We start from the raw sequence: 50,006 nt of genomic DNA on the forward strand, positions 1-50,006 counted from the left end.
TGCGATCCGGACGGGACTCGAACCCGCGACCTCCGCCGTGACAGGGCGGCATTCTAACCAGCTGAACTACCGGATCATTAATACCTAAAGAACTTCTTCCGTTTTGGTGAGTGCAAAAATACACCTTTCTTTCTATCTACAAAACATTAAGGCAAAAAAAAATGCCTTCAAAACATGAAAGCATTTAGTCTCAGTACATTAAATTTTTATAAATGAGCTGACAATTTAGCAGCAATGGTCTCTTTTGGAGCCACACCTACGATTTTGTCAACCACTTCACCATTTTTGAAGATAAGAAGTGTTGGGATATTGCGGATACCGTAATCTACAGAAACCTGCTGGTTGTTGTCAACATCTACCTTACCCACCACAGCTTTACCATCGAATTCGGTGGCAAGTTCTTCTACGATTGGGCCAAGCATTCTGCACGGTCCGCACCATACTGCCCAAAAATCTACTAATACTGGTTTGTCTGATGATAGTACCGTTTCCTGAAACGATTGATCGGTGATTTCTAATGCCATTATATATATTTTTAAAATTAATATTAAGCTACAAAATTACAACAATTAAACCCAATAGGCCCAATTACTGTCTATAAGCGGAATTTGTATTTTCTATAGTGAAATCTTTCGCGATTTCTTTTAAGGCGGTCACCAGCGCGTCAATCTCATTTTTGGTGGTCAGATGGCTGAATGAGACGCGAAGCGGAGTAGAGTTCTCCAGTTCGTCTTCATTAAGCAGCATCATAAGCACCATAGATGGTTTCGCGGCGCCCGAGGAGCATGCGCTTCCCTGCGAGATCGCGATGCCGCGCATATCGAGCTTCAGACCGATCATCGGGTCTTTAAATGGAAGCAAAACATTCAGTACGGTATAAAGACTTTCTTCTCCCGCACTCCGGCCATTGAATTTGACGCCCGAAATCTCTTCCGTAAGTCTCTCTACACAGTATTTTTTAATGCTTTTGATATGTCCGGAATATTCTGTCATGTGAAGTATAGAAAGTTCTAAAGCCTTGCCCAAACCTACTATTCCACACACATTTTCCGTGCCCGCCCGCAGACTTCTTTCCTGCGGACCACCTGTAATCAAGGCTTTCAAGCCCGAAGACTTTCTCACAAAAGCAAAACCACTACCCTTCGGCCCGTGGAATTTGTGAGCAGAGCAGGAGGCAAAATCAACCGGAATATCGGCAAAATCGAGTTCCATATGCGCCATTGTCTGCACGGTATCTGAATGGAAAAGCGCGCCGTGCTCTTTGCAGATTAAGGCTGTTTTCTTGATGTCAAGGATATTTCCAACTTCATTATTAGCATGCATCAGCGTCACCAAAGTCTTCTTGTCGGAACTTTTCAATGCTTCTTCCAGTTTATCCAAATCGATGTCACCTTCTGGGTTTGGTCTTAAATAAACTACTTCCACACCGCGGCGTTTCTTCATGTCGAGCACGGTTTCGGCCACGCATTTGTGTTCGAGGGGAGAAGTGATGATTCGTTCTATATTCAGATGTTCTACACATGACTTGATGATCATGTTGTTCGATTCGGTTCCGCACGAGGTAAAAATAATCTCTGACGGCGAAACTTTGAGGTAATCTGCCACGCTGCGCCGAACATTTTCGATCAGAATCTTCGCTTCCTGCCCGAAGCTGTGTGTGGACGACGGATTGCCATAGTTCACCTTCATCACATCTACCATTGCGTCTATCACTTCCGCTGAAAGCGGCGTTGTAGCGGCGTTATCCAGATATATCTTGTCCATGTAAATTACCGGTTTTTAGAGGTCATAAAATTAGTGAAAAAATCTGTAGTGGCTTTCGTCAGCCCAATCCATCATTTGGCGGTCGCCCTGGGTATCACCGAATGCGAGGGTTTTATCAAACTTTTTACCTGCAAGTTCGTTTTCGATCCTGCATCTTTTCTCATCGCCGTTGCAGTTCTTGCCTTCGAAATTTCCCGTAAAGATCTCATCACGAAATTCGGCCTGCGTGGCCAGCAACTTCATCTTCAGGCTGTCCGCAAACGGCTGTACCCAAATATCCAGCGAAGCGGTCACAATATAAGACTGGGTTTGCGTATGATCTATTTTTTTGATGAATTCTAGGGCATTTTCGCGCAGAATTTCATTTCCATGCTTTTCAAAGAAGTCATGTGCTTTTTTTTGAATTGATGTTTTCCGTTCACCTTTTAAAACTGACGCTATGAAACTTTTTTTCACTTTTTCTGCGTCGGCAAGACCTGTTTTGAGCAATATAAAAAGGGGAATATGCTTCACAAACTGAAGATAGAACTTTCGCGTACTGTAAAATTTCAGGAACAGAAACATCGTGTCCTTATGCGTCAGCGTCCCGTCAAAATCGAATAAATACAGTTTCTTCATCAGTTACAGCTTCATTTTCTTGAATATAAATTCGGGTATATTTCTAATTATCAGCATAATCAGAGACCAAACCGGCAACACATAAACCACGTTATTGCGGTTTTTGAAAGCTTTAAAAATAAGCTCAGCGGCCTGTTTCGGCGTTGCGGTGAGTTTGGGATGCAGAGGCAGTCCTTCCGTCATCTTGGTTTGCATAAAACCCGGTTTCACTGTCAAAACATGTACCCTGCGTGGATAAAGGTAGTTTCTTAAACCACTTAAATACGCTGACAGACCTGCTTTTGCGCTGCCGTATATAAAATTGCTTTGCCTTCCGCGTTCACCAGCAACAGAAGACAAAACGATCATTGTCCCGGTGCGCTGCCTTTCCATTTTCTCCGCAAAGAAATTGAGTACGGGAATAAGCTTTGCAAAATTGATATCAATGATCTGCGTGGTGTTTTTCTCATTGTACAGTCCTTCTTCACTGTTTTGACCCAAAAAACCAGATGCGCAAAACAATACTTCGGAACTTATATGATCAAACGCTGAATAATTAACTGTTTCGAGCAGATCCAGTGGAAAAATCTCCGATGGCTGCAAATATTTAACATCGATATGACGCGCAAATTTGGCTGTGGTTTCCGGATTTGAACTGAAAAGATAGATTTTCGGATAGGTTTCACCGCTTTCCAGGGCTTTTTCCACGAAAGCCTGCGCTATTTCAGAGTTGCTGCCAAGGACGATCATGTGCTAAGAATTTTGCTGGTTGGATGAAATACGTTTCTGCTGCAATGACACGAATTTAGGATTCTGCACATTCTGCAAATAATTGGTCAGTGAAGGCTTGCTCATACTGTCTTTCGTGAGATAAATGCGGCCACCAAATTCTTCCACAATTTCATCAAGTTGCGAAACGAGTTTTTTCAGCTTCGAATTTACTTTAAAATCAAGCGCCAACGTGTAGCCTTCCATCGGGAAGGAATTGTACGCAAGCGGATTATTTTTCCCGAAAAGTTTCAGCACCGCCAGGAAAGAGCCGTTGCCACTAGCAGCGATAGTTTCCAGAATTTTCCGCATTCCGGCTTTCCCATTTTCCTTCGGAATCACCATTTGATATTGTATGAAACCCGCCTTGCCGTAGATCCTGTTCCAGTCTTCCACCACATCCAGCGGATAAAAAAAAGATTCGTAATCTACAATATTTTTGAGTTCTGTACGACGCTGTTGATTGTAATACAGATAGTTGAATAATTTGACAGTGAATTTATTCAGCACAAATCCCGGGAAATAAAAAGGTATCCGCGGTATGAATTTTTTTTTCAGTCTTAATGGCTTTTGCACCATTTTCGCACCCAGTTCATGGCGGAAAGCGTGTTCGCCACGCAGCAGGATGCTTCTTCCGAGATTTTCGCCTTTCTGAAGACAGTCGATCCAGGCTACATTATACGTCCAACTTTCGCTTTCGTCAAAAAGCCTGAAAATTTCATCTAAATTCCTGGCTTTCAAAGATTCCTGGCGGATGTAAGCTGTTTCAATGTTTTTAAGCTGAAATCTGGCTTGCAAAATAATGCCCGTGAGGCCCATTCCGCCGATGGTTGCCCAAAATTTATCCTCATTTTCAGTTCTCGAACAGCGCAGTACCTCACCGGTTTCATTCAACAGCGAAAAATCAATAATGTACTCTGAAAAGCAGCCTTCAGCGTGATGATTTTTTCCGTGAACATCAGAAGCTATTGCACCACCAACGGTGATGAATTTTGTGCCCGGAGTTACATACAGAAAGAACCCCTGCGGCACAATCACTTTCAGAACTTCCGAAAGCATCACGCCGGATTCACATTCTATAATACCGTTCAGGCGATCGAAACTGATGAACTTATTGAGTCTTTTTGTCGAAAAAATATGTTCTGACAATGAAGCATCGCCGTAGCAGCGGCCATTTCCGCGTGCGATGACCTCATTCCGGGACTTTATGAAATCCTGAATTTTAATTAAAGAGTCTTCAGATTTCAGTTCTTTCTCCACCACAGGAAAATTTCCCCAGTTGCTCACTTTCTGCACAAAATCTACCTTCATTTCTTAAAATAAATTTGAAGTAAAAATGCGGCGAGCCAAAGAACAAGAGTAATCTGAATATAACGGTCTTTGTAAATAATCTTAGTGGGCGATTCGGTTTTGTTGTACACCAAAGTCTGCTGCAGATACCTTAGGAAAGCAAAAACCACAAAAATAACCGTGTAAAAAACACGCGAGTGAAATTTCTGCTGAACTTCCGCGGAAAGCGTAAACATGAGATAGCAAATTATAGCTAATGTGCAGCTGATACTCAGCGCGATGTCTGCAAACTGTACATTGTAGCCATCAAGTGCACGGCGGGTTTTCCCCGAAATCTGCGCGTTGATCAGTTCGCCGCGCCGTTTTCCGAGCGCTAACACCAATGCAAGCACAAACGTAAGCAATATTGCCCACTGCGAAATGTAAATTCCCGTGGCGTATCCGCCCGCCAAAACCCTTAGAACAAATCCTATTGAAATGATGCAAACATCGATGATCGCTACATGCTTTAACTTAAACGTGTACGTAAGATTCATTGCAAAATAAAAATAAATTACTGCTGCAAACCGGGAGAGATCGCGTGCAAAATAGTCGTGACCAAAGAAAACCAAGGCTACAGAAAAAAGCATTAGGAGTATAAAAACCAGAATCGCTGTGCTTTTTGATATTGCGCCGCTGGCGAGCGGCCTGTTTTTCTTCTCGGGATGCCTGCGATCCGACTCTATATCGGTATAATCATTTAAGATATAAACGCTGCTGGCTATCATCGAAAAGACAACAAAAGCAAAAATGCTTTTGAGCAATAAATCTAAGTTGGTGATGTTTCCGGAAAAGAACAGAGGCACAAAAACGAAAAGGTTTTTCACCCACTGTTCCACGCGTAGTAGCTTTAGAAATTTCGTCATTCGTGCAAGCAATGTTTCACAAAAATAGTGTTTTTTAAAATAAAAAAAGGCCTGCCGAAGCAGACCTTAATAATATAATGTGGGTGATTTGGTTAGTTTCCGTCAGCGGCATCTTTGATCATATCCTCATTTGCGGTAATCGCAAATTCCACACGTCGGTTTTCTGCACGTCCGGCATCTGTATCGTTGGTTGCGATAGGTTCGTTTTCACCCACGCCCATCGTGATCATACGGCTTGATGCTACACCTTTTGAAATAAGATAGCTTCGCACAGAAGCGGCGCGTCTTTCGGAAAGCGACTGGTTGTAAGCTTCAGTTCCTTTGCTGTCCGTATGTCCGTAAATATTGATATTGGTATCAGGGTTATTCTTTAACACTTCCGCCAACTTATCAAGGTTAGCTTTTGCAGAAGACGTAAGGTCCGAAGAATCGAATCCAAAGTTCACCATATTCTCTTTCATGGTTACGCGAATTCCTTCTCCTACTCTTTCCACTTCAGCACCCGGCAAAGTTTCTTTGATTTCTTTAGCCTGCTTGTCCATATTACGGCCAATGACATTACCCGCAACACCACCTACTATTCCGCCTAAAACAGCGCCTGCAGGAGCATTTTTACCTTTCCCCAAGTTGTTACCCAGTACACCACCGATTACTGCACCTGCGGCAGTACCGATTACAGTTCCTTTTTGCTGATTGTTTGCGTTCTGTACAGATTCACAACTCGTCAGAAGTAGACCAGCTGATAGAAAAAGAGCGGCTACATTAGTTCTATTTAAAATTTTCATATTCTTTATTTTGATAATTATTACTTCATTCCGGTTCTCGCAAAATTATAAACGACTCTAACATTTTCTCCGGCAGCCGGCACATTCTGTTCAAGACTGAAATTGTCTTCGGTCTGGCTGATCAGATTAAGTGAATAGCCTTCTGTCACTGCTTTTGCTTTTGAACCTTCAAGAAGTTTTTTGAATTTAAATTCATTTCCGTTCACTACTTCAAACTTGATCGGCTGAATTACGCTCGGGCATGCACCGCCACCATTTAGGGTGTATGAACCGCTCCAGTTGTTCGGGATCAGTCTCCAGTGGCTTCCAACGAAGCACTGCGCGTCAGCACCTTCATCAAAGGGTTTTACTTTATAGTTATTGTCGTAATTCACGCTTGTAAGTTCCCAGTCGCCCTTCAGCTTCAAGAATTCAGCTCTGTTAGATTGGGCAGTCTTTGCAGTACTACAGGAAAGGGTGAATGCTCCCAAAATCCCGGCCAGTAATAAATTTTTCATAGTAATAAAATTATTTACCATACACTTACAAAAAACTGTGCCATTCTAAAAAACCCTTAAATATAAAAGCCCGGACAAAACCGGGCTCAGATATTAAAATGTCCTTTTACTTGCGCGCTTTCGCTTTTTGCGCTGGCTTTCTCACCGGTTGTTTCGGTGAAGCCTTAGTTGCCGTACCTGCTTTATAGAAATTAGTGAAAGCATATTCCGCAGCTTTTCTTACATCGATCACACCCCCGGCGCGCGAAACCACATCAAATCTGTTGTTGGTATTTGATGGCAGCATCGCGTTGACAGTAGATTTGTTCGAAGTCATCACAAGTGCTTCTATAATCTGTGCCGGCGTAAGGTTTGGCATATAAGCCAAAAGTACAGAGGCCGCGCCCGCTACGACCGGTGACGCCATTGAGGTACCTTGAAGATATTCGTATTTGCCGTCTGGAACCGTAGAGTAAATCTTCTCACCCGGCGCAAATACATCCACCATTTTCTGGTTGTAATTTGAGAAACCTGCTCTCAGAAACTCGTTGTTATTGGTTGATGCTCCTACCACGATCATGTTATCAACAAAAGATTTCGGATCCGAAGCATTTTTAAAATTCGTAGGGAAGTAAACATTTTCCGCGATATCCTCATTCTCGTTTCCGGCAGCTTTTACAAGCAAAACACCTTTATCCTGCGCATATTTGAATGCGTCCCAAACGACGTTCTTTCCGGGAGAAACCGGCTTGCCAAAACTCATATTCAAAATTCTAGCACCGTTGTCAACCGCATATCGGATAGCATTTGCAACGTCCTTGTCACGTTCGTCTCCGTTCGGAACGGTTCTCACCGTCATTATCTTTGCGGTTTTATATCCTACTCCATATTGAGTTTCGGTACCGTTTGGTAAACCTGCAATAATTCCGGCAACGTGAGTTCCGTGCTGAGCATCCGGTCCTTCATAGTTGTTATTCCCGTAATATTTCTCCGAATAATCATCGTAGCGGTCACCTACTATCTGAGCACGGGGATCAAACTCAAGATTATACTGTTTCGTAGCCTGCGGACCATAATAATCAAGTGCCTCTTTCATTTGCGCCTCAAGGAATGTCTTCACTTCCGAAGGTGATTTTCCGCGCACAGAAGGATCCATTGCCACCTGGCTAAGGACGGAAACCGCCATTGCCTGCTCCTGAGTTGAAGGTTTGATGGAACTGACAGCTTCCGCGGATAGGTTCTGGCCGTTCAGCATGGCTACCATTGATGGGATCATCTTCTGGATCCTCGCATACGTTTCGTAACCCTGTTTTGCCTCAATGCTTTTTTTGGTGAAAATCTCTTTGGACTTCATATACATCGAAAATTCTTCGGGCATCTTAGCCTGATTTGCTTTGTTCACCGCAGAATCCGGACCTTCGAAAACCGACTGATATTTTTTGACGATCCGCGTAACTTCCATGTTATCTACATCGATATCACCGTTTTTTCCGCCGATGAAATTCCAGCCGTGAATGTCATCTATATAGCCATTTTTATCGTCGTCTTTGCCGTTGTTTGGTATTTCGTTGGGGTTGGTCCACATATTTTTTACGAGTCCCGGGTGATCTACTTCCACACCGCTGTCTAAAACCCCAACAATTACCGGTTTAGCCTTTAGACCTTTGCTTTCAAGATATTTGTATGCGTTCTCTGTATTTACGCCATACACATTTGCGGACGAGAAATCCTTATGATACCAGGTCATCAAGTCCCGGTCTTTCATCGGATCAAGCGCCTCAGCGGTATTTTGTGCAAACGCTACCATCCCGCTCATAAAAGAGGCAGCCAACAATATTTTCTTCATTCTTAATAATTATTTGGTGATAATATTTTTGATATAAGTCAAAGTTTCAGGGCCTTTGTTACAAATAAGATCGATTACAGACAGATCCGGCTCAAATCCGAATTTATCCGAAAATGTCTGATAGTACTCTTCAAGCTCAAACGCACTCGGTTGTTTTGCCGAAAATTCAGACCTGAAATCCTGCTGTATTGGAGTAAATTCGTAGCTATTAGTTAAATGAAACTGTTTTTCTGTTTTTAAAATTTTCTGGATGATGCTGATTGCGTTCAGATTAAAATCTACTAACGAACTGCTTGTAAAACTGAAAATTTCGGCTAAACGATCTTCGTAGAACTCAAAATAAGGTGAACTCTGGTAAGCATTTTTAATAGATTTCCAATGCAGGCTTCGCCAGTCTTCACGTTCGGAAATCTCAATCGTGTTCAGCGCACGCGTTCCCTTGTGGCTTATCGGAATGATAAGCGGCAGGCGCCCGTTGGCGCCATAAATCACCGTTCTGTTTCGATAGGTTTGCTTCGGAAAGTTCTCGAACTGTTCAAAATAAACCTCTTCAGCATTGTGAAAAACTGAAAACCACGAGATTGGCGGTAGGTAAAATATGGGTAAAAGGACTTTCATGTATGTCAAAATATTGAAGGTTCTGTAATTGGGAAATTCTCCCTAGCCCCGATGGCAGCGGCATCCTTTTGCAGAGCGTAGCGGAGCAAAAGATATAGCGGACAGCGGGTAAAAGCTCCTGAGAATTAGTCTTCTTTTGGTTTTTTCTTAAATAAACGTGCAATGTAATCCCAACCGAAAAAGAGAATCAGTATCAAGGCTGCAACCCACCAATACGAGGTTTTGTGGGCCTCACCGGTGTTTGTTGCCTTAAACATTCGGTCCCAACGCACTTTCTTGCCTTCAGGCTGGTAGCTTGAACTCTTGTCCGCGAAAAGTCCTTCCACGCTTAGCCACGTGAACATCGGGCTTCCCACGATATTCTCTTCCGGCACAAAACCAAAGAAACGCGCATCCAGCGATGCATCGCGGTTGTCACCAATCATCATATAATAATCCTGCTGAATGGTGTACTGCGTGGTTTCCTTTCCATTGATGAAAATTTTACCGTTGCGGTTTTCAAGTTTATTGTGTTCATATTCTGATATAATCCACTGATACTCGGGCAAAGTTTCCTGGTTTAAAGTTACCACATCGCCTTTTTTCGGGATTTTCAATGGGCCATACCAATCCTGATTCCATTTTTTATTTACCGGAAAGATGGATTGTGTAGTATCGATATTCTTCGTGTAAGCATCACGCGTCGAGTTTACTTTGTAAGCCACCGCCGCAGAATCTTTTGGCCAAATATGTTCCCGCAGTTCTATGATTTGTGGCAAAGCCTTGATCTCACGCGCGGTCTGATCCGTCAGTCCCTGAAAATCGTACATAAAACCGGTCTGCGTCTGAATTTCCTGCACCGGCAGAAAACCGTATTGTCTGTAAAGCGACGGAATATCGAGTTGACTGCCGGTCACGGCGATGAATTTGTGTTGCTTTTGCTGGTCACCAAGAATTGTCTCTGGTTTACCATTCACAAACAGTCTGCCCGCGCGCATCTCGATTATGTCACCCGCAACCGCCACACAACGTTTTACATATGGATCCATCCTGTCGATGGCCTTATGCACCGAATCTTGTGGATAGTTGAAAACTACGATGTCGTTTTTCTGTGGTTTTTTAAACTGGAAAATGCGCTCATAAGGAAGTTTGATGCCCTCAACATAAGATTTAGGATCATCTTTTGGATTGCCTTTTTCGCCGGTATCCATTATCGTTCCCTGCAGGAAAGGAATCGCAACCGGACGCATCGGCATTCTGAAACCGTAAGTCCATTTATTCACAAACAGGAAGTCGCCCACCAGAAGTGTTCTTTCCATCGATCCTGTCGGGATGCCGAAAGGCTGCGTCACAAAAACGTGAACTATTGTCGCAAAAACCACTGCAAAAGTGATCGAACCTACAAACGATTCTTTCTTTTTGCCCTGTTTTTCTTCTTCCGTTAGATATAATTCGTCTTCCTTATGAACTTCGGCATCTTTAGAATAGTTAACGAAGGCCATATAGAGGAAAGGCAAAATAACCGTCAGCAACTGTTGGCTGAAACTGCTTTTGCCAAAGTGTTTCATTAAAAAAAGATGGAAAACCGTCATCATGATCGGGCCAACAATCGGTAGATACGCGATGGCAACCCACCATTTCGGGTGACCGGTTTCTTTTTGAATAACGAAATAATTATAGAAAGGTACAAACGCAAAAAGCGGATTGTAACCCATTTTTTTAAATAGTTTCCACGTAGAAAGTCCCATCAATACTGATAAGATGAGGACATAGACCGCGTAGGTAAGAAAATAATTCATAATTAAGAGTTTTAGCAGGCTGAAGTTGCGAATTAGTGCTGCAAAGATGGCCTTTTGTTACATGAAATCCGGGAATGTGGTGGTACAGAAGCCTATTTTACCCGAAAAGCACATCGTTCATGGTGAAATTTCCCGTTTTTCCCTGAATCCATTCTGCGGCGATTACGGCTCCAAGCGCAAAACCATCACGGCTGAAGGCAGTATGTTTTATTTCGATTTCATCAACATCACTTCGGTAAAAAACGCTGTGCGTACCCGGCACCTCATCTTCGCGAATGGCAAAGATCCCCAGCTGGTCCTCCGCGGTTTCTTCAAGTTTCCAGGCCGAAAAGTTTGGGTTATTTTTAATGATGCCTTCAGCCAAGGAAATCGCGGTGCCGCTCGGTGCATCTTTCTTGTGCGTGTGGTGAATCTCTTCAAGCTGTACATTATACTCACCGAGGTTTTTCATCAGGTCAGCCAGTTTTTCATTCAGCGCAAAAAACAGGTTTACGCCGAGACTGAAATTGGATCCATACAGGAATGAAGTATTGTTTGCGGCCGCTATCCGCTCCACTTCGGGCTTTTGAGTTAACCATCCGGTTGTTCCGCAAATTACCGGAATACTTTGCTCCAGGCAGGTTTTTATGTTTTGAAAAGCAACTTCAGGATTTGAAAACTCAATTACAACATCCGGATCATTCAGGATTTCTGAAGTAGGCGTTTCATTGAGCCGCGACACAATTTCGTGGCCGCGCGATGTGGCGATACCATCGATTATTTTGCCCATTTTGCCGTAACCTACAAGTGCTATTTTCATTTTTAATTTTAGAATTTATATGTAAAACTCAGTCCTGCTTTTGAATTGTCGGAACTGAATTCATCGAAAATAAAGGTTGGATTTAAAGCCAGATCCGGATCTTTTCGGCCTTCATAAAGATGCGCATCTACCACGGCATCTACAATATTCAGCACATAAACCAGCGCCGTGACAGCAATTGCATAATCGCGCTGGCGGCGGGCCCGGTCCTGGGTGCGCCCCAACGCTTCCGCCGTGATGCCGGGAATATCGGAAAACTCGTGCGTTTGCCCGTTCAATTGTGCTACAAATGCATCGCGATAACGGTTATATTGCTTCTGGTTCCACAGCGTAATGCCGATTCCTGTGCCTATTCCTCCCCAAACAATCGGAATCTTCCAGTACTTTCGGTTGTAATATTGTCCTAAACCCGGCAGTACCGCGGAATAAAGTCCTGCTTTTGTGGGATTAAATTTTTGAACTGCAACAGGCGCATTAGATTCCTCAATATCGGCATATACTTCAATCTCAGATTTCGGCGTCGTGGCAGAAACGGAATCGCGCGGATAATTTTCAACGCGAATGGTGTCTTTCGGACTTATCTGCGCGAAGATTTGCATGCTGCAAATTAGAAATGAAAGCACGAAAAATTTGTACATCATCTGAAATGGGAAAGGATGTTTTCTAGTTCCTGCTCATTCTTGAAATCGAGGACGATCTTGCCTTTTTTTCCGTTCGCGGCAGCTTTGATCTCCACTTTCACTTCCAGAATATCGGCTAGGTTTTTCTCGGCTTTCTTGAAATTATTTGGAAGCGCAGCCTTTTGTCTCACCGCAGCGGTGGCATTATTCTTAAGTTTGGCAGATTCCTGTTCAGCCTGTCTTACGCTGAGTTTCTGATCGACTATTTTTTGAAAAAGCTCATTTTGCTTCGCCGGCTCGTCTAAACTAATGATCGCGCGGCCATGTCCTGCGGAGATCTCACCACCCCGAATCGCATCCTGAATCTCGGGACTCAATCGCAACAACCGGATAGAATTCGTAATGGAACTCCGTTCTTTACCAACACGCTGACTCAGGTTTTCCTGTGTCATGCCAATCTCATCTAAAAGCCTCTGATAAGTAAGCGCAATCTCGATCGCATCGAGGTCTTCACGCTGAATATTTTCAACCAAAGCCATCTCGAGCAGTTCCTGATCATTGACCAAACGGATATATGCCGGAATGGTTTCCAAACCGGCAATCTTACTCGCGCGGAATCTCCGTTCACCTGAAATAATTTCGAAGCGGTTGCCATCTTTGCGCAATGTCACCGGCTGAATGATGCCCAGGCTTTTGATAGACTCGGCTAGTTCCTGCAGTGCTTTTTCATCGAAATAGGTACGTGGCTGTGTAGCGTTTGGGTAAATATCCTCCAGCGGCACTTCCACAATATTGCCTACGAATTTATCAGCGCCCGCGTCTGTTGCCGAATTCACACTTGCCTTGGATTCAGCACTCAATATCGCGCCTAGTCCGCGCCCCATCGCTCTTTTCTTGTCTCTCATATGTTTATTAAAAACAACTTTTTATCAGGCTTTTGCACCTACTAAGTTATCATTTTTCAGCAGTACTTCTTCAGCCAGCTGCAAATATTGGATGGCGCCTTTGCTTTCGGCATCATAATTAAGGATACTTTCCCCGAAACTCGGTGCTTCGCTGAGGCGTACATTCCGGCTGATCACCGTTTCGAAAACCATTTCCGGGAAGTGTGCGTTCACCTCTTCTACAACCTGGTTTGAAAGGCGAAGGCGCGAATCGTACATTGTAAGCAGCAAACCTTCGATATCGAGATCTTTGTTATGGATTTTCTGTACGTTTTTAATGGTATTTAATAATTTACCCAAACCTTCAAGTGCAAAATACTCGCATTGAATCGGAATGATGACAGCATCCGCCGCAGTAAGCGCATTAATTGTAATCAGCCCTAAACTTGGCGCACAGTCAATAATGATAAAATCATAGTCATCACGAATGTCTTTTAGCGCGTTTTTCAGCATGTATTCGCGGTTTTCGCGGTCTACAAGCTCTATTTCGGCAGCTACAAGGTCGATATGTGACGGTATTATATCCAGATTTGGCGATGCGGTTTTCTGTACGCAGCTGCGTGCATCGGCGCTGTGTTCAAGCAAATCGTAAGTGGAATTTCCCGCTTCGTCAATCCCTAAACCGGAAGTTGCATTGGCCTGCGGATCAGCATCTATAAGTAAGATTTTCTTTTCCAACACTCCGAGTGCAGCAGCCAGGTTAACGGCCGTAGTAGTTTTTCCTACCCCACCCTTCTGATTTGCAACGCCGATTATTTTAGCCATTCTTTTAAAATTTAATCCTCAAAAGTACACTTTTTTCTCACTTTTCAAAGCTACATGCATTTTCAGATTGTACACACCTCACTGAAAATGAATATTTTAGACAATAAAAAAATTATCCACAAAAAGCGGGTTTTTGTGGATAAGATGAGATTGATCAGTTATTTGCCCGATTATTCAAACTGCATACTGATCGGGAACTTGAAATAGCTTCGAACATTTTGACCTTTCAGTTTTGCCGGCGTCCAGTTTCCTTTGATTTTTTTAATAGTTTTTTCGGCTTCGGCATTGAAGGCGGCATCCTTACCATTCGCTTTTATGTTTGAGATGGTTCCGTCTTTCTCTACGATGAAAGTCACCGTAGTCCGCATCAGGTCACCGCTGCCATCAAATTTGTCTGCATTGAAGTTTTGCACCACCTTAGTTCTGAAAGAATTGATTCCGCCTGCGAAACCCGCCTCAACGTCAACGACGGTCACAGGTTCGTTTGAAACCAGTGCCACAGGCGCAACTGGAGCGACTCCAACATTCGGTGCAGTTACCGGCGGCACATAGCTCGTGACCTTATCTTCGCCCTTAATATTATCGAGACCAATATTGGTATTGTTGATTTCGCTAACTGAAGGCGGTGGCGTTTCCACCGGTGGGTTTTTCGTGGGTGTCGGAACCTCGATTTTCACAGTGGAGACCTGCGTCTCTGCGGGCGGTTTCACTATTTCTGCCGGAGGTTGAACTTCCGGAACCTCATCTATTGGCGTTAAATCAAATCCGCCTTTATCCGAAGTTACATTCACATCTTTGTGCATAAAGGAATTGATCACAAGTGGAGTCAGGCTTATAGCGGCAAATATTGCGATGCCGATGAACATCGCTTTCTGCTGCACAGCTCCATGTTCTTTCCGTAATGCGTAGGCGCCGTAATTTTTATTTCGGTTTTCGAAAAGCAGCTCTGTAAGCCGGTCTTCCTGTGCGAAGGTTGAATAATTTTTCATAACATTAAAAATTTAAAGGTTAACTAACGTTTTCGATATCAATACCAATCTAAAATAATTGGTATATCATCAATAAAATTAAAGCAATTCTACTACCACATTTACATCAATATTAAAAAACTGTTATTTACATCATAATACATACCAGAACTAAAGTAAATGCTTCAGATTGTATGATTTATATAAACCACTGAATGTCACTAATAAAATGATACATTTAGAACAAATCAACTAATTAATTTCATAATTTTGATCATAAAAATTTATATTTTTCCAATTAAAAGACAAATTCCCACTTCTTTTTCCTGTTCAAGCACTGCATTTGTAAAACTAAACACAATACCATGAACACACTTAAACTAAAATCGAAAAACGCAGCGGTTTTCACGCTGTGTGAGATGCTCAGTAAATTAGGCTACCCCATCAGGATTTCAAATTCTTTTACGACTGAGGTGGATGCAGCCGTGAAAGATTTCCAGAAAAAAAACGCGCTTGTTGTAGATGGCGTGGTAGGTATGAAAACCTGGCAAGTACTGCTGGATAAGAGTAGTAAGATCTTCAAGACGAACGATCTTTTCCTCAGCGAGCAGGATCTGAAAGATTTTGCTAAAAGTTTTAATCTTGAACTCGCCGCGGTGAAAGCCGTAAACGAGGTGGAAAGTTGCGGAAAGGGTTTTTTGATAAACGGCAAACCAAAAATCCTTTTCGAAGGGCATATTTTCTGGCAACAACTTAAGAAAAGAGCCTTGAAACCGGAAAAAATGCTGACCAGTTCAAATAGAAACGTGCTTTATGAAAAATGGACCAAAGCCTTCTACCTGGGCGGCGCGAAAGAATATGACCGACTTGATGAAGCGATCGCCATCAGCAGCGATCCCAAAGTAAAAGAGGCCGCGCTGGCTTCATGTTCGTGGGGCAGTTTCCAGATCATGGGATTTCATGCGAAAAGCTTGGGATACGCATCTGTGCAGGATTTTGTAGACCGAATGCACATTCATGAACGCGAACATCTGAAAGCGTTCGGCAAATTTTTGGAGATCAACAATATCATGACCGATCTCCGCAACAAGAACTGGGCGAATGTTGCGAAGAAATATAACGGTCCGGCCTATAAGCAGAACAAATACGACGAAAAATTGCGGAAAGCGTACGAGAAATATTCGTAAACCGATTATAATGAAAAAAAGCTGCGGAATCCGCAGCTTTATATTTTTAGAATAATTCTTTCCTGATGATGTTCTGGCTTCTTTCCGGCCCTACCGAAACCAGATAAACATTGATCCCGAGATGGTGCTCAATAAACTCGATATACTTTTTCGCGTTTAGCGGCAATTCGTCATAGCTTCGTGCATGCGTGATGTCCTCGTCCCAACCTTCAAGTTCTTCGTAAATAGGCTCGTAATTGTAAAGTTTGGTTGTAGATGATGTGAAATAATCGATGATCTTGCCGTCTTCGGTGCGGTATTTCGTCGCGATTTTAAGCGGAGAAATCCCTGAAAGCACATCCAGTTTTGTAATTACTAAATTATTGATCCCGTTGATCATCGTGGCGTGTTTCAGCGAAACCAAATCCAGCCAACCCGTTCTGCGCGGTCTTCCGGTGGTAGCTCCAAATTCAAAACCAATTTTTCTGATCTTTTCGCCCAATTCGTTATCAAGCTCCGTGGGGAAAGGACCTTCGCCGACACGCGTGGTGTAAGCTTTGGCTACGCCGATGAGATTTTGCAGACTTGTCGGTGGAACGCCGGCGCCTGAACATACGCCGCCGGTTGTAGGAGAAGATGACGTAACGAACGGATAGGTCCCGAAATCAATATCGAGCATGGCAGCCTGCGCACCTTCGAACAAAATATTTTTGTTATCACGAATCGCCTCGTTCAGCTCCACTTCCGTATCCACAATGCGGTCCCGAAGTTTCTCACCAAGTTGCAGGAATTCGTTATAAATTTCATCAAACTCCAGTGCTGGCTTCTCAAAATATTTCTCGAAGAGCGAATTTTTTATCTTTAAATTTTTCTGGATTTTTTCAGCTAAGACCTCCGGATTCAGCAAATCAATCATGCGGATGCCCACACGCGCGATCTTGTCTTCATAGCACGGTCCGATGCCTTTTTTCGTGGTTCCGATGTGGGTTCCGCCCGCCTCTTCCTCACGGTACGTGTCGAGTAAAATATGGTAGGGCATGATGACATGCGCGCGGCGGCTTATGAAAACGTGGTCTGTTTTAAGACCTTTTTCTTCGATCTGACCAATTTCTTTCAGGAAAGCTTTAGGGTTCACCACCACACCATTTGCGATGATACATTTGCCCCTGCATTGCAAAACACCCGACGGCAAAAGGTGCAAAACAAACTTCTCTTCTCCCGCGTAAACGGTATGGCCGGCGTTATCGCCGCCCTGAAAGCGTACCACATAATCAGATTTAGCTGAAAGGACATCGGTTATCTTGCCCTTACCTTCATCGCCGTACTGCAGACCCACCACCACGTATGTTGACATAAAATATTGGTTTAATATTGGTTTGTGCAAAAATAGATTATTAAAAAAAGGCAGGCAAAGAATAAGGAGGATTTTATAGTTATGAAATTGAGTAATCTCAAGATTAGACCACAAAATCTTTAGAAAAAAAATTCCTTAAAAAATGCCTAAATTTGCGCTTTGGAAAAAACCTATGGAATCAATTCAAATTCACGACAAAACCTTTATCCCTTACCTGCGGGATGCAGAAATACAGGAAATCGTAAAAGCCACAGCGCAGAAAATCTATGAAGATTACAAAGACGAAACACCCATTTTCGTTGGCGTACTGAATGGCGTGATCATGTTTTTTTCAGACCTGCTGAAGCACTATCCCGGCAAATGCGAGATTGCCTTCATACAGATGAGTTCTTACGCCGGCACGCAGTCTACGGGAATTGTGTACCAAAAAATGGAACTTACGAAAGACATCAAAGACCGTCACATTATTTTGGTTGAAGACATCGTGGACACAGGAAATACGGTGGAAAGTCTGTTTAAATATTTTACGGAGACGCAACGCCCAAAATCTGTGAAACTGGCTTCATTTCTGCTTAAGCCTGATGTGTATAAGAAAGATTTTAAGCTGGATTACATCGGAAAAGAAATCCCAAACAAATTTGTTCTCGGCTACGGCTTGGATTATGATGAACTGGGCCGCAACCTTAAAGACCTGTATCAGCTTGAAGAAGGCAGAATAAATGAATAATTAACGTCAATTCAAGGCCACACATAAAAATGTCAAATTTTCAATAAATAATAATGATAAACATCGTTCTCTTCGGTCCTCCGGGTAGCGGCAAAGGCACACAGGCGCAGCATCTGATAGAAAAATATAACCTAAAACAGATTTCAACAGGCGACCTCTTCCGTTTCAATATGAAAAATGAAACTGAACTTGGCAAAATGGCCAAATCCTATATAGACCAGGGACATTTAGTTCCGGACCAGGTGACCACGGATATGCTGATTGAAGAATTAAGAAAAACCACAGATACCGAAGGTTTTATTTTTGATGGTTATCCGCGCACCACGAATCAAACGGAAGCACTGGAAAAAATCGTAAAAGACCAGTTGGATGCAGAAATTACAGTTTGCCTTTCCCTGGTTGTAGATGATGAAGTGCTGGTGCAGAGACTTCTGAAAAGAGGTGAAACCAGCGGCCGGACTGACGATTCTAACGAAGAAATTATTCGGAACCGCATCAAAGAATATTACCTGAAAACAGCCGAAGTAGCAGAACTGTACAAGCAGCAGGGTAAATATGTAGAGGTAAATGGCGTGGGAGAGATAGATGAAATTTCGGCCAAACTTTTTGCCGAAGTAGACAAAGTAAAATAATTTGAGACTGTCTTTAGCTTCATAGCAGAACATTCTTCAAATTCAATAAATATCAGATATAAATGTCAAATTTCGTAGATTACGTAAAGATCCACTGCAAAAGTGGCCATGGCGGTGCAGGCTCAGCGCACCTTCGCCGTGAAAAATATATTCCCAAAGGCGGTCCCGATGGTGGCGACGGCGGGCGCGGCGGCCACGTGATCATGAAAGGTAACGCGCACGAATGGACGCTGCTGCCACTGCGTTTTACACGTCACATCAAAGCTGAACGTGGGCAAAACGGCTCCAAAAACCAGCTTACCGGCGCGTACGGCGAAGATGTTTATATCGAAGTTCCCATTGGCACCATCGCGAAAAATGAAGACGGTGAAGTAATCGCTGAAATCCTGGAAGACGGCCAGGAAATCATCCTGATGCACGGCGGAAAAGGCGGTTTAGGTAATGAACATTTTAAGTCAGCAACCAATCAGACGCCGCGCTATGCGCAGCCAGGGTTGCCCGGTGAGGAAGGTTATATCACTTTTGAGCTTAAATTATTGGCAGACGTTGGTCTTGTCGGCTTTCCGAATGCCGGAAAATCTACTTTGTTGGCAGCGGTTTCCGCAGCGAAGCCTAAAATTGCAGATTACGCCTTCACCACGCTTACACCGAATCTCGGGATCGTAGATTACCGGAATTACAAATCTTTCGTAATGGCCGATATTCCTGGCATCATCGAAGGTGCGGCGGAAGGTAAAGGCTTGGGACACCGATTTTTGAGACATATCGAACGTAACTCTATTTTACTTTTCCTTATTCCGGCGGATGCTGAAGATTATTTGAAAGAATTTGAGATTCTCGAGAATGAACTTAAAAAATTCAATCCCGAGCTTTTAGATAAAGATTTCATTGTTTCGGTCTCTAAAGCAGATATGCTGGATGAAGAATTAAAGAAGGAAATTTCAGGTAAATTCCCTGAAAACCGCCAGCCAATCTTCTTTTCAGCGGTTACTCAGGAAGGCTTGATGGAACTTAAAGATGCAATCTGGAAGAAACTGCACGGATAAACCAATTCAGATAAAAACACAGGCCGGACTCAGTTCCGGTTTTTTTTGGAATAGTAGTTGAGATGGCTTTTGAAAAATTTAAAAATGAAATTAATAGCAGCCCTTTTTTCCGCTTTAGTTCTAATGGCCTGCACGGCCGGTAATGCTTCTAAATATTCAAAAATTGAGTATGAAGCCGGCGCTTGCTTTGGTTTTTGTCCGATTTATAAAATGACTGTGAATCCAGATCGCACTGCGGTGATTGATGCTGAAAGGTTCACATTTACAGAAGGCCGTTCAAAAGACGAATTTTCCGGACCAAAAGAAGGGATTTTCACAGCCACCATCACACCAACTGACTATCAAAAAATGATCTCAATGCTCGACGACCTTGATGTGAAGACGCTGAAAACCTATTACGGCAACAAAAATGTAACCGACCTCCCTACTTCAAAACTTAGAATTACTTTTGCTGACGGCAGCACAAAAGAGATCGAAGATTACGGAAAACACGGCACCGAAAAACTGCAGATGTTTTATGAATTTGTAGAAGGCCTGCGCAAAACCCAAACCTGGACGAAAGTTGACTGAAAGGCGTTTCCCTGCTAAATTTATTTAGTTTATCTTTGCCAAACGAAAAATTCCTTCCTGCGCGGAAGGATTTTTTATGAACGGGGTCATTCTTGATGAAAAAACTGCCACGCAGTATCCTGGAAATTTCACGGTTTCCATTTTCATTCACTCGCTTCATTACTTAAAGAATGACACTGTCATTTTTAATTTAATCAAAAAACAATTCATTTGAACTTCAACGATTTAAACCTTATTGATCCTATCGCCAAAGCGCTTCAGGAGGAAGGTTACACGCAGCCGACGCCCATTCAGGCGAAAGCAATCCCAAGCATTTTACAGGGTCGCGATCTCCTGGGAACCGCACAAACCGGAACCGGAAAAACCGCCGCATTTGCAATCCCTATTTTGCAGAACCTTACCGAGAAAGACCTTCGGAACAACAATATCAAAGCCTTAATTCTGACGCCAACGCGCGAGCTCGCCATCCAAATTGAGGAGAGTTTCAATGCGTACGGCCGACATTTGCGCCTGAGAAACCTCGTGGTTTTCGGTGGTGTGAAGCAGGGCGCACAGGAAACTTCACTAAAACGCGGAGTAGATATCCTGGTAGCTACTCCTGGAAGATTGCTCGATTTCATTTCACAAGGCATCATCTCGCTAAAACATCTTGAAATTTTCGTTCTTGATGAAGCTGACCGTATGCTCGATATGGGTTTCGTACACGATGTGAAGCGGATTATCAAACTTTTACCGCCGAAAAGACAAACCCTGTTTTTCTCGGCTACTTTTCCGGATGAGATCAGCAAACTTGCCAATTCGATGCTTACCAATCCCGTAAAAGTGGAAGTTGCGCCGGTTTCTGCAACTGCCGACACCATACAGCAAAAGGTATATTTTGTAGAAAAGGAAAACAAGCTAGACTTGCTGACCCACATCCTGAAAAACGACATTTCAGATTCAGTACTCGTATTTTCGAGAACGAAACACGGAGCCGACAAAATAGCACGTAAACTTCAGTCGCATAAGATCTCCGCTGAAGCCATTCACGGTAACAAATCCCAGAATCAGCGGCAGAACGCACTTAATAATTTCAAATCCGGCAAAACACGGATTTTGGTCGCTACAGATATTGCAGCACGCGGGATTGATATTGACGAACTGAAATATGTGGTGAATTTTGAACTTTCTGACGTATCTGAAACTTATGTTCACCGAATTGGCAGAACTGGCAGAGCAGGTGCAGACGGCAGCTCGATCTCATTTGTTGATGGCTTGGACCTATTAAACCTGAAAAGCACGGAGAAACTGATCGGGAAGAAAATCCCGGTTGAAAAAGATCATCCTTTCCACACCGATAATCTTGTGGCAGAAAAGCGGGATTCGAACAACAAACCTTTCACACCGCGCCCAAAACCGCAGGCAAAAGAAAATATCGGCTACAAAAAGCCAAAGAACAAGAGCAATTTTTCGAGAAATAAATAGATCAGTCAAAAACCTCTCAATTTTATATACTGCCCTGGTGAACCTTAACTCATCAGGGTTTTTAATTTTTAGTCAGTTTTTCAATTTGAAATTTGCTTTCAATGTAATTTATAAACTCGAAGACCAAAAATGGCAGAGGTATAATAAGATAATTCGCTCCTTCCCAACTCCTAAAATCAAATTCAGTTTGAACAAGATCTGCATATGCAAGCGGCAGCGTGAGAAGCAGCAGCACTGCTAAAACACTAAGATTAAGTGCGTATTTTTCAACTTCTACCCTTTTGTAGATTACGAACAGACCAACAAGGACAGCAAGAAAGAGCAGCAATAAATAAATCCCACCAAACATATTGAACGCTTTTGAAATGAGGTGAATCGGTTGAAAATAATCATTTACCAGATAGTAGAAAATATTGAAAAAACAATAAACGGATGACGAAATAACCAATAAAATCAGTGAACTTTTAAAGTGAGATTTTCTCAGCAGCAAAAAATACATCAAAGGCAGAAACCCAAAAATTATTCTGGATGAAGCTACAACACCAAGCAAAATGGAGATGAAAATTAGCAAGAGAAAATTCATGTCCCTTCTCAAATAGTATGAAATCAAGAGATGTACGGCAAACAGCGCCGCCGAAAGAGGAAGCAGGTCATGCCCGTTAATCAGAAGTTCCACAAAGACCATAGAGGACGTAAAAAGGAGACAGAAAACACTGGCAAAATGATTGCCTTTCGTTTTTCTTAAAAATCCCACGGCTAAACTTATATAACTAGCGCCAAAAAGCCAGTAAGCATTAAACAGCACGAACGGTGAATTAAAAATGACCCACGCCGGCCCAGGACTTATCGGTTCTTTCGGACTTATTGAAACATCATACAAAGTACCACCGCTCAGGAAAGACTGCGCTGCTAAAATAAAAGCGTCATCACCCGTAGAACCGGGATTTTTGCGCAGACTTACTATAGGATAAGCAAAGCAAACTACTGCGATGGTCATCGTAATGAAAATGAGCCAAAAAGCCTCAGTTCTGATTTTCAGATTAGCTATCCAGCGGATACTAAGAAAGACGCCAACGGATAATAATAAGTATGTCAGGTATAAATTTGGCAAATCTAACTTAAGAAATATCCTCAGTGAAGGGAGAAGAACAACTAGGCTGTACAAAAGCACTGCAGCGGCAAGTTTCCAGTTGTAAACCGTTCGACCCCTCATCACAAAAACAAACTTTCAGCATTTTCAGTGGTGATTCGGTCAATTTCCGCAAAATCTACTTTATAGATATCAACCAATTTGCCCGCCACCAGCTCAAGGTAAGAACTTTCATTACGCTTGCCGCGGTGCGGAACCGGTGCGAGGTAAGGTGAATCGGTTTCGAGGACGATTTTATCCAATGGAATTTCATGCAGAAACTGATCAATCTTTCCGTTTTTAAATGTTACAACGCCGCCAATCCCCAGTAAAAACCCTAATTCAACGGCATGTTTGGCCTGCTCCAGATTTCCGGAAAAGCAGTGAAAGATTCCCCGAAGTTTCGGATGTTTTTTTCTTTCGAGTACTTCAAAAACCTCATCAAAACTTTCGCGCGTGTGGATTACAATCGGCAGATCCCGTTCAATGGCCCAATCGATCTGCTTTTCGAATGCTTTGATCTGGATATCTAAAGTAGATTTATCCCAATAAAGGTCAATCCCGATCTCACCAATAGCGGGAAAACTCCTTTCGTTCAGATATTTTTCCACGGTTTTCAGTTCATTTTCCCAGGATTCGGGCTGAACCGAGCACGGATGAAGGCCCATCATCGCAAACATGCGCTCCGGGTACTGGCTTTCCAGATCAAGCATTTTTTCATGTGTAGTAGAATCTATGGCCGGAAGATAAAATTTTGAAACGCCTTTGTGGAGCGCCCTCTCAATCATTTCATGACGGTCATCTGAAAATTCATCGGAATATAGATGGGTGTGGGTATCTATCATAATTTGTTTATGGTTTTAAATGCAGCCCGACTTGAACGGAGCTCTTTTTGTTCAGCGAAGCGGAACAAAAAAGCGGGAGTGGAAGGCGGATAAGCTGCCAAATCAATCTAAAATATCTTATGCTTCACTTTGGAGCGCTGCGCAGCGATTCTTTGTTCGATTTTCTCCATAAACTCCTGATGTTTCGGGCTTTTATCATCAGAAGGTTTATGCGCTAATGCCTGGGCAATCTTAAAATTTTCTTCCACAAAAGCACGGGTTTCATCACCGAAATAGGCCGCGCCAAACTTTTCCCAAATGTAGTGTATCGCCTGCGAATTAGGATGAATTAGGTCTTCTTTATAAAAGCGGTAATCGCGTAAATCATCTATCATTATCTCGTAAACCGGCAGATAACTGCAGTTCTCAAACTGCGGAATCACCTCGTGCAGAGCAGTGATGACCTTCGATTTGCTCAGCAAATTTTCGGTGAGGCCATCTTTGGTATGCCGAACCGGCGAGACTGTAAAAAGTAGCTGAACACCCGGTGTGCAGATGTCTTTCAGGACTTTTATGGTCTCCGTGATGCTTTCTGAAATCTCGTTTTGGGTGAGCAACCTTTTTTCGAAATGTTTCGCCGGAATCTTATGACAGTTGGCGACAAGTTTATTCTTCGGCAGAAATTCGTAAATAAATGAACTTCCGTACGTGATAATGACCCATTTTGAAGACTGCAGGAACTGATTTCCGGCCTCGATTTTTTTGTTGATTTTGTCTAATGTCTGATGCAGAAACCGCGAATTGAACTCGCTGTGGTGATCGAGCGAGATGATCTCATCATTGTACTTTATCAGGTCTTCTTCGGTATAAAACTCAGATTTGTGAAGCTTTTTTAAGGCCTGATTTATCGAAAACGGGTTGAAAAGCGTTCCGAAAGGATTGTTCAGCGTTTGAAGCTGACCTTTTGAAAGCAAAGCAGACAGCTCGCTCGCGAAACATGAACCCATCGAAAAGAGCCGGTCTTCAACGCCAATCTTCACCTCTGAAACCGGTAATTCAACTTCAGTCCTAAATTTCATTAGAATTAACAGTTTTGATTATAACTAATATTTAGCTGTCTCGACGCAAAAGATAATTTGCCAGTTCAATGAACGGCTTCTTTTTTTCGTCCGGAACATCGATTTGGTTCAGGTAACCCTGCGCGATTTCGTTGTATTTCTGGATCAGCAGCAATGTTTTTTCGTCTACTTTCGTGCGGCGGAAAATTTTCTCAACACTGTATACCTTATCGACGTTGTCTGTTTTTTTAGAATACCAAAAATCAAGCTCTTTGCGCTCTTCTTCGGTTCCGTGCTCCCTTGCCAAAAGGTAAAGTACGGTTTTCTTGTTTTCGTAGATATCGCCGGCGTGTTTCTTACCAAATTGCTCCTGGTCACCGAATACATCAAGATAATCATCCATGATCTGGAAGGCGATCCCCACGTTTTTACCAAAATTAAATATCGCTTTTGCCGCTTTGAAGTCAGCTCCGGCGATCAAAGCTCCGATTTCAAAAGATGACGCACTTAAGACACCGGTTTTGTACGTAATCATCCGGATATAATCATTGAAAGTCACGTCACCCAAAGTCTCGAAATTTATGTCGTACTGCTGACCTTCGCAGAGCAGCAAACCGGTATGCGTGAAAACGCGCACGCAGGCTTTGTAAAGTTCCGGCTCCAGATCTTCGAAAAACTTGTATGACTTCATCAGCAGTGCATCACCCGACAGGATGCCGGTATTGATGCCGTGCAGCGTATGGATCGTCGGCATATTTCGTCGAAGGGGTGCCTCGTCCATGATATCATCGTGAATCAGCGTAAAATTGTGAAAGAACTCGATTGCGAGCGCGGGCTTTATGGCTTTCTTCATATCGCCACCGAACATATCATTGGCCATCAGCACCATGATAGGTCTCAATCTTTTGCCACCGTGTGAAATGATATAATTCATCGGTTCATACAGTTCCGCTGGCTTATCTTTGAAGGTATAGCGCTCGATAGCTTTGGAGACGATATCCTGATATTCTTCTAAAAAATGCATAGGTAAATAGTATTTGAACAAAAATACGATTTTAAAAAAGCTTTCGACTTCCCAAGGCACAAAAAAACCACCATGACGGTGGTTTTAGTGATATTAAAATCCTTAAAAAATTTAAGTAAAATAAGTTACGAGCATATAGGTGACACCTGCAACAATCGCTGAAATCGGGATCGTAAGTATCCATGCCCAAAGCAGACTCACGGTAATTCCCCAACGTACTGCCGAAACCCTTTTTGTAAGCCCTACCCCAATGATTGCACCGGTAATGGTGTGCGTCGTGGAAACGGGAATTCCTAGATGGTCGGTAAGGAACAGCGTGATTGCCCCTGCAGACTCAGCACTTACCCCTTCAAGCGGCGTTACTTTGGTAATTTTCGTCCCCATTGTCTTCACAATCTTCCAGCCACCACTCATAGTTCCCAGACCTATCGCAAGGAAGGATACGAACGGTACCCACATATAGTCGGTGGTAAAGTGCGCGAAGCGCTCCGCAGAAGGCATCGTAGCATATACATCTGTTCCGCCAATCATGCTAACGTGATAATAGATCACGGCTGCACCGATAATTCCCATTACTTTTTGCGCGTCATTCAGGCCGTGACCCAAACTGAACAGCGCTGAAGAAACAAGCTGCCATTTCTTGAACTGACCATCGGCCTTGCGCGGGTTGCTGTTCCTTGCGAAGAAAACGATGATTAGCGTAATCACAATCGAAACGAGCATCCCAATGAACGGTGCCATGAAGATGAAAAGGAAAATAGGGATCACTTTCTCAAGCTTCACCACATTCTGGGTCATAAGTTCGGTAAGCGCCGCTTTTATTTTTTGCCAAAGTGTGAAATCTGGATGAGCAAGCACTACCTGGTGATAATCCATCGCGAAAGCGTGCATCAAAGCAGCTCCTAAGAATCCGCCAATGAGCGTGTGCGACGATGACGAGGGAATCCCGAACCACCATGTAAGCAGGTTCCAGGCGATGGCCGCGATCAAACCGGAAAATATGACTTCAAGATTGATGAAATCCTCATTGACGGTTTTTGCTATCGTGTTTCCGATTTTAAATTCGCCAATGATATACATCGCGACGAAAAAAGCGGCAAAATTCCATACAGCAGCCCAAAGTACAGCCTGAAACGGCGTAAGTACCTTAGTAGAAACTATCGTAGCGATAGAGTTTGCCGCGTCATGAAATCCGTTGATATAGTCAAAGATCAGCGCGAGGACGATTATGACTATTAATAATACTGGTAAATCCATTCTACACTATATAAAGATTGCGAAACAGATTAAGCGTATTTTATTACAATACTGTCCATCGTGTTGGCCACATCTTCGGCTTTGTCTGTCACGATTTCCAGATATTCGAGCACAGATTTCACCTTGATGATATTGATGGCGTCGTTCGTTTCAAAAAGTCTTACGATAGCCTGGCTAAGTACGTCATCCGCGATGTTTTCATACGAATTAATTTTAATGGAAGACTCTTTTACCGCTTTGCCGTTTTTGAAATCTTTCAGGTTTTCCATTGCGGTTTTGATCTCCATACAGGATTTGTAAATGAGAAGACTGAACTCTGTGTAAGCGGGATCAAGCGGTGCCTTGTAAAGATAAATGTACTTCGCAGATGCATAAATGTAATCTGCAATATCATCTAAACCACTCGCCAAATGACTGATGTCTTCACGGTCAAACGGTGTGATGAAGTTTTCGCCAAGCTGAACGAAAATTTCATGGGTGATATCATCCATTTTGTGTTCGTAGTCACTCATGTTTGTCAACATGGTGTCATCATTGATGTCAAAGTCGAGCAGACCTTCGTGAAACTCTTTAGACATGTCTACCAAGGTGTCTGCAACGCGTTCAAACAGTACAAAAAACACTTTGTCTTTAGGTTGGAAGGCTTTAAAAATGTTACCGATTCCCATAATTTTTCGTTTTAAATTCTATGGTGCAAATTTCCGAAAAAGGTCGCAAACAAAGCGCTTTTTATATTAACTTTTATTCATATTAGCAAAAACGCTATTTGCAGAATAACAAAAAAAATCAGCTTTGAATGAACAAAACTGATTTTTAAAATGTATAGTCTAAGATTAGCCCGCTATCTCTGCGCGCATCTCTTTTCCTTTGAATTTCTGAGACTGCATACCTCTCAAAACCTCATCTTTAAACGATTTTTCTACTTCAAAGAATGAAAATTTCTCCAGGATCTCGATATCGCCGATGTCCGGACGCTTCTTGGATTTTGCCGTTGACTTATTGATGATTTCAAGCATATCCATCTTTTTCAGCTGGTCTTTTTTACCCAAATTAAAGAAGAATCTCACCATGTCGCCACTGTTTCTGCGCGGCTTGCGGTCTCTGTCTCTACCACCGTCACGGCTGAATTCCCTGCGGTCACCACGGTCACGGTCTCTTCCTCGGTCACGGTCCCGACCACGGTCACGGTCTCTTCGACTGTCTCCCCCGCGATCGTCAGCGTTGAATTTCTGGTCCGCTAGGTCATTTTTGTCTTTGTAGAACATTGCCACGTCGCGAAGTTGGAGCTGAAGAAGCTTGTGTACCAACTCTTCTTTAGAAAATTCAGACAAATCCGGGATCAAAGCGTCATCAAACGTGAAGAACTCTTCATGAACCGTGAATAAAGCTTCGAAAACTCCGGCCACCTGCGATTTGATGATCGCCTCACCGGTCGGGATTTTTTTCTCCTGAATGTCAATTTTTGTGGAAGATTTGATCTGCTTAAGCTTGCGCTGCTCTTCAGGCTTAATCAACGCCATTGAAATTCCGTCCTTCCCTGCTCTACCGGTTCTTCCGCTTCGGTGAACGAAAACTTCAGGATCATCCGGCAAAGAATAATGGATAACGTGGGTAAGTGAATTTACATCAAGTCCACGTGCAGCAACATCAGTCGCTACAAGGATATCGATGTTTTTCAGTCTGAATTTTTTCATCACTGTGTCACGCTGTGCCTGTGAAAGATCACCGTGAAGGGCATCGGCAGCATAACCGTTCTGCATCAAAAAGTCAGCAACTTCCTGCGTTTCCATACGTGTACGGCAGAAAAGGATAGAATACTGATTAGGATTTGCGTCGATCAAACGTTTCAAAGCTTCCTTCTTATGTCGGTAACCTACCACATAATATTCGTGCTTGATGTTTTTCTTCACCTCATTGATAGAACCTACCGAGATACGGTGCGGCGTGGTAAGATAGTTCTTCGAAATTCTTTCTACTTCCTTGTTCATCGTTGCCGAGAACAGATAAGTCTGTTTTGTATCTGGCGTCTCGCTTAAGATGGTTTCCAAATCGTCTTTGAAACCCATTGAAAGCATCTCATCGGCCTCATCAAGCACAACCCACTGAACTTCAGAGAAGTCAAGTGCCTTGCGGTTAATCATGTCAATCACACGTCCCGGAGTTCCCACAATGATCTGTGGTTTATCACGAAGAGAGCGGATCTGATCCATAATACTGCTGCCACCATAAACCGCTGTGGTTTTGATGTTTTGCATGTATTTTGAATAATTTTTAATGTCTTTTGTAATCTGAAGACACAGTTCTCTTGTCGGACAAAGCACCAAAAATTGGATTTTGCGACTACCCTCGTCAATCATATCCAAAATCGGAAGCGAAAAAGCTGCTGTTTTGCCCGTCCCAGTCTGCGCAAGTGCGATAAGATCGCGAATATCTGTAGAGATAAATGGAATGGTCTGTTTTTGGATTTCTGTGGGACTTTCGAAGCCCAGTTCGCCAATTGCCTTCAAGATTTCAGGACTTAAATTGGTTTCCGTAAATAAATTCATTAAGTATATTAAATATTCTGCAAAGATAGTCTTTTTTGAATTGATAAAAAATAGCTCGATTCATTAAACTTTTGTTAAAGCACTATTTTGAGTGTAAAGTGAGCTTTAAACATTAAATTTGTTTTTAAATTCAATTTCGATGTCAGTTTCAGTCAGCAATTCCACCCTACAGTTTCTAAAAGATTTAAATAAAAACAATAACCGCGAATGGTTTTCCGAAAATAAAGATCGGTATCTCGCGGCGCAGGCTAACGTGGCTGAATTTGTAGAGTTACTCATCGAAGAAACCGGTAAGTTTGATGCCGAGATCCAAAAACTGGATGCCAAAAAAGCGATGTTCCGGATTTACCGTGACACCAGGTTTTCATTAGACAAAACACCATACAAAACCAATTTTGGTGCGAGTCTTGGCATGGGAAAAGGCAACCGGATTTCCGGATATTATCTGCATATCGAACCGCAGAAATCTTTTCTGGCCGGCGGTGTTTACCATCCTGAAAGTGCAGTATTAAAACAAATCCGCGCAGAAATAGCAGTCAATCAGGAAGAATTTTTGGCGATATTAAACCAGAATGAATTCCGGAATAATTTCCGTGGGCTAAGTGTGGAAGATAAACTGAAACGCGTGCCTGCCGGTTATGATAAAGACCACCCAATGGCAGAATTTTTAAAACTGAAAAGCTTCAATGTGATTCATCCCATTTCAGACGAAGCACTGATGTCTGAGACTGCCGCCCCGGATTTTACCAAGGTTTTTAAAAGCATCAAACCGCTGAACGATTATCTGAATGCTCCTTTTATTTAATTGGTTTTTGATTTGAGTTTTTCAATCGTTTCGCGCATTTCCGAATCTGCGGGGCTGACCGCATAATAATTGGCAATCTTACCGTTTTGGTCCACCACGATAAACCTCGGAACCCAGTTGAGTTCAATGAAATCATTAAAACTGTTCTTCCAGCCTTCATCAAACCAGTAATTTTCCTCCGCATCGATTCCATATTTCGTCAGACCTTTTTCCCATTGCGCATGCGAGCGGTCGAGTGAAAAATAAACAAACTCAATCTCCGGGTTGTTTTCTTTAAGTTTTTTCGTTTCCGGCAACGCGAGAATACAGTCCTGACACCAGCTCGCCCAGAAATCGATGATCAGGATCTTGCCTTCATGCTTTTTAATTACATCTGCCACAGTAATCTTCTTTCCGTTCAGGGAGGTAATTTTCTGAGCTAATGATTCTTTTGAAAACTCGGTTTTGCTTGTTTTGGGAATTTTCTGTGCGAAAACACATGTCGCCATCAGCAAAACGAATATCTGGAGGATTTTCTTCATTTAAATATTTAAATTTTTTCTAAAAGTACCGTTGAAAATTCGGTCTCGAACATTACCGTGCCGTTCTGCACTTTCACAGTCTTTCCTGAATAAGCATCGCGAAGTTTTGCACCATTTTCAAAGATTCCGGTAACATTCACTGTTTTAAGTCCGTTCGGAAGTTCCAGGCCGATCACCACCTTGTCATTCTGAAATTCCCGCGAGAACCAATAAGGTTTGTCCGAAATCATCTGATGTACTCCGGCGCCAACCGCAGGATGATTTGCACGGAATTTTCCTAATTTTTGATAGTGCGACAGCAACTTTGCCGTCGCAGGTTTGTAGCGTATGTCGCTCCAGTTCATATTGCTGCGAAGCGTGGCATCACCGGTCGCTCCCTCAATCGTAAGATCTCTCGCGGTTTCGTCGCCATAGTAAACCTGCGAAATACCTGGTGCAAGAAGCAGTTTTGTGCCTGCTTCAAATGTTCTTTTTCTGTCTTTATCGAAAGGCGAACCGTCATCATGTGACGTAAGATAATTCATCACCGTTTTGCCGTTCAGGTCTGCATTCAGCATTTTCGAGTAAGAGGAGAAAAGTTCTTCGTATGGTTTATTCGCGTCACCTTTAAAATCAAAATTGATCAGAGACTTAAAACCATTCTGGTAATAATTGACCTTTTTGTCGCCAAAATCATAATTTTGTTTTTGCGAAATTCCATAACCGTAAACCTCACCTACGGTGAAAAACAGATTTTTATCAAGAACATTCGCAGGATTTTTGGTCTTGTAAATATCGAACGCCTGCTGACAAACCTGCTGAAATTCTTTCCACACATCCTCATTCGTATGTTTCACTGTATCAACGCGGTATCCATCGATTCCATATTCTTCCACATAATCAGCAAGCCATTTCATGATGTAATATTTGGGCGCTTTCGGGAAGCCTGTTCGCGTGAAAAAGTCATTCAGCGAACTCATTTCAGCTTCATACCGTCCTTCGGCTTTCCATTTATCAACCAGCATTTGTGGCAATTCTGCCGGCGCGTCGGACTCTGTTAAAATATCCGGCAAGTTCGCAACTAATGTACACGCAGTGGTGCTTTCATAACTGTTGTATTGGCATTGCGGCGAAGTTCTTACCCAGGAGTTCGGGTAAACGGTATCGAGCGGCGTCACAGGTCCGGTATGATTGATCACCGCGTCTAAAACTATTCTGATGCCTTTTGCATGCGCTTTTTCTACTAGTTCTTTCAGGTCAGCTTCTGTACCGAAATTGGGATCAAGCGCCGTCCAGTCTTTCGTCCAATAGCCGTGGAAACCATAGGTTTTGCCCGTTCCTTCATCTGTCGCGCCATGGATCTGCTCCACAACGGGCGTCATCCAAATTGCATTTATGCCTAAATCCGTAAAGTAATTTTCATCAATTTTCTGAATGATACCGCGCAGATCGCCACCTTCGAAACCGCGAAGAACAGCAGGTTTTCCGGTTCGGCCAAAATTCACATCGTTAGATTTATCTCCGTTTGCGAAACGGTCGGTCAGCAGAAAATATACATTCGCGCCTTCCCAGGTAAACGGTTGTTTTTCGGAATTCTTAACCGATGCACATGATGTAAAGAGAGCCGCAGCTGCGACAAGCAATATTTTTTTCATAGTAAAAAATTGATTGCTAAAGGTAGCCTAAATGCAATCTTTAAAGAAAAATGAGCCGTTCACGAACACCATTTTAACATTACTTTAACATATTTTATTATCTTTGTCCGCTTAACAAGAAGAACAGTTTCGATTCGCGGAACTCAGCTATTGCCAAACCTAAAAAATTTAAGCGGATGAGTGTGGTCGCGCGACAGGGATTCAAATATTCGGTTATCGGTTATCTCGGATTCCTACTCGGAACTTTTTCGGCCATTTTCGTGTTTCCGCATGACATGGAGTTTTACGGTAAACTCCGCTACGTTTTGCCTACTGCTGAAATGCTTCTGCCCATCGTAGTTTTCGGCCTTTCATTTTCGAACGTGAAATTTTTCACGAAAACGCACGACGACGGCAAACACCAAAATTTTCTTTCGCTTTCGTTGCTGGGTATCATATTTAATTTCAGCCTCTTTGTTTTAGGTTACGTCGCGGTAAATTTCCTTTTCCCCGAACTTCGGAATACCGAGATGTGGCAGATGAAAAGACTTATTCTTCCTTTGATTCTGGTTCTTGCATTCAGCACGGTTTTCAATAAATACCTTTCAAATTTCAAGCGGATTGTAATTCCGAATATATTTGAAAATTTACTGCCCAAAATTGCCAATCTCGGCGCTTTTTGCCTGTTCTTCTTCATCGGTTTACCCGAAAAGGCCGCATATCTCTTTTTTATCGGAATGTTTGTGGTGGGACTTTTCGGCTACATCTATTATGCAAACCGTCTAGAGAAGCTGAAACCCGATTTTTCAACAGATTACATTAAAAAAGACGGCCTTTGGAAAGATGTGCTGAATTACAGTTTCTACGGATTTCTGGGCAACATCGGAAATTTCATTGCGGTGCGTATAGACAGCGTGATGATCGGTGAATTCCTCGGTTTTGAACCCAACGGGGTTTACAACACGCTCTACTCCATCATTTCACTCATCACCGTGCCGGCCATGGGCTTGTACAGTATTTCGGCCCCGATTATCAACAGACATATTGCAAATAATGAATTTGAAGAACTTGATAGGCTGCACAAGAAATCGTCCTTAGTTCTGTTCTTTTTGGGTTTCGTCCTGCTTTCCTGCGTACTTGTCGGATTTCCGTACCTGACGCATTTCATCAAAAACGGGGAACTGCTGCGCCAGTCTGAACCTGTGATCTGGGTTTTGGGATTTGCGATGCTCTTTGATTTAGCGACCGGCTTCAATGGCCATATCATCTCGCTTTCGAAATACTACCGTTTTAATATTGTCGTGATGCTGTTTTTGGCGCTGACTACCGTTTCATTAAACATTTATTTCCTCAAAAACACCAATCTAGAACTTTTCGGAATTGCCATTGCCACTGCCATTTCACTCACACTGTTCAATATTGCGAAAATTGTATTTAATTACATAAAATTCGGTGTCTTTCCTTTGACGATTGAAATGATTTACGCACTCATTATCGGAACCTTAGGCATTACTGTCTCAGTACTGTTACCTGATTTCGAAAAAAGTCTGCTGAATTTATTCTACAAACCCGGAATCGTACTCGTGATGTTTTTTGTAGGCAATTATTTCCTGAAAATATTCCCAATCGAAGAATATATTAACCGCAACTTTCTGAAAAGTTTATTCAGGTTTTAAAGAAATTTCCGGAGCGTTTCTTCCAAAGTTTTCAACACCTTTTCTTTTGCATATTTTTCCTTAAAATCGTACGCGGTGACTTTTGTTAAAGTATAAAGCTGGTCTTCCACATTTTCATGTTCGGGGATGATAAATCGATTTGAATTTGGATAGTCGGAGGGAAAAATAGCGATTTTTCCATATTTGATGGCGTCACCCAAATTTCCGCTCAACTTGGTTATCCCGTAATATTCTTTTTGGCTAAAAAATTCGGTTTCAGGCTGCAACGGACACCATAAAATCTCAGCTCTTTGCATCCATTCATCGAACAGCTGCTGCGGAACTTTTTCCGTGAAATACTTTAAGGAAATATTCTGAAGTTTGTCCTTTTCAAAATCCTTTAGCCACTGAAGTTCCTTTCCGGCGGCTTTCCCTAAAAAAACAAACTGAAAATGCCTTTCTCCGCTGAAGGTTTTAATGCGCTCCAAAAGACGACGGTAGTTCCGGCGTTCCTGAGAAACTGCTCCCGGAATCACGACCGTAATATTTGAGTTTCTTTCACTTTCGTATTCATTCAAAAAGAAAACCGGCAAAGAATTCAATTTAGATCGAGGATTTGTCTTGAGTAAAGATTCATCCAAAACCAAAAGATTTGCGGCCTTCTCAAATACTTTTGGCGCAGACAATAAATCTTCTTTGAGCAAAAGTTTTAATCGGTATGTAAAGTCTTTTTTAAAGACATTTTCCAGCAGCTGAAGACTTGAAATCTTTGTGAAATTAAGGTTATGAATGATTACGGACGTATTGAAATGTGCCGTGACCTTAAAAAACAAATCGAAATACCGATGGACAGTGCCGATAATTACAAGAGCGTATTTTTCATCCTTTAATACTGCCAAAAGGTCCTCAGGTCGAATCTCAAAAGCTCGCTGAGAATTGGTCCCAATTTGCTTAAAGATTTTCGGACTGAAATAATAATCCACCGAAAACTGTTCGGAATCTTTCATCAACTCCATAAAGTTGCCCGCAATTTCCGCGTGCGTATCGAGCTCGATGTAAGCGATTCTTTCCAATTTTTAATGCACTTTTTTACCGTTCGAGAAGGTTTCCAAAACCTTAGACTGCAGAATGTCATCTTCTTCAGCTCTCATCAAATCCTGGTTCAGCACCACGAAATCAGCCGCCTTACCCACTTCCAAACTTCCAACTTCATTTTCCTGGAAACCAGCCTTTGCGGCCCAAATTGTCATTCCGCGCAGGGCCTGTTCGCGCGTCAATGCATTCTCCTTCTGAAAACCGTTTGGTGGAAAATGTTTGGCATCTTTGCGGGCAACAGCCGCATAGAATGTTTTGATAGGATTAATTTCTTCCACCGGAAAATCAGTTCCGAGAGGCAGCCAACCGTTTTGCTGAAGCAATTTCTGGTACGCGTAAGAATGTTTCAGACGCTCCTTACCGATGCGCTGCTCCGCCCAATACATGTCAGAAGTAGCGTGGGTAGGCTGAACAGACGGAATGATTCCATATTTTCCAAACAGTTCAAAATCCGGTTCCTGTACGATCTGTGCATGCTCGATCCGCCATCTTCTATCGCTTTTTATTCCGAGCGTTTCGCCATAGATTTTCAGGATGGTTCGGTTCGCGGAGTCACCTATTGCGTGCGTACACATTTGCAGGTCGCTGTTTTTCAGTCTTTTAGCTAAATAACGGAATTGTTCCGGGTCGCGGAGCATAAAACCTTTCCAATCTTTCTTGTCAGCGTAGTCGTGCAGCAAACATGCGCCACGAGACCCCAGTGCGCCGTCAGAAAATACTTTGTAGCCGCCGAATGTTATATTGCCGTTCGTGAAACGACCTTTCCTGATCCACTCGTCATACGTGGCAGGATTATCTTCCAGCAGCGCGAAAATTTTCATATCGAGAATCTTTTGGTCCTGCGCCTTTTCTAGCAGTGAAAATGTGTGTGGTGTAATGCCGCAGTCGTGCAGCGAGGTAAGCCCGTACGAGAAACAAACCTTCTGCAAATCAGCAAAATATCCGATCGCCATGTCGTCACTGATCTCCGGAATGTATTTCTCCACAAGCAGCATCGCATTATCAATCAGGATGCCAGTGAGTTTTCCATTGATTTTTTCAATTTCGCCGCCGGCAACCGTCGTAGCCGTGGTAATTCCCGCAATATCCAAGGCTTTTTGATTGGCTACAGCCGCGTGCCCGTCCACTCTTTTCAGATAAACCGGTCGGTCCGGGAACAATTGGTCGAGTCTGCTTTTATTTGGAAACTCCTTTACCGGCCAGTCATTTTGGTCCCAACTGCGGCCATAAAGCCATTCCGTCGGGGCTGTTTTGGCATATTCGGTCATTTTAGAAATGATTTCATCCCAGGATTTTGTGCCCCAAAGTTCACACTTCCATTTGTCTGTGGCGTATCCGGTGAAATGGCAATGTGCATCAATAAAGCCCGGAAACACAGATTTCCCCTGAAGGTCCTGAATGTTTTTAGCTTTAAAATCTTTAAGTACAGATCTATTTGTCCCGACGGAAACTATTTTACCATTCGACACGGCCATCGCTTCAGCAACGTCAAATTTTTGGTTTACAGTGTAGATTTTTGCGTTGTGTATAATCAGATCCACCGATTTCTGTGCCGCTACGAACACTGAAATCATGAGGGCCAAAATTCCAAATAAATATTTCATAATTACTTTTTTCTAAACATTTGTTTCCAGCGCAGATTCCGGATAAATTTCACTTCCTCTGCTGCAAGCTGTCTGGGTTCATTTTGTTTCAGGAAAGAATTTATCGTTATAAAAAACTCGGAAACCGACTGGTTTTTCAGTGAAGATTTTGCCGATGAAACTATGGCTAAAGGTAAATTCAAACCAATATTGTAAAAATATTCGCCAAGTTTTTCAGCCTTCTGATTTTTATATTTAAAGGCGGTGGGCCGAAGATGTTTCACCCACAAATCCTTGAGCGTGACGGTCCGGAAACCCGCTTTTTTTGCGAGCATAACATCAATGTTATCCCAGCCAAGAACAGTTCTGAGGCCATCCATCTCATTAAAACATTCTTTCCGATAAGACTTTATGGGTCCGCGTACGTGCGTTTTAGAGGAGATATCTTCGAAAATCCACTGCTTTTTTTCGTCGTTAAAGTCGAAAGCCAGCGACTTTTCGAATACTTTTTTACTGATTTTTACGATTCCGGACACCATTCCCACTTTCGGATCGGCGACGTAAACTGCATTCAATTCTTCGAGGTAATTATTTGGAAAAATAATGTCGGCATCAAATTTACAGATGATGTCAACGTTATCCAAATGAGCTGTCTGTAAGCCTTTATAAAAAGTCCGGACCACCTTTGCACCAGGTTCGTGTGCTGACGTTTTCAGATTCAAAATTTTAAATCGCGAATCATTCAGTATAAAATCCTCAACTAAATTTTGTGTATTATCCGTAGAGCCATCGTTGACGACGATCACCTCAAAATCCTTAAAAGCCTGGTCTTTCAAAGATTTAAGACAAAAAATGATATTTTTTTCCTCGTTGTGCGTTGGGATGATGATCAGAAATCTCATTGGCTATAGCAGTTCATCGTGCCATTCGCGCATCGTCACTTTAGCGACAAGGCCTTCCTGCACGAACGGATCGTTCTTCACAAAATCTTCTGCCGACTCGCGGTCCACAAAAATGCCCATCGCGCCTTCACCCGGGACCGAAAACGGACCGATGCCCAGAACTTTTCCGGCTTTCACAAATTTCTCCTCATTTTCCTGATGACGCGGATAAACCTCCATGAACTGTTCCATAGTCGCATCTGCACGGTTTTCGTAGAAAATTACAGTTTTCATAATCTGAGTTTTATGGTTAAGATTTAATGAGCCTCGAGCCAGTTTTCGCCCACACCCACTTCCACCAACATTGGAACTTTAGTTTCAATCGCAGATTCCATTTCAGATTTTATAAGTGATGTGGCAACCTCGATTTCGTCATCCGGCGCTTCAAAAAGAAGTTCGTCATGCACCTGGAGCAGCATTTTTGTCTTTAAATTTAATTCCGTCAGTTTTTTATCGATATTGATCATCGCAAGTTTGATCACATCCGCGGCACTTCCCTGTATTGGGGCATTCACAGCATTCCGCTCTGCATGTGCTTTCACCACAAAATTTCCGGAATTGATGTCTTTCAGATGGCGTTTGCGTTTCAAAATGGTCTCTACATAACCTATTTCACGGGCTTTTTCCACCTGCTCGGCCATGTATTTTTTGAGTCTTGGATAGGTTTGAAAATATGCCTCAATCATCTGCTTCGCTTCTGCCCTCGAAAGGCCGGTCTGCTCTGCCAAACCAAAAGCGCCCTGGCCGTAAAGAATTCCGAAATTCACCGTCTTAGCTTGCCCGCGCTGAACTTTTGAGACTTCCTCCAATGGAATATCAAACAGCCTGGCGGCGGTGGACGCGTGGATATCTTCACCATTCTGGAAGGCTTCAATCATATTTTCTTCATTCGAAATCTCCGCAATAAGGCGAAGTTCGATCTGTGAATAATCTGCAGAAATAATTTTGTGCCCTGGCGCCGCGACAAACGCGCCGCGAATCTGCTGTCCACGCACTGTTCGGATCGGGATATTCTGTAAATTCGGATTTACCGAAGCCAGGCGGCCTGTGGCTGCCGTAGTTTGCGAGAAACTCGTATGAACGCGGTTATCATTTTTGTCGATCTGCAGCGGAAGCGCATCGACATAAGTCGATTTTAGTTTTTGGTAAGTTCTGTATTCAAGAATGTATTTGATAATATCGTGCTTTGCCGAAAGTTTCTGCAAAATATCCTCGGACGTGGCATACTGACCGGTTTTAGTCTTTTTTGCTTTCGGATCCAGCTGCAGTTTTTCAAAGAGGATCTCACCGAGCTGTCGTGGTGAATTCACATTAAATTCTACATCTGCCATCTCGAAAATCTTCCTTTCAAGATCACGCAGGTCTGTTTCAAGATCCGTGCTTTCCTGTTCGAGCCATTCTTTATCCAACGCTACACCTTCGAGCTCCATTTTGGCCAAAACCTGCATCAGCGGCATCTCAACCTTATAAAACAAATCTTCGAGGTTCTCTTTCTGAAGTTGAGGCGCAAAAACAGTGTATAACTGGAAAGTGATATCGGCATCTTCAGCGGCGTAATTTGTTTGCTCTTCTACGGGAAGATCGCGCAACGTAATCTGGTTTTTACCTTTCTTTCCTATTAAAGTTTCAATGGCAACAGGTTTGTAATTCAAATAAACCTCTGAAAGATAATCCATTACGTGCCGCCCATCAGGATTCAGCAGGTAATGTGCGATCATGGTGTCGAACATTGCGCCTTGCATGTCCACGCCGTAGCGCTTCAGGACTTTGTAATCGAATTTTAAGTTATGAGCGATCTTAATGACATTCTGCTTTTCGAAAAATGGCCTGAAGATTTCAATAGTCGCTTTAGCCTCTTCCAGATCTGCGGAAAGCGGAATGTAATATGCCAGACCTTTGCGGTACGAGAAACTGATGCCCACAAGTTCGGCCTCCATTTCATCAAGTGAAGTGGTTTCCGTATCAAAAGCGACTGCGGGTTGCGACATTAAGTTCCAGGCTAGTGTCTTCTGGGCTTTTGGAAGATCAATGTACTGATAAAGAACGTCGTTGTCCTCAAAGGTAGATTTTGTGCGCGTTGCATGATCGAGTTCTTCAAAATTGGCAAAAAGATCTAGCTGCAAGGAACTTCCGGCGGGTGCTGAAGAAGGTTTTTGAACATTCTGAACATTTTCTGTAGGCGTGGCAAAAGCCCGGTAGAGATTTTCATATAGTCTGCGGAATTCCACTTCATCAAAAACTTCCTTTACTTTTTCCCAATCGGGTGTCTCGAGGTCGTACTGTTCCTGGTGGAACTCCAGCGGAGCGTCGCAGATGATTGTGGCCAGTTTTTTTGAAAGGATTCCGCGCTCGGCGCTCGCCTCTACTTTTTCACGCAGTTTACCTTTGATCTCATGCGTGTTTGCCAAAAGGTTTTCAAGACTTCCGTATTCTTTAAGGAATTTTTTAGCGGTTTTCTCGCCGACGCCGTCTAAACCGGGAATATTATCCACGGAATCACCCATCATTGCGAGAAAATCTATTACCTGTTTAGGATCTTCGATTTCGTATTTTTCCTTTACTTCATCTACACCGAGGATGGTGAATTCGGCACCTTTGAGACCCGGTTTGTAAATTTTGATTTTATCTGTGACAAGCTGTGCAAAATCTTTATCGGGCGTTACCATGAATGTGGTGTATCCTTCTTTTTCGGCCTTGCAGGCAATGGTTCCGATTACATCGTCGGCTTCATAACCTTCGACACCCAGGATCGGGACATGCATCGCCTGAAGGATGCGGTGAATGTATGGGATTGCCAGCTGGATAGCTTCCGGCGTTTCATTCCGGTTGGCTTTATACTCGGCAAAATCTACGGTACGCACACTGGCCTGGCCTACATCAAAAACAACCGCGAGGTGCGATGGTTTCTCCCGCCGTATAAGTTCTATCAAAGAGTTGGTAAAGCCGAAGATTGCAGAGGTATCCCGCCCGTCGCTGGTCATCCTTGGCGTACGGATCAAGGCGTAATAGCCACGGAAGATCATCGCATATGCATCGATCAGGAAAAGCCTTTTGTCTTGGTTGTCTTGCATGTCAGCAAAGATAATATTTTTTTGAAGCGGTACTGCGGATACGGTAGGCGCAAAATTTAATTAAAAATGCCGCTTTCATTAAAAAAAGCGGCATGCAATGTATTGAAAAAAGTATTCTTAGTTCTTAATAACTTTTCTGCTCACTTTTGCAGAACCGTTATCTACAGTCACTACATAGTTACCTTTCGCCATAGAAGAGGTGTTGATACCCTCGCCGCTGTTTACACGGTTAGAGCTTACCAATCGTCCTTCTGCGGAGTAGATGTTCACAGTAGCTCTGCCAGGAAGGATAATTCTCAATTCGTTACCTACCACGGTGTTCATTTTCACTTCTTTATCGAATGCTTTCACGTCTGTAACGGCCATTGTAGCTTTGTCATAAACCATCACGTCATCGAAAAGAATTACACCGTCACCCTGGTTGTTCTCAGGATAAACTCTCAAACCAGCTCTTAAAAGAGTTGATGTTGGGTTTGGCTGTGCTTCTGCTGTGAAGAAAACCCAAGCTGGAGAATCTGTAGAATAATCTGCACCCTGCAAATTGTTTGAACCTGTATCTGCTGTTGCAGTTCTGAACTGTCCCCAGTATCTGAAACGCGCATTAGGCGTGTTATCCAAATACCAACCAGAGAATACATAAGTCTGACCCTGTGTTACCGGAATATCAGCGGTAGGGCTCATTGTTCTGTTTCCAGTTGCCGGTGAAGGAAGACCTGCAGAAAATTGTCCTGAATGAGCAGTAGTAGATTGCACCATAGTCACTCCTGTCGGGATAAACCAGTCTGTAGGTTTACCGTCAGCCCAGTTTTCAAAACCAGGGTTTGGCACCAAATTCACTTGTGCAGTAGCAACCGCAGTGAATGCCGCTAATCCTAAAATAGTAAAGATTTTTTTCATTGTATTAAAAATTTATTTCTAGCCCAAAATTACAAAAAAATACTTCCTCAACCGAGGAAGTATTAAAGTTTAACAGTAATTTTAAATTACTTTTTGATAATTTTCTGTGAAGCTGACTTACCGTTTACAACGCCAGTCACAACATAAGTACCTTTTGGTAATGAAGCAACATCAAGTGATGTATTTTCATTTACAGAAGCGGTTTTTACAACCTGTCCGTTCATGTTTACGATCTGTACATCAGATTTTACATTGAAAATGATGTTATTGGCTACCACAGTGTTTTTAACTAATGATGCTTTAGAAGCAGTTGCATCGCCAACAGCTAAAACTGTAGTATCTACATTACCTGTGATTACCACATCATCAACACTGAAAGTACCTCCAGATGCCTCAGCACCGTAGAAGTAGAAACGGAAAGTCACCGGACCAGCCTGATCTACTACCGCTGGCTGAACAGTAGAACCGTCCTGACCTGTACTGATGTCATTCACATAATGAAACTGGTTAGTTGGTACTACTTCCAATTCCTGGTTAGCAGGAACTACGCTGGCAGGAAGATTAGCTGTATAACCGTCAACACTTGATCTTACCGCATAGTATCTTGGACCAGTCCCCGATCTTTGTACACGGAAAGTAACTGAAGAAACGTCTAAATAATAACCCGAAGCAGGCGTTACAGTAACTTCAAGATACTTAGAAGCACTTGGAGTATTAGCTGTTGGCGCGTCACTCCAGGCAAATCTGTTTCCTGTAGTTGTAGCTGTGTAACCAGACTGCGTAAAGGCAGAAGCAGTGAAGTTAGAACCCGTTGTCGCAGCCACGGTTGCAGGCGGAGTTCCGTCAAACGAATAAGTTGCTGTAAAAGCTTGTGCAGATACGGTTGCAGAAACAGCGATTACTGCCAATAATGAATAGAATTTTTTCATTGTTTTGAAATTTTAAATAATTAATAATTTATACTGCAAAAATACGGCCTTTTTTAGTATAATCATAATTTATAGGTTAATTAACCATTAACAGCTACAATAATTTTAAATCTACTTTTTCGTTATTTTTACAGCCTGTAGCTTATCGCATTGCTTAAAAAATCGTTTTTTTCCCTTTCTTTAATTTTCGCAGTCCTGTGGACCGATGCGCAGATTTTCAGTTGGGAAAATCCAAATGTCCCATCCGATTCAGCCAAGAAAGATTCAATACTTAGCGCGAGGATCGAAACCGATTTTTTCACCCGCGACACCCTGGATTTCATCAGACTGCAAAACCAGGTCATTGTTGATGAGGGAATTCTTGCAAAACCGTCGCGTTCAGGTGTTTTAGGAGATCTTCAAAGCAAAGGTTCGATCGTCCGGGGAATCACGTTTGGTAACAACCAGGGGCAGAGTGTACAAAGTTCGATGGATATGCAAATTTCCGGGAAACTATCGCCTGATGTCTCCATTTTGGCTTCGATTTCTGACCACAACCTTCCAATTCAGGCTGACGGTTATACGCAGACGCTGGAAGAATTCGATAAAATCTACATGCAACTCAACATCCGCGACAAATCCATCCTGCGGGCCGGACATCTAGACCTCGCAGATGAGCACACCTACTTCGGACGGTTCCAGAGACGCAGCATGGGACTTCAGTTCCAAACCGCTTTCGGAAAGAATAATCTCACCACGATTGATGTTTCCGGTGGCGTGGCGCGCAGCGAGTTTCACAGGATAAGGTTTCAGGGAATCGAAGGAAATCAGGGTCCGTACCGTCTCACAGGTAAAAACGGCGAACAGTTTATCACCATCATTTCAGGTTCTGAACAGGTTTACATCGACGGAATTTTGATGAAGCGCGGCGAAAACCAGGATTATATCATTAATTATAACACCGGCGAACTTACTTTTACGAGCTTCCGCGCGATTTTACGTCAGAATTTTATTACGGTTTCGTATAATTATACCAACCGCAACTACACCCGCTTTTTAGTTACAGGAAATCTACGCCACGAGCGCGAAAGGCTAAAAACCGGTTTCAGCTGGTTCACTGAAAGTGACAATAAGAACGCGCCTTTAGCCTTAAATCTAAGCAAAGAAGACCAACAAATACTCGTGAATGCAGGCAATAATCCCGGATTGATGTACGCGCCATCCGGAACCATCTCAGAATTTGATGTAAACAAGATTCTTTACAAACGAACGGAATTTGCCGGCGGATTTTTCTATGAATTTTCGACGGACAGCGCGGACACACTTTACACCGTAGCATTTACTTACTTCGGGCAAAACCTTGGCGATTACCGCCTGAAGCAAAGCACCAACAATGGCCGTGTCTTTGAGTTTGTAGGCGAAAACATGGGCGAATACCGCGCTGTCCGGAAATTACCTGCACCACAGAAAACGCAGGTTTTTTCGGCAAATACCGAATATCTACTGCGCGGCGGAAAGATTGGCGCGGACGTGTCACTTAGCAATTTCGATCCCAACCTCTTTTCTTCAAAGGACAGCAATGAAAACACAGGTTATGCAGCGAGAATTTTCGGGCGTCAAACCTATATGTATAAGGACTGGAAAGGAACTCCACATTTCGAGTATCAGCGGATCAGTTCGCGTTTCCATGTCCTGGACCGAATAAATGATGTAGAATTTGCGCGGGATTTCAACCTGACACAGGAATTTAATCAGCGGACGCAGAACCGATTTATTTTCAGCTTCTTAAACCAGTGGAAAGAGCGCTCTTACCTTAATTACCGTCTTAATTATCTTGATGAGCAAGATTTTTATACCGGTATAAAAAATGACCTTGATTTTGGCTGGATCCGGGAGAAATTTACCACAAAAGGCAACTTTTCGTACCTCGACACGCAACAGGATTTTCAAAACACCCGTTTTGTGCGTGGTGGGATAATCTCGGAAATTTTACGTCCGAACGGTAGCTGGGCCGTTGGCGCAAGCTTGGAGCACAATGTGAAGAAATTCAACGAAACAAACCAACTCGATGTTACGAGTTTTAGCTGGAAAGAAGTTTTTGTTCAGAAAAAAATCAGCGATTCCGCACGTACGCGTCTGCTTGCACGGATGTACTTCCGCGACAACGACTCCGTTCGTGATAACAGATTGCAAAACATCAAGCAGATCTTAGGCTTTATAGCAGAAAGTCAAATCATCAAAACTGAAAAAACCACGCTTAACGCTTTGGCTCATTACCGAAAATTCTTCTTTCAGAATCGCGATATGAGTGCTACATTCAATGAAGATTTTGTGGTGGGCAACATACTTTACAACCAGCAGCTTTTTCGGAACGGAATGCGTCTGCAGGCTTTCTACGAGCTTGGAAACGGCCAGGAAGCACAACGCGAATTTCAGTACATCAAAGTGACCGACGGCCAGGGAATCTACAAATGGACAGATTATAACGGTGACGGCGTGCAGCAAATCGACGAATTTGAAACGGCAGAATATGCCGATTTAGCCCAATATATCCGCATTTATACCAATACAGTAAATTATCTCCCTTCTAACAAAAACAAATTTCAACTTGCACTTTTCGTGAATCCTTCTGTCGTTTTTAATTCAAATAATCAGTTTTTGAAACGCTGGAATGTCAATCTTTCGCTCAACTCTCAAAACTCCTTTTTTAAACGGGATAAAGTTTTGGTTCTAAATCCATTTGAACGAAACGCGGACCAGATCTTAAAAAACCAGAATGTTTTAGTTTCGCTACAGTTTAATCCGACGGACAAATCTGGCTGGAATGGAAACTACCGTTTTATAGACAACCAAAATCTGATCAACGCCAATTTCAGCAATGAAGAGCGTGGCCAGAATTCACACCTTTTAAATGTGGGATATTGGTTTAATAAAGATTTCCGTCTCGACTGGGAAAACGGGCTTCATTACATTGAAAATTCGTCGCAAATGTTCAAAACGCGCGACTACATTTTAAATAATTTTGAGACCAAGCCGAAAGCCACATACAAACTCACAACGACGCTGCAGGCAGAACTTTCGTCTGCGCTCCGCCAAAAGCAAAGAACGGACGGTGAAGAACTTCTGAAAACCTACGACATTACCGGAAGTTTGCAGTGGGACCATAAGAAGACCTCGGTTCGCGGCAACTTCTCATTTATTAATAATGATTTCACGGGCAACAGTTTTTCGATTGTCGGAAACCAAATGCTCGATGGTCTGAAACCGGGAAAAAATCAGGTTTGGTCCGTGTTCCTGCAGCAAAGCATCAATTCTTTCATTCAGCTCAACGTAAATTACGAGGGTCGGAGCAGCAATGAACGCACGATCCATATCGGATCCATGCAGGTAAAGGCGAGTTTTTAGAAGGATTCGGAAGCGAACTATAGTACCGCTCAGTCTGTATAAATGATATATTTGCTGCGGATTTTCTGGTAATCTTCAAGATCTTTTTTCCACGAATCTCTGATCTCTTCTTCCGTCTTTCCTGCGATTACCTGTTTTCGCAATTCGTCGCTGCCGGCGAGTTTGTCAAAAAACAGATTTTTAAGGAAGAAATCCTGTGCAGGATTTTTGTAATTTTTATACGCTTTCAAAAGCCAGCTTAAATTTAATTCTCTCAGGTCGCGCTTTTCATTAGACAAATCTTCGCCGAAACATAATTTGCCGTTCAGAAACGGATCTTTCGCACCAAAATTCGGCTTTGGAGTAAAGCGGTAAGGTAAGTTTTTCGTCCACGGACTGCCGTAAATCTGAAACGGCAAATCTGTGCCGCGGCCGACCGAAACCTGCGTGCCTTCGAAAAAACAAAGACTTGGATACAGATTGATTGAGAGATCATTCGGTAGGTTTGGCGATGGTTTATCCGAAATTTGGTAGCGCTGCGTCTTGTGATAGCCTAACATCGGAATTAAAGTATATTTGGCCTCAACACCGTTCTGAAGCCACTTTTCGCCGTTCACCATGAGTCCATACTCACCGATTGTAAGTCCATAAACAACAGGCACAGGGTGCATTCCGACAAAACTTTTCCATTTATCTTTTAAAATGGGACCGTCAATGTACCCATCGTGCGGGTTTGGGCGGTCTAGCACCATTACTTCTACGCCGTTTTCGGCGGCAGCTTCCATCAAATAAGTAAGTGTAGAAATATAAGTGTAGAATCTTACGCCAACATCCTGAATATCAAATAATACAAGATCAACATCTTTGAGTTGCGCCGGTGTAGGTTTTTTATTGCTGCCGTACAATGAAATTACCGGAATTCCGGTTTTGCTGTCGGTGCCGTTCTTTACGTGTTCGCCGGCGTCGGCATCACCGCGGAAACCATGTTCAGGCGCAAAAATCGACTTTATCTTAACATTGTTTTTCACCAGAAAATCAATGAGGAAAGTTCCGTCTGCCAGACGGCCGGTTTGGTTCGTTACAACGGCAATGTTTTTGTTCCGAAGTTGAGGAAGATAGAGCTCCGGCCGGTCTGCACCGGTCTTGAAGCAGTGTTTATCGGTATTTTGAGCAAATCCAGTTTGGGCAAGTCCAAAATAAATTAGCACAGTCAGAAGTAAATCTTTAATTTTGAACCTTAAAACCATCGCTTGAAGTTTCCGTTATATTTTTCAAAAAAAATAGCTTTTTCCAAAGATAACAAAAATAATCTCTCACGGGTTATTGTCTTTATTGGTCGGCTTTCCGTGGCACTTGGCGTAATCGTTTCACTGGTCACAGTCTCTACCGGAGTCGGTTCTAAACGGGCGATCAAGGAAAGGATGGCGGACTTTTCCGGTCATATTTCGATAAAGTCCAAGCAGTCGAACAATTCTTATAATTCCTCTGTTCTGGAGAAAGAAGGTTTAAAAATTAAGGAAATAAATGAAATTCCGGATGTCGCGGGCACCCAAAATTACGTTGCTGTAAGCGGTATCATGCGGAATGAGCATAATTTCGCCGGAATTATTTTTAAAGGTGTTGGCAAGGACTTCGACGCTGAAAGGTTCAAAAAATTCCTAGTTGCCGGTCAAACGCCCAAAATCTCAGAAGACGGTTTCAACAGCGGCATTACCATCTCGCAGAAAATTGCGCAGGACATGCATCTGAACGTGAAAGACAGCATCGTGGCCGTATTTTCAAAAGGTAACCAAAGCCCGCTCTACCGGAAGTTTGAAGTGGTAGGAATCTACAAAACCGATATCAAGATGATTGACGATCTCTTCATCATCGGCGATATCAATCATGCGCGCCGAATCCAGGGAATGGAAAAAAATGACGTAGGCGGCATCGACGTTTTCCTTAAAAACATCAATTACATTGACGAAGACGCACCGAAAATCGACAGGCTCGTTGGTTACAGGAATTATACCGTAAAAGCGACCGATGAATATCCGCAAATCATGGATTTCATCGCGATTTTCGACACTAATATCGCACTGATTATCAGCATTATGCTTATCGTAGTAATTATCAACATCGTAATGGTTCTGCTGATTCTAATTATCGAGCGGACGAAATCTATCGGGTTACTTAAAACTTTAGGCGCAACAAACGGGCAAATCCGCACCATATTCATTAATTATACATTGCTGATCATGGTACCCGGCTTAATTTTCGGGAATGTTATCGGGCTCGGTTTCCTGCTCATCCAGAAATATTTCGGCATCATCACACTGAATCCTGAGAACTACTATATCAGCGTAGTTCCGGTGGAACTGAATGCCGTGCATATCTTGGCAATCTCATTGGGAATCCTTGTTGTATCCGGGATTGCGTTAATACTGCCGAGTTATCTCATCAGCAAGATTTCGCCTGTGAAATCGCTTAAATACACCTAAACAGCGCCATTCGGAAAGCGCGCTACCCTCGCCTCTAGCCGCGATTGCAGCGGAAATCCTTTTTTGACGGCTGAGGCATCCGAAGTAGGCAAAAAAGATTGCAGCGTAAAGCGCGTACCAAATGTCTGAGAATGCGTACTTTTGTGGCTCCTGAAAATGAATAAAAAAATCATATGAAATATTCGCAAAATATACTTGAAACCATCGGAAACACGCCGCTTGTGAAACTTAACAAAGTGCTGGGCGATGATTTTCCGGCGCTGGTTTTGGCGAAAGTTGAGACTTTCAACCCCGGAAACTCGGTGAAAGACCGCATGGCCGTGAAAATGGTGGAAGATGCCGAAAAAGACGGGCGTCTGAAACCCGGCGGAACCATTATTGAAGGGACTTCCGGCAATACCGGTATGGGATTGGCGTTGGCCGCGATCGTGAAAGGTTACAAATGTATCTTCGTGACCAACTCAAAGCAATCTAAAGAAAAATGTGATATTTTACGCGCTGTTGGCGCAGAAGTTATTGTCTGCCCTACCGACGTAAAACCTACGGATCCGCGTTCTTATTACTCGGTTTCAAAGCGTCTGGCCGCGGAAACCGAAAACGGCTGGTACGTGAATCAGTACGATAATCTCTCGAACCGTCAGGCGCATTATGAACAGACAGCGCCCGAGCTTTGGGAGCAAACCGAGGGAAAACTGACGCATTTTGTGGCCGGCGCCGGAACGGGTGGCACGGTAACGGGCTGCGGAACGTTTTTCAAAGAGAAAAATCCGAACATAAAAATCATCGGTGTAGATACTTACGGATCAATTCTTAAAGAGTTTCACGAGACCGGCGAGCTGCATTACGATCACGCATACACTTACGTGACAGAGGGTATTGGCGAAGATATCATCCCTGAAAACTACGATATGACCGTGATTGATCACTTCGAAAAGGTGACCGACAAAGACGGTGCTATCTACGCAAGAAAACTGGCTAAAGAAGAGGGCATTTTCTGCGGATATTCGGCTGGTAGCGCCATCGCAGCGCTGGTTCAGATGAAAGACCAGTTCACGAAAGACGACGTGGTAGTTGTTTTGCTGCACGACCACGGCTCACGTTATGTAGGAAAAATCTACAATGACGAGTGGATGCAGGAAATGGGTTGGCTGTAAAAGCATTTTTTGGGCGTGTCCCTGCAACCAAGAGAGAGTAAAATTTCATTTTACTCTCTCTTTGTTTTCGGGCCGGTCTTCGGCTCCCCATCTTTTACCGGTCGGGGGGGGGGGGGGGGGGGGGGGGGGGGGGGGGGGGGGGGGGGGGGGGGGGGGGGGGGGGGGGGGGGGGGGGGGGG

The 50,006-nt window shown here is 43.1% G+C and carries 45 protein-coding genes and 1 tRNA gene; 11 read left to right on the forward strand and 35 right to left on the reverse strand.

Annotation, left to right across the window (positions count from 1 at the left end):
- Positions 1 to 2: 2 nt before the first annotated feature.
- The 17 genes from H9628_RS08325 to H9628_RS08405 all read right to left on the reverse strand — a co-directional run bounded on the left by H9628_RS08325 (position 3) and on the right by H9628_RS08405 (position 14,944).
- Positions 3 to 76 (reverse strand) — tRNA-Asp (locus H9628_RS08325).
- Between the two features lie 130 nt (positions 77 to 206).
- On the reverse strand, positions 207 to 524 hold the full coding sequence (trxA, locus tag H9628_RS08330) for a thioredoxin (RefSeq protein ID WP_251833662.1): 318 nt from the start codon (positions 522 to 524) through the stop codon (positions 207 to 209).
- 64 nt (positions 525 to 588) lie between these two features.
- Positions 589 to 1,764 (reverse strand): cysteine desulfurase family protein, encoded by a 1,176-nt coding sequence (locus H9628_RS08335; protein ID WP_251833663.1) that lies wholly within the window; start codon positions 1,762 to 1,764, stop codon positions 589 to 591.
- A 30-nt stretch (positions 1,765 to 1,794) separates the two neighbouring features.
- Entirely contained in the window at positions 1,795 to 2,382 is a 588-nt protein-coding gene (locus tag H9628_RS08340) for an HAD-IB family hydrolase (RefSeq protein ID WP_251833664.1), read from the reverse strand.
- 3 nt (positions 2,383 to 2,385) lie between these two features.
- Positions 2,386 to 3,111: an SDR family NAD(P)-dependent oxidoreductase gene (locus tag H9628_RS08345; protein WP_251833665.1), complete on the reverse strand. Its 726-nt coding sequence runs from the start codon at positions 3,109 to 3,111 to the stop codon at positions 2,386 to 2,388.
- Between the two features lie 3 nt (positions 3,112 to 3,114).
- Positions 3,115 to 4,440, reverse strand: coding sequence for an FAD-binding oxidoreductase (locus H9628_RS08350; RefSeq protein WP_251833666.1), 1,326 nt, complete (start codon positions 4,438 to 4,440; stop codon positions 3,115 to 3,117).
- On the reverse strand, positions 4,437 to 5,324 hold the full coding sequence (locus tag H9628_RS08355) for a decaprenyl-phosphate phosphoribosyltransferase (RefSeq protein WP_251833667.1): 888 nt from the start codon (positions 5,322 to 5,324) through the stop codon (positions 4,437 to 4,439). Before H9628_RS08355 ends, H9628_RS08350 begins: the two co-directional genes overlap by 4 nt.
- Before the next feature lie 92 nt (positions 5,325 to 5,416).
- The gene (locus H9628_RS08360) at positions 5,417 to 6,109 is read right to left on the reverse strand and encodes an OmpA family protein (protein ID WP_251833668.1); all 693 of its coding nucleotides are present in this window, start codon (positions 6,107 to 6,109) and stop codon (positions 5,417 to 5,419) included.
- Positions 6,110 to 6,129: 20 nt separating this feature from the next.
- Complete coding sequence (locus H9628_RS08365; RefSeq protein WP_251833669.1) at positions 6,130 to 6,606, reverse strand: lipocalin family protein; 477 nt, start codon at positions 6,604 to 6,606, stop codon at positions 6,130 to 6,132.
- Positions 6,607 to 6,712: 106 nt separating this feature from the next.
- Positions 6,713 to 8,431 carry a S8 family serine peptidase gene (locus H9628_RS08370; protein WP_251833670.1) on the reverse strand — a complete coding sequence of 573 codons (1,719 nt, stop codon included), beginning with the start codon at positions 8,429 to 8,431 and terminating at the stop codon, positions 6,713 to 6,715.
- Positions 8,432 to 8,440: 9 nt separating this feature from the next.
- The gene (locus H9628_RS08375; protein WP_251833671.1) at positions 8,441 to 9,049 is read right to left on the reverse strand and encodes a WbqC family protein; all 609 of its coding nucleotides are present in this window, start codon (positions 9,047 to 9,049) and stop codon (positions 8,441 to 8,443) included.
- A 125-nt stretch (positions 9,050 to 9,174) separates the two neighbouring features.
- Entirely contained in the window at positions 9,175 to 10,827 is a 1,653-nt protein-coding gene (gene lepB, locus H9628_RS08380) for a signal peptidase I (protein WP_251833672.1), read from the reverse strand.
- Between the two features lie 97 nt (positions 10,828 to 10,924).
- Positions 10,925 to 11,626 carry a 4-hydroxy-tetrahydrodipicolinate reductase gene (gene dapB, locus H9628_RS08385; RefSeq protein WP_251833673.1) on the reverse strand — a complete coding sequence of 234 codons (702 nt, stop codon included), beginning with the start codon at positions 11,624 to 11,626 and terminating at the stop codon, positions 10,925 to 10,927.
- Between the two features lie 8 nt (positions 11,627 to 11,634).
- Entirely contained in the window at positions 11,635 to 12,225 is a 591-nt protein-coding gene (locus H9628_RS08390; RefSeq protein ID WP_251833674.1) for a DUF5683 domain-containing protein, read from the reverse strand.
- A gap of 38 nt (positions 12,226 to 12,263) precedes the next feature.
- Entirely contained in the window at positions 12,264 to 13,151 is an 888-nt protein-coding gene (locus H9628_RS08395; protein ID WP_251833675.1) for a ParB/RepB/Spo0J family partition protein, read from the reverse strand.
- Between the two features lie 24 nt (positions 13,152 to 13,175).
- The gene (locus tag H9628_RS08400) at positions 13,176 to 13,955 is read right to left on the reverse strand and encodes a ParA family protein (protein WP_251833676.1); all 780 of its coding nucleotides are present in this window, start codon (positions 13,953 to 13,955) and stop codon (positions 13,176 to 13,178) included.
- Between the two features lie 170 nt (positions 13,956 to 14,125).
- Positions 14,126 to 14,944, reverse strand: a complete 819-nt coding sequence (locus H9628_RS08405) for an energy transducer TonB (protein ID WP_251833677.1) — start codon at positions 14,942 to 14,944, stop codon at positions 14,126 to 14,128.
- A gap of 344 nt (positions 14,945 to 15,288) precedes the next feature.
- On the opposite strand from H9628_RS08405, the gene H9628_RS08410 reads away from it, so the two are divergent.
- Entirely contained in the window at positions 15,289 to 16,110 is an 822-nt protein-coding gene (locus H9628_RS08410; RefSeq protein WP_251833678.1) for an N-acetylmuramidase domain-containing protein, read from the forward strand.
- Positions 16,111 to 16,156: 46 nt separating this feature from the next.
- Here H9628_RS08410 and H9628_RS08415 read toward each other — a convergent pair whose 3' ends face one another.
- Positions 16,157 to 17,443 carry an adenylosuccinate synthase gene (locus H9628_RS08415; protein ID WP_251833679.1) on the reverse strand — a complete coding sequence of 429 codons (1,287 nt, stop codon included), beginning with the start codon at positions 17,441 to 17,443 and terminating at the stop codon, positions 16,157 to 16,159.
- A 172-nt stretch (positions 17,444 to 17,615) separates the two neighbouring features.
- On the opposite strand from H9628_RS08415, the gene hpt reads away from it, so the two are divergent.
- From hpt to H9628_RS08440, 5 genes are all read left to right on the forward strand, one after another.
- Entirely contained in the window at positions 17,616 to 18,170 is a 555-nt protein-coding gene (hpt, locus tag H9628_RS08420) for a hypoxanthine phosphoribosyltransferase (protein ID WP_251833680.1), read from the forward strand.
- Positions 18,171 to 18,223: 53 nt separating this feature from the next.
- On the forward strand, positions 18,224 to 18,802 hold the full coding sequence (locus H9628_RS08425; RefSeq protein WP_251833681.1) for an adenylate kinase: 579 nt from the start codon (positions 18,224 to 18,226) through the stop codon (positions 18,800 to 18,802).
- A 62-nt stretch (positions 18,803 to 18,864) separates the two neighbouring features.
- A complete protein-coding gene (gene obgE / locus H9628_RS08430) occupies positions 18,865 to 19,848 on the forward strand; it encodes a GTPase ObgE (protein WP_251833682.1) in 984 nt (327 codons plus the stop codon).
- Between the two features lie 84 nt (positions 19,849 to 19,932).
- Positions 19,933 to 20,418 carry a DUF6438 domain-containing protein gene (locus tag H9628_RS08435; protein WP_251833683.1) on the forward strand — a complete coding sequence of 162 codons (486 nt, stop codon included), beginning with the start codon at positions 19,933 to 19,935 and terminating at the stop codon, positions 20,416 to 20,418.
- A 210-nt stretch (positions 20,419 to 20,628) separates the two neighbouring features.
- A complete protein-coding gene (locus H9628_RS08440) occupies positions 20,629 to 21,882 on the forward strand; it encodes a DEAD/DEAH box helicase (protein ID WP_251833684.1) in 1,254 nt (417 codons plus the stop codon).
- A 61-nt stretch (positions 21,883 to 21,943) separates the two neighbouring features.
- Here H9628_RS08440 and H9628_RS08445 read toward each other — a convergent pair whose 3' ends face one another.
- The 7 genes from H9628_RS08445 to H9628_RS08475 form a co-directional block, all read right to left on the reverse strand.
- Entirely contained in the window at positions 21,944 to 22,879 is a 936-nt protein-coding gene (locus H9628_RS08445) for a hypothetical protein (RefSeq protein WP_251833685.1), read from the reverse strand.
- A 215-nt stretch (positions 22,880 to 23,094) separates the two neighbouring features.
- On the reverse strand, positions 23,095 to 23,856 hold the full coding sequence (locus tag H9628_RS08450; protein WP_251833686.1) for a TatD family hydrolase: 762 nt from the start codon (positions 23,854 to 23,856) through the stop codon (positions 23,095 to 23,097).
- A 107-nt stretch (positions 23,857 to 23,963) separates the two neighbouring features.
- Entirely contained in the window at positions 23,964 to 24,914 is a 951-nt protein-coding gene (locus H9628_RS08455; protein ID WP_251833687.1) for a GSCFA domain-containing protein, read from the reverse strand.
- A gap of 31 nt (positions 24,915 to 24,945) precedes the next feature.
- Positions 24,946 to 25,917, reverse strand: a complete 972-nt coding sequence (locus H9628_RS08460) for a polyprenyl synthetase family protein (protein ID WP_251833688.1) — start codon at positions 25,915 to 25,917, stop codon at positions 24,946 to 24,948.
- 111 nt (positions 25,918 to 26,028) lie between these two features.
- Entirely contained in the window at positions 26,029 to 27,174 is a 1,146-nt protein-coding gene (locus H9628_RS08465; protein ID WP_251833689.1) for an inorganic phosphate transporter, read from the reverse strand.
- A gap of 29 nt (positions 27,175 to 27,203) precedes the next feature.
- Positions 27,204 to 27,842: a DUF47 domain-containing protein gene (locus H9628_RS08470; protein ID WP_251833690.1), complete on the reverse strand. Its 639-nt coding sequence runs from the start codon at positions 27,840 to 27,842 to the stop codon at positions 27,204 to 27,206.
- A gap of 165 nt (positions 27,843 to 28,007) precedes the next feature.
- Positions 28,008 to 29,720 (reverse strand): DEAD/DEAH box helicase, encoded by a 1,713-nt coding sequence (locus tag H9628_RS08475; RefSeq protein ID WP_251833691.1) that lies wholly within the window; start codon positions 29,718 to 29,720, stop codon positions 28,008 to 28,010.
- Between the two features lie 139 nt (positions 29,721 to 29,859).
- Here H9628_RS08475 and H9628_RS08480 point away from each other — a divergent pair, with 139 nt between their 5' ends.
- Positions 29,860 to 30,525, forward strand: a complete 666-nt coding sequence (locus tag H9628_RS08480) for a DUF2461 domain-containing protein (protein ID WP_251833692.1) — start codon at positions 29,860 to 29,862, stop codon at positions 30,523 to 30,525.
- Here H9628_RS08480 and H9628_RS08485 read toward each other — a convergent pair.
- Together H9628_RS08485 and H9628_RS08490 are read right to left on the reverse strand one after the other, a co-directional pair.
- A complete protein-coding gene (locus H9628_RS08485; protein ID WP_251833693.1) occupies positions 30,522 to 31,046 on the reverse strand; it encodes a TlpA family protein disulfide reductase in 525 nt (174 codons plus the stop codon). The two genes, H9628_RS08480 and H9628_RS08485, sit on opposite strands and share 4 nt — an antisense overlap.
- Positions 31,047 to 31,054: 8 nt before the next feature.
- Positions 31,055 to 32,680 carry an alpha-amylase family glycosyl hydrolase gene (locus H9628_RS08490; protein ID WP_251833694.1) on the reverse strand — a complete coding sequence of 542 codons (1,626 nt, stop codon included), beginning with the start codon at positions 32,678 to 32,680 and terminating at the stop codon, positions 31,055 to 31,057.
- Positions 32,681 to 32,856: 176 nt separating this feature from the next.
- Here H9628_RS08490 and H9628_RS08495 point away from each other — a divergent pair, with 176 nt between their 5' ends.
- On the forward strand, positions 32,857 to 34,335 hold the full coding sequence (locus tag H9628_RS08495) for a lipopolysaccharide biosynthesis protein (protein WP_251833695.1): 1,479 nt from the start codon (positions 32,857 to 32,859) through the stop codon (positions 34,333 to 34,335).
- Here H9628_RS08495 and H9628_RS08500 read toward each other — a convergent pair.
- The 7 genes from H9628_RS08500 to H9628_RS08530 form a co-directional block, all read right to left on the reverse strand.
- Positions 34,332 to 35,387: a hypothetical protein gene (locus H9628_RS08500; protein ID WP_251833696.1), complete on the reverse strand. Its 1,056-nt coding sequence runs from the start codon at positions 35,385 to 35,387 to the stop codon at positions 34,332 to 34,334. The two genes, H9628_RS08495 and H9628_RS08500, sit on opposite strands and share 4 nt — an antisense overlap.
- 3 nt (positions 35,388 to 35,390) lie before the next feature.
- On the reverse strand, positions 35,391 to 37,013 hold the full coding sequence (locus H9628_RS08505; RefSeq protein WP_251833697.1) for an amidohydrolase: 1,623 nt from the start codon (positions 37,011 to 37,013) through the stop codon (positions 35,391 to 35,393).
- A 2-nt stretch (positions 37,014 to 37,015) separates the two neighbouring features.
- Positions 37,016 to 37,894, reverse strand: coding sequence for a glycosyltransferase family 2 protein (locus H9628_RS08510; protein WP_251833698.1), 879 nt, complete (start codon positions 37,892 to 37,894; stop codon positions 37,016 to 37,018).
- Positions 37,895 to 37,897: 3 nt separating this feature from the next.
- On the reverse strand, positions 37,898 to 38,167 hold the full coding sequence (locus tag H9628_RS08515) for a YciI family protein (protein ID WP_251833699.1): 270 nt from the start codon (positions 38,165 to 38,167) through the stop codon (positions 37,898 to 37,900).
- Positions 38,168 to 38,190: 23 nt separating this feature from the next.
- On the reverse strand, positions 38,191 to 41,004 hold the full coding sequence (gene polA, locus H9628_RS08520; protein WP_251833700.1) for a DNA polymerase I: 2,814 nt from the start codon (positions 41,002 to 41,004) through the stop codon (positions 38,191 to 38,193).
- A gap of 117 nt (positions 41,005 to 41,121) precedes the next feature.
- The gene (locus tag H9628_RS08525; protein WP_251833701.1) at positions 41,122 to 41,901 is read right to left on the reverse strand and encodes a T9SS type A sorting domain-containing protein; all 780 of its coding nucleotides are present in this window, start codon (positions 41,899 to 41,901) and stop codon (positions 41,122 to 41,124) included.
- An 86-nt stretch (positions 41,902 to 41,987) separates the two neighbouring features.
- Entirely contained in the window at positions 41,988 to 42,830 is an 843-nt protein-coding gene (locus tag H9628_RS08530) for a T9SS type A sorting domain-containing protein (RefSeq protein ID WP_251833702.1), read from the reverse strand.
- 150 nt (positions 42,831 to 42,980) lie between these two features.
- Between H9628_RS08530 and H9628_RS08535 the strand changes: the two genes are divergently transcribed.
- Positions 42,981 to 46,214, forward strand: a complete 3,234-nt coding sequence (locus H9628_RS08535; protein WP_251833703.1) for a hypothetical protein — start codon at positions 42,981 to 42,983, stop codon at positions 46,212 to 46,214.
- 29 nt (positions 46,215 to 46,243) lie between these two features.
- On the opposite strand, the gene H9628_RS08540 is transcribed toward H9628_RS08535, so the two are convergent.
- A complete protein-coding gene (locus H9628_RS08540) occupies positions 46,244 to 47,440 on the reverse strand; it encodes an exo-beta-N-acetylmuramidase NamZ family protein (protein WP_251833704.1) in 1,197 nt (398 codons plus the stop codon).
- Between the two features lie 3 nt (positions 47,441 to 47,443).
- On the opposite strand from H9628_RS08540, the gene H9628_RS08545 reads away from it, so the two are divergent.
- Both H9628_RS08545 and H9628_RS08550 read left to right on the forward strand, forming a co-directional pair.
- The gene (locus H9628_RS08545) at positions 47,444 to 48,673 is read left to right on the forward strand and encodes an ABC transporter permease (protein ID WP_251833705.1); all 1,230 of its coding nucleotides are present in this window, start codon (positions 47,444 to 47,446) and stop codon (positions 48,671 to 48,673) included.
- 173 nt (positions 48,674 to 48,846) lie between these two features.
- Complete coding sequence (locus H9628_RS08550) at positions 48,847 to 49,827, forward strand: PLP-dependent cysteine synthase family protein (RefSeq protein ID WP_251833706.1); 981 nt, start codon at positions 48,847 to 48,849, stop codon at positions 49,825 to 49,827.
- Positions 49,828 to 50,006: the final 179 nt, after the last annotated feature.

The organism is Kaistella pullorum, assembly GCF_014837035.1.
In the GTDB taxonomy this organism is placed as follows: domain Bacteria; phylum Bacteroidota; class Bacteroidia; order Flavobacteriales; family Weeksellaceae; genus Kaistella; species Kaistella rhinocerotis.

Bases quoted from the DNA above. Each gene is read 5' to 3' on its own strand.
- trxA (WP_251833662.1), bottom strand. From the start codon at position 524: ATGGCATTAGAAATCACCGATCAATCGTTTCAGGAAACGGTACTATCA.
- H9628_RS08335 (WP_251833663.1), bottom strand. From the start codon at position 1,764: ATGGACAAGATATATCTGGATAACGCCGCTACAACGCCGCTTTCAGCG.
- H9628_RS08340 (WP_251833664.1), bottom strand. From the start codon at position 2,382: ATGAAGAAACTGTATTTATTCGATTTTGACGGGACGCTGACGCATAAG.
- H9628_RS08345 (WP_251833665.1), bottom strand. From the start codon at position 3,111: ATGATCGTCCTTGGCAGCAACTCTGAAATAGCGCAGGCTTTCGTGGAA.
- H9628_RS08350 (WP_251833666.1), bottom strand. From the start codon at position 4,440: ATGAAGGTAGATTTTGTGCAGAAAGTGAGCAACTGGGGAAATTTTCCT.
- H9628_RS08355 (WP_251833667.1), bottom strand. From the start codon at position 5,324: ATGACGAAATTTCTAAAGCTACTACGCGTGGAACAGTGGGTGAAAAAC.
- H9628_RS08360 (WP_251833668.1), bottom strand. From the start codon at position 6,109: ATGAAAATTTTAAATAGAACTAATGTAGCCGCTCTTTTTCTATCAGCT.
- H9628_RS08365 (WP_251833669.1), bottom strand. From the start codon at position 6,606: ATGAAAAATTTATTACTGGCCGGGATTTTGGGAGCATTCACCCTTTCC.
- H9628_RS08370 (WP_251833670.1), bottom strand. From the start codon at position 8,431: ATGAAGAAAATATTGTTGGCTGCCTCTTTTATGAGCGGGATGGTAGCG.
- H9628_RS08375 (WP_251833671.1), bottom strand. From the start codon at position 9,049: ATGAAAGTCCTTTTACCCATATTTTACCTACCGCCAATCTCGTGGTTT.
- lepB (WP_251833672.1), bottom strand. From the start codon at position 10,827: ATGAATTATTTTCTTACCTACGCGGTCTATGTCCTCATCTTATCAGTA.
- dapB (WP_251833673.1), bottom strand. From the start codon at position 11,626: ATGAAAATAGCACTTGTAGGTTACGGCAAAATGGGCAAAATAATCGAT.
- H9628_RS08390 (WP_251833674.1), bottom strand. From the start codon at position 12,225: ATGCAAATCTTCGCGCAGATAAGTCCGAAAGACACCATTCGCGTTGAA.
- H9628_RS08395 (WP_251833675.1), bottom strand. From the start codon at position 13,151: ATGAGAGACAAGAAAAGAGCGATGGGGCGCGGACTAGGCGCGATATTG.
- H9628_RS08400 (WP_251833676.1), bottom strand. From the start codon at position 13,955: ATGGCTAAAATAATCGGCGTTGCAAATCAGAAGGGTGGGGTAGGAAAA.
- H9628_RS08405 (WP_251833677.1), bottom strand. From the start codon at position 14,944: ATGAAAAATTATTCAACCTTCGCACAGGAAGACCGGCTTACAGAGCTG.
- H9628_RS08410 (WP_251833678.1), top strand. From the start codon at position 15,289: ATGAACACACTTAAACTAAAATCGAAAAACGCAGCGGTTTTCACGCTG.
- H9628_RS08415 (WP_251833679.1), bottom strand. From the start codon at position 17,443: ATGTCAACATACGTGGTGGTGGGTCTGCAGTACGGCGATGAAGGTAAG.
- hpt (WP_251833680.1), top strand. From the start codon at position 17,616: ATGGAATCAATTCAAATTCACGACAAAACCTTTATCCCTTACCTGCGG.
- H9628_RS08425 (WP_251833681.1), top strand. From the start codon at position 18,224: ATGATAAACATCGTTCTCTTCGGTCCTCCGGGTAGCGGCAAAGGCACA.
- obgE (WP_251833682.1), top strand. From the start codon at position 18,865: ATGTCAAATTTCGTAGATTACGTAAAGATCCACTGCAAAAGTGGCCAT.
- H9628_RS08435 (WP_251833683.1), top strand. From the start codon at position 19,933: ATGAAATTAATAGCAGCCCTTTTTTCCGCTTTAGTTCTAATGGCCTGC.
- H9628_RS08445 (WP_251833685.1), bottom strand. From the start codon at position 22,879: ATGACCATCGCAGTAGTTTGCTTTGCTTATCCTATAGTAAGTCTGCGC.
- H9628_RS08450 (WP_251833686.1), bottom strand. From the start codon at position 23,856: ATGATAGATACCCACACCCATCTATATTCCGATGAATTTTCAGATGAC.
- H9628_RS08455 (WP_251833687.1), bottom strand. From the start codon at position 24,914: ATGAAATTTAGGACTGAAGTTGAATTACCGGTTTCAGAGGTGAAGATT.
- H9628_RS08460 (WP_251833688.1), bottom strand. From the start codon at position 25,917: ATGCATTTTTTAGAAGAATATCAGGATATCGTCTCCAAAGCTATCGAG.
- H9628_RS08465 (WP_251833689.1), bottom strand. From the start codon at position 27,174: ATGGATTTACCAGTATTATTAATAGTCATAATCGTCCTCGCGCTGATC.
- H9628_RS08470 (WP_251833690.1), bottom strand. From the start codon at position 27,842: ATGGGAATCGGTAACATTTTTAAAGCCTTCCAACCTAAAGACAAAGTG.
- H9628_RS08475 (WP_251833691.1), bottom strand. From the start codon at position 29,720: ATGAATTTATTTACGGAAACCAATTTAAGTCCTGAAATCTTGAAGGCA.
- H9628_RS08480 (WP_251833692.1), top strand. From the start codon at position 29,860: ATGTCAGTTTCAGTCAGCAATTCCACCCTACAGTTTCTAAAAGATTTA.
- H9628_RS08485 (WP_251833693.1), bottom strand. From the start codon at position 31,046: ATGAAGAAAATCCTCCAGATATTCGTTTTGCTGATGGCGACATGTGTT.
- H9628_RS08490 (WP_251833694.1), bottom strand. From the start codon at position 32,680: ATGAAAAAAATATTGCTTGTCGCAGCTGCGGCTCTCTTTACATCATGT.
- H9628_RS08495 (WP_251833695.1), top strand. From the start codon at position 32,857: ATGAGTGTGGTCGCGCGACAGGGATTCAAATATTCGGTTATCGGTTAT.
- H9628_RS08505 (WP_251833697.1), bottom strand. From the start codon at position 37,013: ATGAAATATTTATTTGGAATTTTGGCCCTCATGATTTCAGTGTTCGTA.
- H9628_RS08510 (WP_251833698.1), bottom strand. From the start codon at position 37,894: ATGAGATTTCTGATCATCATCCCAACGCACAACGAGGAAAAAAATATC.
- H9628_RS08515 (WP_251833699.1), bottom strand. From the start codon at position 38,167: ATGAAAACTGTAATTTTCTACGAAAACCGTGCAGATGCGACTATGGAA.
- polA (WP_251833700.1), bottom strand. From the start codon at position 41,004: ATGCAAGACAACCAAGACAAAAGGCTTTTCCTGATCGATGCATATGCG.
- H9628_RS08525 (WP_251833701.1), bottom strand. From the start codon at position 41,901: ATGAAAAAAATCTTTACTATTTTAGGATTAGCGGCATTCACTGCGGTT.
- H9628_RS08530 (WP_251833702.1), bottom strand. From the start codon at position 42,830: ATGAAAAAATTCTATTCATTATTGGCAGTAATCGCTGTTTCTGCAACC.
- H9628_RS08540 (WP_251833704.1), bottom strand. From the start codon at position 47,440: ATGGTTTTAAGGTTCAAAATTAAAGATTTACTTCTGACTGTGCTAATT.
- H9628_RS08550 (WP_251833706.1), top strand. From the start codon at position 48,847: ATGAAATATTCGCAAAATATACTTGAAACCATCGGAAACACGCCGCTT.